This window comes from Bradyrhizobium australafricanum, assembly GCF_020329495.1.
GTDB classification, from domain to species: Bacteria; Pseudomonadota; Alphaproteobacteria; order Rhizobiales; family Xanthobacteraceae; genus Bradyrhizobium; species Bradyrhizobium australafricanum.
In genome coordinates this window covers 1-57,200 of the sequence record NZ_JAGKJL010000012.1, presented here as the reverse complement: position 1 = coordinate 57,200, position 57,200 = coordinate 1, and the positions used below count along the sequence as shown (strand labels likewise).

Annotated in this window: 55 protein-coding genes (1 of these 55 running past the window's edge); 20 read left to right on the top strand and 35 right to left on the bottom strand. The window is 64.7% G+C overall.

Annotation, left to right across the window (positions count from 1 at the left end):
* The 8 genes from J6525_RS13250 to J6525_RS13215 all read right to left on the bottom strand — a co-directional run.
* Positions 1-269, bottom strand: partial view of a DUF5658 family protein gene (locus tag J6525_RS13250; RefSeq protein WP_225644910.1) — the 5' portion only. It extends 169 nt beyond the left edge of the window; the window shows 269 of its 438 coding nt (coding positions 1-269); it begins with the start codon at positions 267-269; its stop codon lies beyond the left edge, outside the window.
* Between the two features lie 128 nt (positions 270-397).
* On the bottom strand, positions 398-562 hold the full coding sequence (locus J6525_RS13245; RefSeq protein ID WP_167350399.1) for a hypothetical protein: 165 nt from the start codon (positions 560-562) through the stop codon (positions 398-400).
* A 445-nt stretch (positions 563-1,007) separates the two neighbouring features.
* Positions 1,008-1,916 (bottom strand): heme o synthase, encoded by a 909-nt coding sequence (locus tag J6525_RS13240; RefSeq protein ID WP_225644909.1) that lies wholly within the window; start codon positions 1,914-1,916, stop codon positions 1,008-1,010.
* Positions 1,917-2,056: 140 nt separating this feature from the next.
* On the bottom strand, positions 2,057-2,464 hold the full coding sequence (locus J6525_RS13235; protein WP_050384760.1) for a cytochrome C oxidase subunit IV family protein: 408 nt from the start codon (positions 2,462-2,464) through the stop codon (positions 2,057-2,059).
* 8 nt (positions 2,465-2,472) lie between these two features.
* The gene (locus J6525_RS13230; protein WP_057019651.1) at positions 2,473-3,195 is read right to left on the bottom strand and encodes a heme-copper oxidase subunit III family protein; all 723 of its coding nucleotides are present in this window, start codon (positions 3,193-3,195) and stop codon (positions 2,473-2,475) included.
* 15 nt (positions 3,196-3,210) lie between these two features.
* The gene (locus J6525_RS13225) at positions 3,211-3,915 is read right to left on the bottom strand and encodes a cytochrome c oxidase subunit 3 (RefSeq protein WP_225644907.1); all 705 of its coding nucleotides are present in this window, start codon (positions 3,913-3,915) and stop codon (positions 3,211-3,213) included.
* The gene (gene ctaD / locus J6525_RS13220) at positions 3,912-5,687 is read right to left on the bottom strand and encodes a cytochrome c oxidase subunit I (protein ID WP_225644905.1); all 1,776 of its coding nucleotides are present in this window, start codon (positions 5,685-5,687) and stop codon (positions 3,912-3,914) included. Before ctaD ends, J6525_RS13225 begins: the two co-directional genes overlap by 4 nt.
* Before the next feature lie 83 nt (positions 5,688-5,770).
* The gene (locus J6525_RS13215; RefSeq protein ID WP_076831602.1) at positions 5,771-6,604 is read right to left on the bottom strand and encodes a cytochrome c oxidase subunit II; all 834 of its coding nucleotides are present in this window, start codon (positions 6,602-6,604) and stop codon (positions 5,771-5,773) included.
* A 546-nt stretch (positions 6,605-7,150) separates the two neighbouring features.
* Here J6525_RS13215 and J6525_RS13210 point away from each other — a divergent pair.
* The gene (locus tag J6525_RS13210; RefSeq protein WP_026192934.1) at positions 7,151-8,047 is read left to right on the top strand and encodes a DUF2189 domain-containing protein; all 897 of its coding nucleotides are present in this window, start codon (positions 7,151-7,153) and stop codon (positions 8,045-8,047) included.
* Between the two features lie 277 nt (positions 8,048-8,324).
* Here J6525_RS13210 and J6525_RS13205 read toward each other — a convergent pair whose 3' ends face one another.
* Complete coding sequence (locus J6525_RS13205) at positions 8,325-9,926, bottom strand: S10 family peptidase (RefSeq protein ID WP_225644903.1); 1,602 nt, start codon at positions 9,924-9,926, stop codon at positions 8,325-8,327.
* 163 nt (positions 9,927-10,089) lie between these two features.
* Between J6525_RS13205 and J6525_RS13200 the strand changes: the two genes are divergently transcribed.
* From J6525_RS13200 to J6525_RS13190, 3 genes are all read left to right on the top strand, one after another.
* Positions 10,090-10,869 (top strand): NAD kinase, encoded by a 780-nt coding sequence (locus tag J6525_RS13200; RefSeq protein ID WP_028336174.1) that lies wholly within the window; start codon positions 10,090-10,092, stop codon positions 10,867-10,869.
* A 104-nt stretch (positions 10,870-10,973) separates the two neighbouring features.
* Positions 10,974-11,519, top strand: coding sequence for a response regulator (locus tag J6525_RS13195; RefSeq protein WP_028336173.1), 546 nt, complete (start codon positions 10,974-10,976; stop codon positions 11,517-11,519).
* A gap of 9 nt (positions 11,520-11,528) precedes the next feature.
* A complete protein-coding gene (locus J6525_RS13190; RefSeq protein ID WP_225644901.1) occupies positions 11,529-12,107 on the top strand; it encodes an Hpt domain-containing protein in 579 nt (192 codons plus the stop codon).
* Between the two features lie 68 nt (positions 12,108-12,175).
* Here J6525_RS13190 and J6525_RS13185 read toward each other — a convergent pair whose 3' ends face one another.
* The 10 genes from J6525_RS13185 to folE form a co-directional block, all read right to left on the bottom strand.
* On the bottom strand, positions 12,176-13,357 hold the full coding sequence (locus tag J6525_RS13185) for a DUF2336 domain-containing protein (RefSeq protein WP_225644899.1): 1,182 nt from the start codon (positions 13,355-13,357) through the stop codon (positions 12,176-12,178).
* Positions 13,358-13,520: 163 nt separating this feature from the next.
* Entirely contained in the window at positions 13,521-14,525 is a 1,005-nt protein-coding gene (locus tag J6525_RS13180) for a transglycosylase SLT domain-containing protein (protein ID WP_225644897.1), read from the bottom strand.
* An 86-nt stretch (positions 14,526-14,611) separates the two neighbouring features.
* Complete coding sequence (locus tag J6525_RS13175; protein ID WP_225644895.1) at positions 14,612-15,403, bottom strand: c-type cytochrome; 792 nt, start codon at positions 15,401-15,403, stop codon at positions 14,612-14,614.
* Positions 15,400-17,025 (bottom strand): b(o/a)3-type cytochrome-c oxidase subunit 1, encoded by a 1,626-nt coding sequence (locus tag J6525_RS13170; RefSeq protein WP_225644893.1) that lies wholly within the window; start codon positions 17,023-17,025, stop codon positions 15,400-15,402. Before J6525_RS13170 ends, J6525_RS13175 begins: the two co-directional genes overlap by 4 nt.
* Positions 17,015-17,578: a cupredoxin domain-containing protein gene (locus J6525_RS13165; RefSeq protein ID WP_225644891.1), complete on the bottom strand. Its 564-nt coding sequence runs from the start codon at positions 17,576-17,578 to the stop codon at positions 17,015-17,017. The genes J6525_RS13170 and J6525_RS13165 overlap by 11 nt, the downstream gene beginning before the upstream one ends.
* Positions 17,578-17,757 carry a hypothetical protein gene (locus tag J6525_RS13160; protein ID WP_016843914.1) on the bottom strand — a complete coding sequence of 60 codons (180 nt, stop codon included), beginning with the start codon at positions 17,755-17,757 and terminating at the stop codon, positions 17,578-17,580. Before J6525_RS13160 ends, J6525_RS13165 begins: the two co-directional genes overlap by 1 nt.
* Before the next feature lie 115 nt (positions 17,758-17,872).
* On the bottom strand, positions 17,873-19,123 hold the full coding sequence (locus tag J6525_RS13155; RefSeq protein WP_376708497.1) for a c-type cytochrome: 1,251 nt from the start codon (positions 19,121-19,123) through the stop codon (positions 17,873-17,875).
* A 13-nt stretch (positions 19,124-19,136) separates the two neighbouring features.
* Positions 19,137-19,748, bottom strand: coding sequence for a c-type cytochrome (locus tag J6525_RS13150; RefSeq protein ID WP_376708503.1), 612 nt, complete (start codon positions 19,746-19,748; stop codon positions 19,137-19,139).
* A 203-nt stretch (positions 19,749-19,951) separates the two neighbouring features.
* On the bottom strand, positions 19,952-20,380 hold the full coding sequence (gene hisI, locus J6525_RS13145; protein WP_225644889.1) for a phosphoribosyl-AMP cyclohydrolase: 429 nt from the start codon (positions 20,378-20,380) through the stop codon (positions 19,952-19,954).
* A gap of 28 nt (positions 20,381-20,408) precedes the next feature.
* Positions 20,409-21,089: a GTP cyclohydrolase I FolE gene (gene folE / locus J6525_RS13140; RefSeq protein WP_016843918.1), complete on the bottom strand. Its 681-nt coding sequence runs from the start codon at positions 21,087-21,089 to the stop codon at positions 20,409-20,411.
* Between the two features lie 240 nt (positions 21,090-21,329).
* Here folE and J6525_RS13135 point away from each other — a divergent pair, with 240 nt between their 5' ends.
* The gene (locus J6525_RS13135) at positions 21,330-21,776 is read left to right on the top strand and encodes an iron-sulfur cluster assembly scaffold protein (RefSeq protein WP_057019663.1); all 447 of its coding nucleotides are present in this window, start codon (positions 21,330-21,332) and stop codon (positions 21,774-21,776) included.
* Positions 21,777-21,850: 74 nt separating this feature from the next.
* Here the strand turns inward: J6525_RS13135 and J6525_RS13130 are convergent, their stop codons facing one another.
* Positions 21,851-22,777, bottom strand: coding sequence for a COG3904 family protein (locus J6525_RS13130; RefSeq protein WP_225644888.1), 927 nt, complete (start codon positions 22,775-22,777; stop codon positions 21,851-21,853).
* Between the two features lie 282 nt (positions 22,778-23,059).
* Here J6525_RS13130 and yidD point away from each other — a divergent pair, with 282 nt between their 5' ends.
* Both yidD and J6525_RS13120 read left to right on the top strand, forming a co-directional pair.
* A complete protein-coding gene (gene yidD / locus J6525_RS13125) occupies positions 23,060-23,371 on the top strand; it encodes a membrane protein insertion efficiency factor YidD (protein ID WP_038383247.1) in 312 nt (103 codons plus the stop codon).
* A 124-nt stretch (positions 23,372-23,495) separates the two neighbouring features.
* Complete coding sequence (locus J6525_RS13120; protein WP_176936853.1) at positions 23,496-23,663, top strand: hypothetical protein; 168 nt, start codon at positions 23,496-23,498, stop codon at positions 23,661-23,663.
* Between the two features lie 82 nt (positions 23,664-23,745).
* Here J6525_RS13120 and J6525_RS13115 read toward each other — a convergent pair whose 3' ends face one another.
* Positions 23,746-24,882, bottom strand: a complete 1,137-nt coding sequence (locus tag J6525_RS13115; RefSeq protein ID WP_225645046.1) for an MFS transporter — start codon at positions 24,880-24,882, stop codon at positions 23,746-23,748.
* Positions 24,883-24,988: 106 nt separating this feature from the next.
* Entirely contained in the window at positions 24,989-26,302 is a 1,314-nt protein-coding gene (locus J6525_RS13110) for a COG3904 family protein (protein WP_225644885.1), read from the bottom strand.
* Between the two features lie 227 nt (positions 26,303-26,529).
* On the opposite strand from J6525_RS13110, the gene thrS reads away from it, so the two are divergent.
* Both thrS and J6525_RS13100 read left to right on the top strand, forming a co-directional pair.
* Complete coding sequence (gene thrS, locus J6525_RS13105) at positions 26,530-28,578, top strand: threonine--tRNA ligase (RefSeq protein ID WP_225644883.1); 2,049 nt, start codon at positions 26,530-26,532, stop codon at positions 28,576-28,578.
* An 84-nt stretch (positions 28,579-28,662) separates the two neighbouring features.
* Entirely contained in the window at positions 28,663-29,226 is a 564-nt protein-coding gene (locus tag J6525_RS13100) for a nitroreductase family protein (RefSeq protein ID WP_076831733.1), read from the top strand.
* Between the two features lie 109 nt (positions 29,227-29,335).
* On the opposite strand, the gene J6525_RS13095 is transcribed toward J6525_RS13100, so the two are convergent.
* A complete protein-coding gene (locus J6525_RS13095; RefSeq protein ID WP_225644881.1) occupies positions 29,336-31,819 on the bottom strand; it encodes a putative bifunctional diguanylate cyclase/phosphodiesterase in 2,484 nt (827 codons plus the stop codon).
* A 178-nt stretch (positions 31,820-31,997) separates the two neighbouring features.
* Entirely contained in the window at positions 31,998-33,074 is a 1,077-nt protein-coding gene (locus J6525_RS13090) for an RgsD C-terminal domain-containing protein (protein ID WP_225644879.1), read from the bottom strand.
* Between the two features lie 278 nt (positions 33,075-33,352).
* Between J6525_RS13090 and J6525_RS13085 the strand changes: the two genes are divergently transcribed.
* Positions 33,353-34,399 carry a patatin-like phospholipase family protein gene (locus J6525_RS13085; RefSeq protein ID WP_057019669.1) on the top strand — a complete coding sequence of 349 codons (1,047 nt, stop codon included), beginning with the start codon at positions 33,353-33,355 and terminating at the stop codon, positions 34,397-34,399.
* A gap of 3 nt (positions 34,400-34,402) precedes the next feature.
* On the opposite strand, the gene J6525_RS13080 is transcribed toward J6525_RS13085, so the two are convergent.
* Both J6525_RS13080 and J6525_RS13075 read right to left on the bottom strand, forming a co-directional pair.
* Positions 34,403-34,831: a CBS domain-containing protein gene (locus J6525_RS13080; RefSeq protein ID WP_028336151.1), complete on the bottom strand. Its 429-nt coding sequence runs from the start codon at positions 34,829-34,831 to the stop codon at positions 34,403-34,405.
* Positions 34,832-35,022: 191 nt separating this feature from the next.
* Entirely contained in the window at positions 35,023-35,820 is a 798-nt protein-coding gene (locus tag J6525_RS13075; RefSeq protein WP_225644877.1) for a rhomboid family intramembrane serine protease, read from the bottom strand.
* A gap of 486 nt (positions 35,821-36,306) precedes the next feature.
* Between J6525_RS13075 and J6525_RS13070 the strand changes: the two genes are divergently transcribed.
* On the top strand, positions 36,307-36,861 hold the full coding sequence (locus J6525_RS13070) for a PAS domain-containing protein (RefSeq protein WP_225644876.1): 555 nt from the start codon (positions 36,307-36,309) through the stop codon (positions 36,859-36,861).
* A gap of 129 nt (positions 36,862-36,990) precedes the next feature.
* Entirely contained in the window at positions 36,991-38,724 is a 1,734-nt protein-coding gene (locus J6525_RS13065; RefSeq protein ID WP_225644873.1) for an adenylate/guanylate cyclase domain-containing protein, read from the top strand.
* A gap of 28 nt (positions 38,725-38,752) precedes the next feature.
* On the opposite strand, the gene J6525_RS13060 is transcribed toward J6525_RS13065, so the two are convergent.
* Positions 38,753-39,139 carry an ester cyclase gene (locus J6525_RS13060; protein ID WP_225644871.1) on the bottom strand — a complete coding sequence of 129 codons (387 nt, stop codon included), beginning with the start codon at positions 39,137-39,139 and terminating at the stop codon, positions 38,753-38,755.
* 557 nt (positions 39,140-39,696) lie between these two features.
* Here J6525_RS13060 and J6525_RS47460 point away from each other — a divergent pair.
* The 4 genes from J6525_RS47460 (at position 39,697) to J6525_RS13040 (ending at position 44,389) form a co-directional block, all read left to right on the top strand.
* Positions 39,697-39,993, top strand: coding sequence for a tetratricopeptide repeat protein (locus J6525_RS47460; RefSeq protein WP_376708496.1), 297 nt, complete (start codon positions 39,697-39,699; stop codon positions 39,991-39,993).
* Positions 39,994-40,194: 201 nt separating this feature from the next.
* The gene (locus tag J6525_RS13050; RefSeq protein ID WP_225644869.1) at positions 40,195-41,346 is read left to right on the top strand and encodes a DJ-1/PfpI family protein; all 1,152 of its coding nucleotides are present in this window, start codon (positions 40,195-40,197) and stop codon (positions 41,344-41,346) included.
* 106 nt (positions 41,347-41,452) lie between these two features.
* Positions 41,453-43,810 (top strand): Orn/Lys/Arg family decarboxylase, encoded by a 2,358-nt coding sequence (locus J6525_RS13045; RefSeq protein WP_225644867.1) that lies wholly within the window; start codon positions 41,453-41,455, stop codon positions 43,808-43,810.
* Positions 43,811-43,828: 18 nt separating this feature from the next.
* Positions 43,829-44,389, top strand: coding sequence for a GNAT family N-acetyltransferase (locus J6525_RS13040; RefSeq protein WP_225644866.1), 561 nt, complete (start codon positions 43,829-43,831; stop codon positions 44,387-44,389).
* Positions 44,390-44,723: 334 nt separating this feature from the next.
* On the opposite strand, the gene J6525_RS13035 is transcribed toward J6525_RS13040, so the two are convergent.
* A complete protein-coding gene (locus tag J6525_RS13035) occupies positions 44,724-44,945 on the bottom strand; it encodes a dodecin (protein ID WP_026192947.1) in 222 nt (73 codons plus the stop codon).
* Positions 44,946-45,190: 245 nt separating this feature from the next.
* On the opposite strand from J6525_RS13035, the gene J6525_RS13030 reads away from it, so the two are divergent.
* Positions 45,191-45,772, top strand: a complete 582-nt coding sequence (locus J6525_RS13030; protein WP_057017581.1) for an HdeD family acid-resistance protein — start codon at positions 45,191-45,193, stop codon at positions 45,770-45,772.
* Positions 45,773-45,939: 167 nt separating this feature from the next.
* On the opposite strand, the gene J6525_RS13025 is transcribed toward J6525_RS13030, so the two are convergent.
* Positions 45,940-46,326: a COG4315 family predicted lipoprotein gene (locus J6525_RS13025; RefSeq protein ID WP_225644864.1), complete on the bottom strand. Its 387-nt coding sequence runs from the start codon at positions 46,324-46,326 to the stop codon at positions 45,940-45,942.
* Between the two features lie 259 nt (positions 46,327-46,585).
* Positions 46,586-47,326: a bestrophin-like domain gene (locus tag J6525_RS13020; RefSeq protein WP_092082196.1), complete on the bottom strand. Its 741-nt coding sequence runs from the start codon at positions 47,324-47,326 to the stop codon at positions 46,586-46,588.
* Positions 47,327-47,484: 158 nt separating this feature from the next.
* Between J6525_RS13020 and J6525_RS13015 the strand changes: the two genes are divergently transcribed.
* Positions 47,485-48,429, top strand: coding sequence for an ornithine cyclodeaminase family protein (locus tag J6525_RS13015; protein ID WP_225644862.1), 945 nt, complete (start codon positions 47,485-47,487; stop codon positions 48,427-48,429).
* A 739-nt stretch (positions 48,430-49,168) separates the two neighbouring features.
* Here the strand turns inward: J6525_RS13015 and coaA are convergent.
* The 5 genes from coaA to J6525_RS12990 all read right to left on the bottom strand — a co-directional run bounded on the left by coaA (position 49,169) and on the right by J6525_RS12990 (position 54,625).
* Positions 49,169-50,107, bottom strand: coding sequence for a type I pantothenate kinase (gene coaA, locus J6525_RS13010; RefSeq protein WP_376708495.1), 939 nt, complete (start codon positions 50,105-50,107; stop codon positions 49,169-49,171).
* Between the two features lie 190 nt (positions 50,108-50,297).
* On the bottom strand, positions 50,298-52,556 hold the full coding sequence (locus tag J6525_RS13005) for a xanthine dehydrogenase family protein molybdopterin-binding subunit (protein ID WP_225644859.1): 2,259 nt from the start codon (positions 52,554-52,556) through the stop codon (positions 50,298-50,300).
* A complete protein-coding gene (locus tag J6525_RS13000; RefSeq protein ID WP_225644857.1) occupies positions 52,553-53,047 on the bottom strand; it encodes a (2Fe-2S)-binding protein in 495 nt (164 codons plus the stop codon). The genes J6525_RS13005 and J6525_RS13000 overlap by 4 nt, the downstream gene beginning before the upstream one ends.
* A 4-nt stretch (positions 53,048-53,051) precedes the next feature.
* Positions 53,052-53,912: an FAD binding domain-containing protein gene (locus J6525_RS12995; protein WP_028336137.1), complete on the bottom strand. Its 861-nt coding sequence runs from the start codon at positions 53,910-53,912 to the stop codon at positions 53,052-53,054.
* Between the two features lie 254 nt (positions 53,913-54,166).
* Positions 54,167-54,625, bottom strand: a complete 459-nt coding sequence (locus J6525_RS12990) for a hypothetical protein (RefSeq protein ID WP_225644855.1) — start codon at positions 54,623-54,625, stop codon at positions 54,167-54,169.
* A 317-nt stretch (positions 54,626-54,942) separates the two neighbouring features.
* Between J6525_RS12990 and J6525_RS12985 the strand changes: the two genes are divergently transcribed.
* Positions 54,943-56,553, top strand: a complete 1,611-nt coding sequence (locus tag J6525_RS12985) for an ABC transporter substrate-binding protein (RefSeq protein ID WP_376708494.1) — start codon at positions 54,943-54,945, stop codon at positions 56,551-56,553.
* Between the two features lie 422 nt (positions 56,554-56,975).
* The coding region (locus tag J6525_RS12980) for a transposase (protein ID WP_512699758.1) at positions 56,976-57,200 on the top strand (225 nt) is incomplete at its 3' end.

Genomic DNA, 57,200 nt, shown 5'->3' with positions numbered 1-57,200 from the left:
ACATGCATGAACGGGTTCAATTCGCCGAGGCCGAGATTCAGGATCGTGTTGGTGGTGTAGAGATCGGCGATGCCAAGAAGCAGGACGGACAGCACGAGGAGCGTCTTGGCGAGGTAACGTGGCCCCAGAATAATCTCGTAAGCAAATGCGGCGCCCCCCGGGACGTTTCGCTTGAACCACGACTGCGCGGCGTCATTGGTCGCGAAAATCTTCAGATGCTCCGGCTCGCCAACGGGCTTGCTTGTGTCGGTATAGACCCAGACTTTCATTCGATTGCTCAAATAACTCTTTTCAAATCATAAAAAGTATCATCTGCCGAGATGGTCATCTCGGGAGACGGCTCTGCCGTCGCCGTAAGGATTGATTCAGGAGAGTGGAGGTGCCGCCTCAGGGCGGTTCAATCGTTGCGGCGCTTCAGGTCCAAGCGTCCGATGCGTTCATCAATCAGTCGATTTAGTTTCTCGTCCCGCAGTGAATTCTTCCTAAACAGCCCGCCATGCAGCCGATAGGCAAGAAGGAGCAGGACAATAGCAGTGCCCCCGAGATAGTAGGACCAGTCCATTCTTGAACCGCGCCTCGCTGCTGCGATGGACGGAGCTTAGGGCGAGCCTGTCCTACTTGTCCAACGCTATCCTGTGCGCCGCACCTGTCCGTGCCCGAATGGATTGGCCTGATTTATGCTTGGAAATGGCCACATACGGAGGACGCGCGATGAGGCGGGACCTTTTGGTTATTTGCGGCGGAATGCTGGCCACGGGCGCTATCGCCTGGATCCTGTTGGGCAACCCGGCGAGCGGGCCACATATGCACGGGCTCCAGACGATGTCGACAGATCAAGACTTGAGACTTGTCTCCCAGCGAAGTCCATATATGCGAGACGAGCGCTAGGGCCGTCCCTGGCGGGTGCCCTGTGAAATTCAATCACTGAGCTCGGCGCAAGCCCGCTCGGCAACAATATTCGCTTTTTCCGAATATCGCCCAGCGGCGGTCGCTTCGAATGCGTCCAGTCAGCGGGACTGAGCGTAGGGTGCAGCACTCATCAGCAGCCCCCCAAAAAGCAGGACCAGATAGAGCATCGAAAACACGAACAAGCGACGAGCAGGCCGCCTTTCCTTGTCGTCGCTCCGGCGCAACTGCCATGCGAGGAAAATCATGATCGCTCCCAGCGTCGCCGCCGCAGCGCCGTAGGCGGCTCCCGCGAACCCCAGTGCACAAGGCAGCAGTGAGATCGGAACCAAGAGCACGCAATAGAGAAGGATCTGGCGCTTTGTTTCGGTCTTGCCGGCCACGACCGGCAACATCGGCACACCGGCACGGGCATATTCTCCAGCAAGATTGAGCGACAGTGCCCAGAAGTGGGGTGGCGTCCAAAGGAAGATGATCAGAAACAGGATGAGCGGCTCGAGCCCGACATGTCCCGTGACCGCAACCCAGCCAATCACCGGAGGGAGCGCGCCGGCGGCACCGCCAATGACGATATTCTGCGGCGTTCGGCGTTTGAGCCACATCGTGTAGACGACGACGTAGAAGAAGATCGTGAAAGCAAGCAGCGCAGCAGCGGCCATGTTCAGCAAGGTGCCGAGGGCCAGGACGGCGCACGTGCCGAGCATCAATCCGAAGACCAGTGCTTCCGGGCGCGATACGCGGCCGCTGGGAATTGGACGGATGGCGGTACGCGCCATCACCGCATCGATGTCGGCGTCGTACCACATATTGAGCGCAGCTGCGGCGCCAGCTCCCGCGGCTATGCAAAGAAGAGCAGCGAACCCGATGAAGGGATCGATGCCGCCTGGTGCGATCATGAGACCGACCAGTGCGGTAAAGACGACCAGCGACATCACGCGCGGTTTCGTCAGTGCGACGTAGTCTTCGATGTTGGCATAGCTCCGGCGAAGAATTGAACGATTGATTTGCACGAGACTAATTCCTCGTCGGTTCGAAAAAGCCATCGGTCAAAGGCCTGCATCGCAGGGTTCCGGACGATGTGGCGAGCCCTCCGCCTTCAGGACGCTTTGCCTGGTCCAGCATGACCCACGCGGTCGTGGCCGTCCATTTCTTAGCTTGCTGACGCGAAGAACATCACCCGAAGCAGATGCGTATAGTCGGATTCGAACATCATGATCCCGACAAAAACCAGCACCAGCACCGGCGGCAACAGGATGGCGTAGGCCAACGCCAACCGCTCCCAGGCCATGTGCATGAATACAGCGACGATCAGGCCGGCCTTCAGGACCATGAACAGCAGGATCAGCGACCATCGCAGGTGGCCGTGGATACCAAAATAGTCGACGAGATAGGAGCAAGTGCTGAGCACGAACAACCATCCCCAGACCACGAGATAGAGCTTGATCGGGTGCTGCTGGCCCTCTGCATGTGCGGCGCCCGATGCCACCGCACCATGCACATAGCTGTGTAGCGCATGCTGTGCTGCCTGCCCTTCCACATGTACCGCTGCTTCTGTCATGCGCGACCTCACCAGAGATAAAAGAAGGCAAAGATGAACACCCAGACCAGATCGACGAAATGCCAGTACAGGCCCATGATTTCGACGATCTCGTAGTAGCCCTTGCGGCTCGTGAAAAAGCCGCGCCGCTCGACGTCGAAGTCTCCCCGCCAAACCTTTCGCGCGATGGCGATCAGGAAGATCACACCGATGGTCACGTGGGTGCCGTGGAAGCCGGTGATCATGAAGAAGGAAGCGCCAAATTGCGGTGCGCCCCACGGGTTGCCCCAGGGCCGCACGCCCTCCATGATCAGCTTGGTCCATTCGAAGGCCTGCATTCCGACGAACGTCGCGCCGAATGCCGCGGTGGCCAGCATCAAGGCGGCCGTTTTGACGCGATCCCGGCGGTAACCGAAGTTGACGGCCATCGCCATCGTCCCGCTGCTGCTGATCAGGATGAAGGTCATGATCGCGATCAGGATGAGCGGGATGTGCTGGCCGCCGATATTGAGCGCGAAGACTTCGCTGGGGTTGGGCCACGGCACGGTCGTCGACATTCGCGCCGTCATGTACGACAGCAGGAAGCAGCTGAAGATGAAGGTGTCGCTCAGAAGGAAGATCCACATCATCGCCTTCCCCCAGGACACGTTCTTGAACGCGCGCTGGTCAGAGGCCCAATCGGCAGCGATGCCGCGCAATCCGGGTATCGTTCCGGGCAGCGCCTTGGGGGTTGCGAGTGTGGTTTCGGTCATCGCTTCCTGCCCTCGCTAGGTGAGCAACTGACGACAGATGTCGACGAAATTGTCGGTCCAGCCCGTCAGCAGACCGAGCAGGACCAGCCAGACCAACAACAGGAAATGCCAGTAGATGGTACAAAGTTCGACGCTCAGGCGCATCTGCGCCGTCGGTGCGCCGCGCCACAGTTTTACGGTCGCCCTGCCGAGCGCCACCAGGCCGCCGGTCACGTGCAGCCCGTGGAGCGCGGTGATCAGATAGAAGAAGGAATTGGCCGGATTCGACGCCATGACATAGCCGGCGATGTTGAGCTGCTGCCACACCACGAGCTGCCCGATCAGGAACATGACGGCCGATGCACCGCCGGCCAACAGGCCCGCGATCAGGCCCTCACGGTCGTCGCGGCGCGCGGCGATCAGCGCCCATTGCAGCGCCACGCTGCTGATGACGAGGACGCCGGTGTTGAACCACACCAGCCTCGGCAGCGGCAACTCGCGCCAGTCCACCATGGTGGTGCGCATCGAGTAGGCGCTGATCAGGAGCGCGAACAGCGAGCCGACCACCGCGAGAAAAACACCGAGGCCGATTTTCGCCGCCGGCACCGAGGAGCCGCGATCGCCGCGAAGATCGACGGCAATGCCCTGCTCCAGCCACGGCTTGGCGGCCAGCCGTTGCTGCGAGAGCCACCATCCCGCGATCGCTGCAATCGTAGCAATGAACAGGACGATGGCACTCACGGATGGGCCCCCTGGGCCAGCACCTTGGCCGGCGGTTCATTCTGCGGGATGAAGTCTCTCGCGGAACCGGGCACGCTGTAATCATAGGCCCAGCGATAGACGACGGGGAGCTCCTTGCCCCAGTTGCCGTGCCCGGGCGGGGTCTCCGGCGTCTGCCATTCCAGCGAGGTGGCACCCCAGGGATTGCCGCCCGCCTCTCTCCCCTTGAACAGGCTCCAGACCAGATTGAACAGGAAGACGAGCTGAGCGAAGCCGACAATCAGCGCCGCCACGCTCATGAACGCATTGAGGTCATGGGCGGATGCCGGGACGAACGAGGTCTCGCCGATGTCGTGATAGCGGCGCGGCATCCCCAGCAGGCCGAGATAGTGCATCGGGAAGAACACCGCATAGGCCCCGATGAACGTCACCCAGAAGTGGAAGCGTCCGAGCGCGTCATTGAGCATCCGCCCGGTGACTTTCGGATACCAATGATAGATCCCGCCGAACACGGCCATGATCGGCGCAATCCCCATCACCATGTGGAAGTGCGCGACAACGAACATCGTATCCGACAGCGGCACGTCGACGACAACGTTGCCGAGGAACAGCCCGGTCAGGCCGCCATTGACGAAGGTGACGATGAAGCCGAGCGCAAACAGCATCGGCACCGTGAGATGGATGTCGCCGCGCCAAAGCGTCAGCACCCAGTTGTAGACCTTGATCGCGGTCGGGATCGCGATGATGAGCGTCGTGGTGGCGAAGAAGAACCCGAAATACGGGTGCATGCCGCTGACATACATGTGGTGCGCCCACACAACGAAGCTCAGCGCCCCGATCGCCACGATCGCCCAGACCATCATGCGATAGCCGAAGATGTTCTTGCGCGCGTGCGTACTGATCAGATCCGAGATGATGCCGAACGCCGGCAGCGCGACGATGTAGACCTCGGGATGGCCGAAGAACCAGAACAAATGCTGGAACAGGATCGGGCTGCCGCCGCCATACTTGGTCAGCTGGCCCATCTCGACCAGTGTCGGCATGAAGAAACTGGTTCCAAGGAGGCGATCAAGCAACAGCATCACCGAGGCCACGAACAGCGCCGGGAACGCCAGCAGCGCCATCACGGTGGCGGTGAAGATGCCCCACACCGTCAAAGGCATGCGCATCAAGGTCATGCCGCGCGTGCGCGCCTGCAGCACCGTCACCACGTAATTGAGCCCGCCCATCGTGAAGCCGATGATGAACAGGATCAGCGAGGCCAGCATGAGAACGATGCCCCAGTCCTGCCCGGGGGTACCGGAGAGAATCGCCTGGGGTGGATAAAGCGTCCAACCGGCGCCGGTCGGCCCGCCCGGCACGAAGAACGTCGCGGCCAGCACCAGCACCGCGAGCAGATAGACCCAATAGCTCAGCATGTTCACGTAGGGGAAGACCATGTCCCGCGCGCCGACCATCAGCGGGATGAGGTAGTTGCCGAAGCCGCCGAGGAACAACGCCGTGAGCAGGTAGATCACCATGATCATGCCGTGCATGGTGATGAACTGAAGGTACTGGTTGGCATCGATAAAGGAGAATGTGCCGGGAAATCCCAATTGCAGCCGCATCATCCATGACAGCACCAGCGCAACCATTCCGATCGACATCGCCGTGATCGAGTACTGGACGGCGATCACCTTGGCGTCTTGCGAAAAGACGTACCTCGTCCACCAGTTGTGCGGATGATAGAGCTCGACCTCACCTACTTCGGCGGGCGGGATGCCTGCGACCTCATCAAACGGGATATCGACCATCGGAATACCCTCCTTGGTCTTCCGCTCAGCGACGAGTTCACTTCATATCCGGCCGAACATCCGGCCGATCCTCGTCGGCATGTTCATTCGCTGCCAGTCTTGTACGCGGCCTTCGCGACGTTGCGCTGGCCGGACAAGGCGGCGAACGTGTGCTGCTTGTCCAGCCACGCGTGATATTCCTTCTCTTCTTCCACGACGACCTTGCTGCGCATCTGTGCGTGCGCGGCACCGCAAAGCTCCGCGCAGAGGACGTCGAAGGTTCCGGTCCGGGTCGGCGTGAGCCAGTAGTAGGTCACCGAGCCAGGGATCATATCCATCTTCGCCCGGAACTCGGGCACGTAGAAATCATGCAGGACGTCGATCGAGCGGAGCAGCACCTTCACCGGCTTCCCGACCGGCAGATGCAGATCCTCGTTTTGCACGACGATGTCGTCCTGCCCGTTCGGATCATTGGGATTCAACCCGAGTGGATTGTCGGAGCTGATCAGGCGCGCATCTGACGTGCCGAGCCGGCCGTCCTTTCCCGGAAGCCGATAACTCCACATCCACTGTTGTCCAACGACCTCAACGTCGGTCGCGTCGGCGGGAACGGTGACGAACTGGTGCCAGACGATGAGGCCCGGCGCCAGCATGGCGACGACGCCGATCGCGGTGCCGATGCTGAGCCACCATTCGAGCTTCTTGTTCTCGGGATTGTAGTGGGCGCGCCGTCCCTCGGTGTGGTGAAAGCGCAGGACGCAATAGGCCATGAACACGATCACCGCGCAGAACACCGCTCCGGTGATCCAGAATGTCAGGTTGATCGTGTGGTCGATATAGCTCCAGTTCGAGGCAATCGGGGTCCACCACCAGGGGCTGTAGAGGTGGAACAGCACCGAGGCGACGGCAACCAGGAGCAGTAAAATCGCTACAGCCATCCCTCATTCCTCCTTGCCATTGAAGGCTGCGGAGACGAACGAAAGGGCGGAGCTCACGTCAGAGGGATGGTCTCACGTTCACCATCACCGTGGCTTTTGCCTCGCCCATTCTGCCGGTCGCGATGCTGGGACATGACAAAAACTCAACGTCACGGCCGCAACCTCATCGGAGCTGGGGGCGTCAAGCATCAACATGGTACCCATCGAGCCAGACGTCAATAGAGGAGTCATGCCCGCCGCTGTCCGGCGCGTGTTGGCGGGAATGCATTGGATGCCGCGAACACCGATCGGCCCTCCCCAATCGCATGGTGCATCGCAAGACCTCGTTTGTGCATCTGCACAATTCTCCCGACCGCATTCGCCACCTTGCTTCTGCCGCGCATCGGACTAGTTTTACTTGACCGGTTGCGACAGACGTCGTCCGGCAAGCTCCTTCTGGTTGAATCTGATTTGCCGGACTCAGTCGCGATTTTCGCGCATGAGGCGGATGTGCGTGTGTTGATGGCGCTCCGTTCCCCTGCGGCCACAAGCAAGGAGACCGGAACCATGACCACGGTGTTCGCACGACCCAAGCTGCAATTGTTTGGCGTCTCTACCGCCTTCGTCGTTCGCAAGATCAGCCTTTCCGACCTGGGCGACGCGTTGCGCCTCGGCTGGGAAGACTTCAAGGCCATCCCGACCCACGCAATCGTCCTGTGCGTGATGTATCCCGTGCTCGGACTTGTCCTGTTCAGACTTGTGCTTGGCTATTCGGTGCTGCCGCTGCTGTTTCCGCTCGCCGCCGGCTTCGCCCTGATCGGTCCTTTCGCCGGGCTCGGCCTCTACGAACTGAGCCGACGGCGCGAACGCGGAGAGGAGCCAGGAGCCTGGGATGCAATGCAGGTGCTGCGCGCGCCGTCGTTCGGCGCCATGTTCGAACTTGGCGTTCTCCTGTTCGTTCTGTTCGGGGTCTGGATCGCCACCGCGGACGCGATCTACATCATGACGTTCGGCTATGCGCCGGCTGCGAGCATCCCTGATTTCGCAAAGCGCGTGTTGACGACGCCCGAAGGCTGGTCGCTCATCATCGTCGGATGCGGCGTCGGCTTCCTTTTCGCCTTGGTTGCCCTATGCGTCAGCGTCGTCTCCTTTCCACTGATGCTCGACCGTCATGCGACCGCGATCGATGCGATCCGCACCTCGATACGGGCCGTGATGATGAATCCAATTGAGATGGCCGCGTGGGGATTGATCGTTGCGGTATTGCTGGCGGTGGGCTCACTGCCATTCTTCGTCGGTCTCTGCGTCGTTCTGCCGGTGCTTGGTCATGCGACCTGGCATCTTTACAGGAAGGTGGTCGAGCCTGACCGGAATCCTCCGCAAGAAGAGCCCCGCCCGCCGATCGGTCACCGCTACGCGGCCGATTTCCCGGCCTCCCTCTTCCCGTGGAGCCGTGAGCGCTAAGCGTTTTCGCGCGAAGCATGTCGCGCAATTCAGTGTCGTCCCGGCCTAGTGCGCAATTGCGCACGGGGGCTGGGACGACGAAGGTGGATGTCGGCCGTGTCACACTATCGATGTCGTCCTGGCGAAAGCCAGGACCCATTACCCCAAATGGCATTTGTTGCGCGACGCCGGGGCCGCGATCCCGTTCACAATCGAATTTGGTGGTTATAGGTCCTGGCTTTCGCCAGGACGACGACCGTATTTGCAGCGACGGCGCAATCCACACCGCCACATCCCCTTACCTCATCAGCGCCTCGACCTCCTTGCGGAACGCCTGGCGCGAGCCGTCGCGGGAGTAGAACATGTGGCCGCCGGGATAGACCGCGAACCTGGTGCGGCTCGAGCCCGCGAAGGCCGGCAACTGGTCGAGGATGATCTTCGAGGCGAAGTACGGGGTGGCGAGATCGAACAGGCCGTGGCCGACCAGGAGTTTCAGGTTGGGGTCGAGCGCCAGCGCCTGGCGAAGCTGCGTCACCGACTCCGCCGGACTGATGCCGTGACCGAACTCCCAGGCCTTGTTCACGCTTTCGCTGAGCAGATGATAGGAGCCGTCCGGCCGCCAGTTCAGCTTGCGCGTGGTGAGGTCGACGGCGGCGCTGGTCAAAGGCGCCATCAGCGGATCGCCGGACGGATCGTTGAAGCGGAAATAGCTGGAATCCGGATAGGGATCGAAGCCTTCGATGGAGGCGTCGTAGCGGCCGGTCACCTTGCCGTTCTTGCGATCGAACTCGCGGCGGAATTCGCCGATGTCGAAACGGCCGGCGAGCCGGCGGCTCACCGCCTGATCGATCCCGGTCAGGCTTGCGACCTTGTCGGCGAGCCGCGTGGTGGCCTCAGTGTCGGCCTGACCCTTGACGAGGTCGAGCAGAAAATCGCCGCGCGCGTAACTCTCGACGTCGGCGAGATCCTCGCGCGTCACCGGACCCTTTGCCTGTCGCGCGACCGCCGCCATGGTCGGCAGGCTTGCGACATATTGCAGGAGGCTGGAGCCGGTATATTCGCGGAAATCGAGCACCGGCGAGATCAGCACCAGGCCGCGGACGCCGACGCCCTGCTGCATTTGCAGATTGCGCACCACCTTGGGCCCGCGAATGCCGCCATAGCTTTCGCCGACGAGATATTTCGGCGAGGTCAGCCGGTCGTATTTCTCCAGCCAGCGGCGGATCACCAGCGCGACCGAATTGGCGTCGCCGTCGACGGTGAAGAAGCGCTTGCGCGCCTCCTCCGACGTCGTGACAAAGCGACTGTAGCCGGTGCCGACCGGGTCGATGAAGACGAGATCGGTGAAATCGAGCCAGGTATCGGCATTGGCCTGCAACTCGGGCGCGGCCGAGGACACCGCGCCGTCGAACGGTAGCCGCCATGGCCCGACATTGCCCAATTGCAGCCAGGCCGATGCAGAGCCCGGACCGCCGTTGAACAGGAAGGTCACCGGCCGGTTCGCCTTCTCGGCGCCGTCGAGTTGGTAGGATGTATAGGCGATGTCGGCCAGCGGCTCGCCCTTGTCGTCGAACACGCGGATCGAGCCCGCGGTCGCGCTGAAGTTCAGCGTGCGGGAAGGCAGCGCGACCGATTGCTTGGTCGTGGAGTCCGGCGGCAGGCGGTGCTGCTCGGCGGTCGAGCCGCTGGCCGCAGCGTTGGCGCCGGAGCCGGCCTCGCTGCCGCGCCCTGCCCGCCCCTTCTGGCCGCTCGGGTTCTGACCACCTGGGTTCTGGCCGCTTGGGGCCTGCGCGCTCGGCGACGGCGATGGCTGCGGGACGTCATCGTCGGCTCGCGCCGCGGTCGCAAGGCAGGCCACCAGCAACGCCGCGGCGAACCGTGTCGCAAGACTGTTAGCCATATCGTTCACTCCCTGCGCCCCGATTTGCTCAATCCAGCAGCAAACTGCGCTAGTTTGGCGGCGCCGGCGTGGCATGCGGTCCGTTCCCGGACCATCTCGACAAGGCCGCCCGGGATGTATAGACGAGCGCGGCGTGTTCCGTGCCAAACGAGTTCGTGAGCGAATGGCCAGCTCCAAGCGGTATGACAAGATCGCCTTCGTCGCCAGCGCGAGCGTGGAAGCGCAGTCGGCGCTCGAGCAGCTGACGGAAATGTACGGCAACCATCTACCCGCGGATGCCGACGTCGTGGTCGCGCTCGGCGGCGACGGTTTGATGCTGCAGACGCTGCACGCCAACATGCGCAGCGGCAAGCCGATCTACGGCATGCACCGCGGCACCGTCGGCTTCCTGATGAACGAATATTCGACGCATGATCTGCGGACCCGGCTTGCCGCCGCGCGGGAGTCGCTGATCAATCCGCTGTTGATGCGCGCCACCGACATCCACGGCGCCGTGCATCTGCATCACGCCATCAACGAGGTCGCGCTGTTCCGGCAGACCTACCAGGTCGCCAAGCTGCGCATCCTGATCGACGAGCACGAGCGGATGCCCGAGCTGATGGCCGACGGCATCCTGGTGGCAACGCCGGCCGGATCGACCGCCTACAACCTCTCCGCCCAGGGGCCGATCCTGCCGATCAACGCGGCGTTGTTGGCGCTGACCCCGATCAGCGCGTTCCGGCCGCGGCGCTGGCGCGGCGCGCTGCTGCCGAATTCCGCCTTCGTGGTGATCGAGGTGATCGAGGGCGAGAAGCGCCCGGTCGCCGCGGTCGCCGACCATGACGAGGTCCGCGACGTCCGCCGGGTCGAGGTGCTGTCCGACAAGACGATCGCGATGCGGATGCTGTTCGACCCCGGCCACTCGCTAGAAGAACGCATCCTGCGCGAGCAGTTCGGCTACTGACGGCGCCTGCCCCTTGCCCGGCAACCAATCATTAACCCCGGGCGGGATATGGTTAACGTCGGGTAATACCGCGTTGGCCCGGTATGCCCTATCGGGGCCGGACCATGTATCGCATCGATTTCAACAAGCTGCGATTTTTGATTTGCGACGACAATCCGCACATGCGCCGCATCCTGCGGACGCTGCTGCATTCGTTCGGCGCGCGCGAGGTGTATGAGGCCGAGGACGGCGCCACCGCGCTGGAGATGTATACGCATTATGTGCCCGACATCGTCATCACCGACTGGTCGATGCCGATCTTCGACGGGCTCGAGCTTGCGCAGATGATCCGGCAGCCGGAATCCAAGGGCAATCCCTACGCGCCGATCATCATGCTGACCGGGCATTCCGAGAAGCGCCGCGTCACGGTGGCGCGCGATGCCGGCGTCACCGAATTCTTGGCCAAGCCGATCTCGGCCAAGGGCCTCTACCAGCGCATCATGAACGTGGTCGCCAACCCGCGCCCCTTCATCAAGACCAAGACCTATTTCGGCCCCGACCGCCGCCGGAACACCACCAACACCTATATCGGCCCCGAACGCCGCGGCAGCGGCGAGGTCGAGGTGCTGCAACAGCCGTCGCTACTCGAAAAGGCGCGCTCGGCCATCTAGGACATCGCCATGGCGAAAGACAAACCCGGGACGATCGAGGTCAAGAGTTTCGGCACGCACCACGTCATCACGCAGCCCAACCCGCTGCGCAAGATGCTGCTGCGCGTCCCCGAGAGCGATCTCGACGATCCGGTCGGCCGCGCCGAAAAGGCGCTCGCCGGGCTGTCGGGCGAGTTCAAGGAGTGGATGACGATCGAGGCCGACCGCCTCTCCGCCGCACACGCCACCGTGCTGCGCGAGGGCTTCAGCGACAAGACGCGCGAGGAGCTGTTCCGCGCCGCGCATGACATCAAGGGTGATGCCGCGACATTCGGCTATCCGTCGGCCGCCGCAGCCGCGGAGAGCCTGTGCCGCATCATCGAGCACGCGCCGGATCTCGGCGCCGTGCCGCCACAGCTGATTGCGCACCACATCAACGCCGTGCAGGCGATCGTGCGCAACCGCACCAAGCTCGACACCGCGGTCGTCGCCGGCGTGCTGAGCAAGCAGCTCCGCGGCATCGCCGATGAATTCCTGACCCACGCCAACCGCGACCGCCCCGAGCATCTCGAGGCGATCCTCGCGCCGAGCATCGTGCCCAGCGAATAGCCGCGCGGCCGGCTGCTCGCGTTGCGCAGCCCACTCAAGCATACAACGATGGGAAGGAAGCGCGGCCCTCAGGCCGCGATGAGATCGTCGTCGTAGGGCAGCACCGCGATCGCGTCTTCCGCGGCGAGCTCCTCGCAGAACATCCGCGCGTCCTCGCGGGCCGATTCCGTCGCGAAGCGGCGCAGCAGGATCAGGAGCGGCTCGGCCGCCGAATGATCGGTCTCGCAATGCGTCAGCACCCGCTCCACCATGCGGCGATGCAGCCGCGCCGCGCCGTCACCGCTGTCGACATAGCCGACCTCGTGGCTGGCCTCGAGCGCGACGCGGAACGCGGCATAGGTGGATTCCGGCAGGCCGGCGCGGCGCAACAGCGCCTGCAGGCCGTTGCCGCCGCGGTCATTCAACAGCGCGGAGACGCGGCCATAGGGCAGCCCGGACAGTTCAGCGAGCGCAGCCCCAAACAAATCGAGATTGCCCGACAGCAGCGCGCGCAGGATCAGCCCGGCGGTCAATTGCCCGGTGGCGCGCAGATGCGTGATCAGGTTCTGCATGTCGTCGCCGAAGGCGCGCGCGGCGATATTCACCGTCGAGCGTTCCCTGGCCTCGCCGGCGATCCGGTCGGCCCGATCGCTGCCGAGCCAGTTTCGCGCGACGACGAACTGCGCCAGCGTGTCGGAGAGCTTTGCGACCAGCGCCAGCCGCGTTGCCGACGGCAGGTCTTCCAGCTGCAGCATCGATTCCCTGATGGCGGCGAGATGGCCGTGGCGTTCGACGATGCGATCCCAGGAGAACGGCGCGAGGCCGGCGTAAGGATTCTCGATCAGCTCGAGCGCGGCCGCCGCCGAGCCGACCTCGGCAATCGCGGCGGCGACGGAAGCCGGCAGATTGATGCGGCGCGCAATCGCGCACTGCATTTCGTCGGAGCCGGTGGCGACGATGTCGACGAGGTCGGCATCGATCAGGAGCGGTGAATGCTCCAGCACCGGCAGCGCGATCGCCGGCTGGTCGGCCGACAGCGCCTGCACGATTGCGGCAGGCGCGTCCGCGCTGCGCGCGAACACGTCGGCCATCGCCTGCCGTACCAGCGGCGACGGGTCGTCGAGCAGCATCAGCAGCGCGCCTTCGGCTGCGATGCGGTCGTCCTCGGTGAGATCCGAGATGAGCCAGGCCCGGGCCAACGCCCGCGTTGCCTCTGCTCGCTCACCTGCTGGAGCGGTCCTAATCCAACTAATAAACTGCCGAACGATCATGGTCCTTCCGGCTTACGCAACGAAACGGCATCGACATACGACGCCACTGCAAGGAAAAATAAACCATGACGCTTAACAAAGGGTTCACCATAAACGTTTGGGATTATTGACGTTTCGTTAAAGCCGCAACGGCGCGCGGCTTCGCGCGCGCAGCAAGACAGCGCTAGCCGTTGCTGTAGGTGCCGCTCGGATCGCTGAACAGGTCGAGCCGTCCGGGCGCGCGGACCTTCGGCGTCGCCGATGACGTCAGCGAGGCGGAATTGCCCCACAGCTCCTGCACCGCCGGCGAGATCGGCTCCGAGCGGTCGCCGGCCTGGTAGAGCGAGCGGAAGGTCGGCGCCGGCTGTGCCGATGCCACAGCCGAGGTCGCAGCGACGGGCGCGGCCGACCGGGAGTCGGGGAAGGTCGAGAGATAGGATGCGGTATCCATGGTCAGCGCTGTCGTCGGCGCGGCGCTTGCGATCGCGTAAGGCGACATGGTGTCGCCACCCGCCGCCGCAAAGGCGGTGCGCGTGTCCTTGGAGTTCGCGGCCGCGGCGTAGCGCGTGGTCAACACCGAATAGACCTGGCTGACGCTGCGTGCGCTGCCCGACTTGTCGTAGAAGATCGACTGGTTGGCGGCCGCCGCCTTCGGGAACATCGTGGCCGCATTGGCGCCCGGGCTATCCTCGGCGCTCGAGATCAGCTTGCCGGCGCCGCCGACGCCCATGAAGTGGGCCATGTAGAGTTCGGCATCGGTCGGACGGCGGCCGAGCTTGCCGGTAAGCTTGAAGCTGTTGGACTGCGTCAGCACCGCCGCCATCGAGGACGCCGCGTCCGGATCGTCGCGCAGCTTCATGACTGCGGCGCGCGCCGAGGGATCGCTGACCGAATAGCTGCCGTCGGAATTCCTGCTGATGGCGTCGGCATACTGGCTGTAGCCGAGCTGGCTTCCGGCCTCCTTGACGGTGCCGAGCCAGGTCTGGTCGATGAATTGATAGAGTCCATGCGCCGACGAGGTCGTGGCGCCGGCCCGCGGATTGAAATTGGATTCCATCTTCGCGGTCGTGAGCAGATATTCGAAGCTCGTGCCGGTGGTCGCGGCCGCCTGCTTGATCGAGCTCGCGACCTTCAGGCGCGAGGGATCGACACCTGCCGAAGCCGTCGCATTGAAGAGGTCGACCGCCATCTGTCCGGGTGCCTTGCCGGGTGCCGGCAATCGGCACCCATGTCCCGTCAACCTGCCGTAATTATGGTTAATGGCGCGTTAATGGCTCAGGGCAGGACCTCGTAGTAGTGCGCGACCTGGTCGATCTCCTCGGCCGTCATCTGGCGCGCGATGTTGCGCATCTGCTGGCTGATGTCGTTGCGGCGGGCCCCGGATGCAAAGGCCTCGAGCTGCGCCTTGATGTAGACCGCCGACTGGCCACCGAGCCAGGGGCTTCCCGCCTTGTTGTCGACATCGCCGTGGCAGGAGCCGCAAGGCGCGATGTTGCGCATCGGGGCGCCCGTCACCACGATCGCCGGCGCGGGACGCCCGGCATCCAGATTGTTCGAAGGCACCCGCGGCAGATAGGCGTAATAGGCCGCAACGTCCTTCATGTCCTGATCGCTCATCGCCGCCGCGAACGGGCTCATCACCACGCTGACCCGCGCGCCGGTCTTGAAGTCGTTCAGCTCCTTGTACGTCACCGCGGCAAATTGCCCGGCGAGGTTCGGTGAATGGGCGTCGCTGACGCCCTGCGGTCCGTGGCAGATCGCGCAGCGCTGCGCCAGCGTTGCGCCCCGCCCGATCGAGACCTGATTCACTTTGGTCAGCATCTCCGACGTCATGATGACGTTGGACGTCTTGAAATCCGGCTTGATGCCGGGCTCCTGCACGGCGGCACGCGGAACGCCGGCCGCGCTGCAAATCGCATCCCAGACGCCGGCAAGCTTCAAATTGGGTTGCGCCAGCGGCAACCAGATCAGACCTGCGACGGCCGACAACACGGCGATGGCGACCGTGATGCCGACGCTGGCGCCGAACCACGGATTGCGCAGCGAGAACAGCGGCTGGTCGCTCATCGGCCTGCTCCGACATAGACCGCGGGCACGCTGGTCTCGTTCAGCGCCATCAGCTGCGCAATCGGGAAACCATAGTTCACCACGGTGAGGCCGACCATCAATGCGAGCCACAGGCCGAACGAGTTGAGCGCGACCGGAATCCGCGCCGGCATATGCAGCGGCACCGCGAAGCGGTACGCTCCCGCCTCGCCCCGCGCGCCGAATTGCCCGCGGATCAGCACCAGCAGGAACAGCAGGCCCGACAGCAACAGGATGAATCCGCCGATTGCCGACATCGTGACCGACAAGGCCTGCGGCGAGATCGCCGGGTTGGCATAGTCATAATAGGCCATGCGGCGCGGCATGCCGAGAATACCGACATAGTGCCACGGGAAGGTGGTCACGATCATGCCGATGAACCACAGCCAGAGCTGCGTGCGCATCAGGCCAAAACTGTCCAGCGCCCGATCGGTCAGATGCGGCCACAGATCATAGGCGATGGCAAAATACATGATGACGATGGCGCCACCGAAGATCAGGTGGAAATGGCCGGTGATCCACTGCGTGTTGTGCACGGTGGCGTCGAGCTGATAGCTCATGTTAATCAGACCGCCGGCGCCTCCGAAGCCGAGCATGACCAGCGACAGCGCCGTCGCCAGCATGATCGGATTGGACCACGGCAGCGCGCCGACCCAGCCGAAGGCGCCGCGGCCGCCGCGCAGGCGGCTGGCGATCTCCGCCGACGCGCAGATCGTGAACACCGTGAGCAGCGTCGGCAGCGCGACGAGGCCGGTGAACACAGAGTGCATGAACTTGAATCCGGCGCCGACCTGCGGGTCGGCAAACAGGTGATGCACGCCGATCGGCATCGCCACCACGACGAACAGGATGAACGAAATCCGCGCCATCGCGTCGCTGAACAGCCGGCCGCCGATCGCGCGCGGGAAGATCGTGTAGTAGGCGATGTAGGTCGGGATCAGCCAGAAATAGACGATGGCGTGCAGCGTCCAGGAGAAGAAGACGCGGGCCAGCCCCGCATCGATCGTCGACTTCAGCCCAAGCGCCACGGGCAGGATCTGGAACAGGATCTCAAGCGCCGCGCCGACCGCGGTCCAGCCCCAGAGCAACGAGCCCGCGACATTGGCATACATCGCAAGCGGCACCGGCTTGCCCGGGTTCTCGCGCTTCCAGATCGCGAAATTGGTCACCATCAGCGCGACCCAGATCCATGAGCCGACCACGACCATGACGACGCCGATGTAGTAGAAGGGATTGCCGACCATCGGCGGATAGAAGGTGTAGAGCACCGAGGCGAGCCCGAGCGACACCGGAATCATCGCGACAACGGCGCCGACGGCGACCAGGAAGAAGCCCACCCAGGCCCAGCGCCGTCCAACCAGCTCTTTCTCGAGCGAGGCTTCGGTGATCGCGTAACCGAATCCCATCGCGATCAGTGTCGGGAATACGTATCCCATGGCCGAGCCATGGGCGGTGACCGAGCGATAGTAGAATTCCGGATTGAAATGCCAGGCGTTCAACGGGCTGCGCACGAACATCTGCCAGGCACCGAGCACCAGCGCGACGCCGAACACGATGAAGGCAAGCCAGAAATGCGCCGCGATCAGCCGCTTGTTAATCAACACAGGTCAGCCTCCGCTTCGCTGCCGCCATGTCCCGGAACGCAGCCTTGTCGACCACCTTGACCTTGCCCCACATGCCCTGGTGGCCGATGCCGCAGAATTCCTGGCACGGCATCACGTGATCGCCCGGCGCCTTGAAGCGCACCGGCAGGTCCGTGACGTAACCCGGCACCAGCATCGTGTTGATGTTGGTGCCTTCGATCAGGAAACCGTGGACGACATCGGCGCTGGTGGCGCGGAAGGTGATCGGCGTCTCCGCGGGCACCACGATGCATTGCGGCGTGAAGGAATATTGCTGTCCGATCGCGCGCACGGTGACCGATCCGTCGGCCTGCATTTCGCTGCCGAGATTGCTCTCGACGAATTCGCCCGACAGATGCAGCGTCTTGGGATCGGCGGTTTCGACCCGGCCCTGCGGCATCGTCGCCTGATGGATGCCGATATAGGTTGCCATGCCGACCAGGACGCCGACAATGACGATCGACAGCGTCGCCCAGCGCCGCTCGATCCGTGCGGCAACGGCCTCGCCGAGGCTGTGATCGGTCTCGCTCGCCATCAGGGAACGCTCCGCGGCAGGAAGACCAGCAGATAGAATGCAAACCACAACCCGACCACGACGGCCGTCGCAATGCCCGCGACCGCAACCGCGCCACCTGGACCGGCGCGTACGATGGTCTCGACATCATCGTCTTCCGAGCCCGATGCCGGCGGTTGCGGCGAAGACGAGTTGATCATGATCGCGCTCCCCTTAACGCGCGACGAGACGAGGTTGACTAGTCATCGCGATTTAGCTCCTTTGTTTGAGCATGATCGTTTCGGAAAACCGCTTCGCACTTTTCCGGATCATGCTTTAGTTCAGCGTTGCTGCCCGCAGTTCGTTGGCCTGCCGCGCCGACACCGGCTCGCCGCGATTGCCCCAAGCCGTTCGAATGTAGGTCACGACAGCCGCGACCTCGTCATCCGACAGCTTCTGCGCGAACGGCGGCATGCCGTGGGGCATCGGATTGCCCGACGTGCCCGGCGGATACCCGCCATTGAGCACCATCCGGATCGGGTTCACCGCGGAGACCATCTGGATCGACTGATTGCCGGCAAGCGGCGGATAATCCGGCGGCATGCCCTGCCCGGTCGCGCCATGACAGCTTGCGCAGTCGCGGTCATAGATCGACTTGCCGAAGGACAGCAGCAGACTGCTCTCGGCCGACGGCAGCGAAGTCGACGCCTTCTCCGGAGGACCGCCCTGCGCAAGGCCCTTCAGGTAGACCGCCATCGCGCGCGCATCATCATCATTGAGATATTGCAGGCTGTTGTAGACGACCTCGGCCATCGGTCCGTACACGGCGCCCTTGGCGGACACGCCCTTGCGCAGATAGTCGACGATCTCCTCGATCGTCCAGTCGCCGAGCCCAGTCTCCTTGTTGGAGGTCAGCGACGGCGCGTACCAGTTCTGCATCGGGATCAGACCGCCCTCGAAGGCCTGCGACTGCTTGCTGCCGCCGAGCGCATTGATCGGGGTGTGGCACATCCCGCAATGACCCAGCCCCTCGACCAGATAGTTACCCCTGTTCCACTCTGCCGACTTCGTCGGATCAGGCTTGAACTCGCCATCCCTGAAGAACAGCGTGCGCCATCCGAGGATCAGCGAGCGGTTGTTGAACGGGAATGTCAGGTCATGCGGCTTGTTGAGCTGCCTGACCGGTGGCACCGTGCGCAAATAGGCGTAGATCGCGTCGCTGTCCTCGCGCGTCACCTTGGTATAGGAGGCGAACGGCATCGCCGGATAGACCAGGCCGCCATCGGGAAAGCGGCCATTGTGCATCATCTGGTAGAACTGATCGGAAGTCCACGTGCCGATCCCGGTTTGCGGGTCGGGCGTGATGTTCGACGTGTAGAGCGTGCCGAATGGTGTCTTCATCGGCAGGCCGCCGGCGAAGGTCTTGCCTTCGCGCGCGGTGTGGCAGGCGATGCAATCGCCGGCGCGTGCGAGATACTCACCCTTGGCGACGACGGCCGGATCGGCCGCCTTCTGCTGCGCCGCTGCTCCAATCGGCGACAATGCCAGCATCAGTCCGACAAGCAGTCCTGTTAAGGTTCGCGACATCGGCACGATCCCTTCAATGCGGTTCGCTGCCGCATTCGAGCGGCATCGGAAGGCTGCCTCGCGGCGCGAAGGATGGATCCGCCGGCGCCGGACGCGACGACAGGTAGGCGGCCACCGCCTTCACGTCGTCCTCCGTCAGCAGGCCCGCGACGACCTGCATGCAATCGGGAGCGAACGCGGTCCGCGTACCGTAGCGCCAGCCCCCGAGTTGGCCGCTGATATAGGCCGCGCGCAGGCCAAGCAGGCCGGGAATGCCGGGCTCCATGCCGCCCAATGTGGGACCATGGCAGGCTGAACAGGGCGGAATGCCGTGCTGCGGATCGCCGTTCTTCACGATCGTCTCGCCGCGCGCCAGAATCTCCTTGCTGTCGACCGGCGGGACCGGCGGCGGAAATGCCGGCCTGAGCGAGGCGAAATATTCGGCGATCTTCTTCAGGTAATCGTCGGTCTGAAACTCCAGCAGGTAGTTCATCGGCGGATATTTCCGCCGTCCATCCCGGAATGCGATGAGCTGGTTGTAGAGATAGCCCGCCGGCTTGCCGGCCAGCCGCGGGAAATAGGCGTCGCTGGTGCCCTCGCCTTCGGCGCCGTGACACGGCGCACAGGCAAGGACGCGCGCGGCCATGGTATCGGGCGCACGCTCGGTCGTTTGCGATTGCGCCGCGCCGATCGGCCACACAGCCCAGGCAAGAAACCCAACAAGCAGTATCAGGCGATGCGCCACAGTTCACCCCCGGAGACGACCGTGCGCAACGGCTTGCGCATGGCGTAACAGGGGGCAACGAAGTACACGACTTCGCCGCGCTGTACTTGATTCAGATCAATGATCTATTTGCGATAGACCTGCGCCGGATCGAACATGCGATCGGCATCGACAAAGGACAGGCTGACATTGCCACCCTCGTCCTTCACCGCGCGATAGAAGCAGGATCGCCGTCCGGTGTGGCAGGGAGCGCCGATCTGCTCGACCTTGATCCACACCGCGTCCTGATCGCAATCCATCCGGATCTCGACCACGCGCTGGGTCTGGCCCGAGCTCTCGCCCTTGCGCCACAGCGCATTGCGCGAACGGCTGAAGTACCAGCCTTCGCCGGTCGCGATCGTCTTGCGCAGGGCCTCGTCGTTCATGTGCGCGACCATCAGCACATCGCCAGTCGCGGCATCGGTCGCGACACAGGTCACAAGACCTGCCGCGTCGAATTTAGGCTGGAAGGCCAGCCCCTCCTCGCGGTCGTGATCGTGGGTCGCTGCGGACACGGAAAACCTCGCTCAGGAAAATGCGAGGTTACCGGTTCGGTCCTCGCACCAGGGACAAGAAACGCTGCTGCTCAGCCGGATTGTCGCGGAACATGCCAGTGAAGCGGCTGGTGAAGGTCGATGCACCATGCTTGGCAACGCCGCGCACCGACATGCAGGTATGCTCCGCCTCGATCAGCACGGCAACGCCGCGCGGCTTCAGCACCTCGTCGATCGCAGCCGCGACCTGCGCGGTGAGATGCTCCTGGGTCTGCAGACGGCGGGCGAAGATGTCGGTCAGCCGCGCCAGCTTGGAGAGGCCGACGACGCGCTCCACCGGCGTATAGGCAATATGCGCCTTGCCGTAGAACGGCATCATGTGATGCTCGCACTGCGAGGTGAACTCGATGTCGCGGACGAGGACGAAATCGTCGTAGCCGGCGGTCTCGCCGAAGGTGCGGTTCAGCACCTCGGCCGGGCACTGGTGGTAGCCCTGATAGAGCTCGTCATAGGCCTCGACGACCCGGCGCGGCGTGTCGAGCAGGCCCTCGCGGCCGGTGTTCTCGCCGATATAGGCGAGCAGCGTCTTCACGGCGTCCTCCGCCTCCGCCCGCGACGGGCGCGGCTGGTCGGCGCGGACGGCCGCCGTCATGAATTCTGAGGGGTCGAGCTCGCCGGGCTTCGCGTCGGCCGGCTTGTTGGGGCGAATCGATTTGATCAAGGCGTCCATGTCTTCTCCGTTCGACCGGCCCTCGGATTTGACCTTGGTCCGGATGTGTCACCGGGCAGACGGGGCGGATGGTTCGACCGCCGGGCGCCTGAGTCCCACAATTGTAGCACCGCCGCGGCGGAGGTGGGCCGCGGTGGCTGCATGGCCGGGCTATGTTTCCGGCGTTGCCGTCCATATATAGGACGGTGCAACCCAGCCGCCAAGAGCGCCCGGCACCGCCGGAACCAGGCATCTGTCCCCATGCTGAACGACATTTACAACAAGCGGATCATCGAGTTGGCCGGCAATATTCCGCGCCTCGGACGGCTGGCCGACCCGGACGCCAGCGCCACCGCCCACTCCAAATTGTGCGGTTCGACCGTCAAGGTCGACCTCAAGATGGACGGTCCCGTGGTGACGGACTTCGCCCATGACGTGAAGGCCTGTGCGCTCGGCCAGGCCTCCTCCTCGATCATGGCGAGCCGGGTGGTGGGCTCGACCGCGGACGAGCTGCGCGAATTGCGCGAGACGGTCCGCAAGATGCTGAAGGAAAATGGCCAGCCCCCGCAGGGCGGCAAATGGGCCGATATCGCGCTGCTCGAGCCGGTGCGCGACTACAAGGCCCGCCATGCCTCGACCCTGCTGACCTTCGATGCAGTGGTCGATGCGATCGGCCAGATCGAGGCCAAGGCAAAGCAGCCGGCGTAAGATTCCACGTCGAGGTCCCCGACGCGCAATTGCGCATCAGGGGTCCGCTTACGCGTCCACGAACGAGACGAAGCTTACTGCGCGGGCTGGACCGGCGCCGGCGCTGCGCTGCCGCCGGTCGGCACCACGACCTCGGCAGTCTTGGTCGCCCGCGCCGCCTGCGACGCCTCGCCCTCCATCGCGCTGCTCAAGAAGCGATCGTTGTTCTTCGGCTTCGCCTCGGCGACGGGAATTGCGTTGTCCTTGGTGTTGTCCTGCCGCGGCAGCACGTCGGCAACCGCATCGGTGGTGATGAGATTGGTCAGCCGCAATTCGGCCGCCGACAATTCGTGCAGGTCTTCCCACGGCGGCACGCTGAGCGAGAGCGCCAGCAGATCACCCGCGCCGCCCATGTCGAAGGTGTACTTGGCAAGACGGCCGATATCGCGCTCGACGATCATCAGGTCCTGCGCGGTGTAGCTCGCGGCCTTGGCGTCGTCGGCGCGATCGCCCATCCAGATCTGATGCACGCGGACATGGGCGGCCGGCGGAACGTAGCGCGTCTTGCCCGACAACAGCAGGAACACGCACATCGACTCGCAATAGGCATCCGGCAGAACGCTCGCGCGGCCGCCCTGCGCGGCCTGATTGACGACGCTGGTGCCGACCGTGGTCAGCACGCCGAGACCGCGGAAGCGGCGGCCGAGCGCGATCGCGTCGTTGACCGAGCCGCCGCTGGAATCGAGCACGACGGTGGCGCCGTTGAGCTGGCGGCCGCGCGCGAACTCGTCGAATTCCCTCGGACTATCGGCCGTGATGATGCCGACCGCGGACACCCAGCCCCGGCAATTCGGCTGGCAGGCGATCCAGCTGAACTTCATCGGCAGCTTGCGCTCTTCGAGAGTCGAATTGGCCTGCGCGGAACCGCCCGCCATGGCGGCGGTGCCGGAAACCGCGAAGCAAAGAGCAACGGCGCCGGTAAGCGCCCAACTGCGCAACGAGAGCGACTTGACGAGCCTCAATTTGGTTCCTTCCCCCAAGCCCTTGGTGATGCGAGCGGTGGCAATGGCCCCATGGCAATGCGCCACGATTCTGTCAGCGGCGCGTTATGGGAACGGTAGCGTTGCTGACCCGGACCGTCCATAGAGCCCTTGCTGCAGCGCCATCGGTGCTGTGCAATAATAACGAACTGTGGCGTAAATATCTGCAACAAAACAGTTCCTTGGCTTGGAACCCCCGCAAGACTACGTACATACTTGCGTATGCCGCCGACAGACCATTCAACGACACACCATCCACGATGCATGGACTGTGCCAGCACCATGCGCCGCTTGCCGCGCAACCTCGGCCGCGCCCTGATCTGGATCTACCGGCACACGCTGTCGCCGCTGGTCGGCTACAACTGCCGGCATCTGCCGACCTGCTCGGTCTATGGCGACGAGGCGATCGAACGCTTCGGCCTGTGGGGCGGCGGCTGGATGACGCTGGCGCGGCTGCTGCGCTGCCAGCCCTGGGGAACATCCGGGATCGATAATGTCCCGCTGACGAAGCCGCCCGGGGCACGCTGGTACCTGCCCTGGCGCTATGGCCGCTGGCGCGGCGTCAACGACGGCTGACGCGGCGTCAACGACAATTGATCGATTGCTGGGGCACGTCCAAGCGCGGCGCGCATTGCTGCCCGGCGGAACTGTGGCGATAGTTGGCGCATTGTTTCGTTGCCCCTTTGGGGAGGAAACAACAATGCGCTGGAAAATCAGCCACAACGGTCATGATCCCCGGCAGATCGACTTGCTGGCCGTGCTTGCCTTGCTCGTCGTGATCGTCGCCGCCTACGGCTACTTCACCCACAATCCGACCAAGCCGAGCACGACGGCGTTCATCGTGCCCAGCCAAAGCGTGAGGTGGTGACGCGCAGTCGAGCTCCAGGATGTTCCTCACGCGGATCGTTGCTTGGGATGCTCTCGCGAACACAAGCGTGAAAGCCAACCGTTCACTCGGCCGCGGCGGTGGCGGCCGTCCGTCGCGGCCGCGTGACGACCACGACCGCGAGCGCCGCCGCGACGAAGGCCGTGGCCACGAAGCCCGCGCTGTGCAGCCATTCGCGGGCGAACAGCAAGCCACCGATCGCGGAGCCGATGGCCTGGCCGATATACAGCACCGAGGTATTGAGCGAGACCGACGCCGAAGCGAGCGCCGGCGCCGCACCGACCAGGCGTACCTGCTGCATCGAATTGGTCGACGCAAAGCCGAGGCCCCACACCGCGACGGAGGCGGCCATCAGGGCGTAGGCGCCGGCGCTCAGCGCCCAGCCGGCGACGCCGGCGAGCAGCAGCACGGTGAACAGGACCGAAGTCTTCCAGGCGCCCCAGGAATCCACCACGCGCGTTGCGATCACGATGCCGACGAACCCGAAGATGCCGTAGAGCGCGAACACGATCCCGACGGCGTCCGCATTGGCGCCGGTCAGTTTGGCGAGCAGCGGCCCCATGAAGGTGAACACCACGAACTGGCCGGACATCTGCAGCGTCGTGATCGACAGCAGCAGAATGACCATCGGATTGCGGCCGAGATCGACCCAGGTTCGGAGGTCAACCGGCGCGCCGTGCAGTCCGCCTGGCAGCCGCCACCATAGCAGCAGGGAGCTCACAAGCCCGGTCAGCGCGATCGCGCCGTAGGTCGCGCGAAAGCCGTAGCGGCTCGCGATGAAGGTGATCAGCGGCAGCCCGATCGCGGCGGCGAGCGACCAGCCGAGGAAGATGTAGGCAATCGTGCTGCCGCGCTTCTCCACCGGCACGATCAGTGCCGCGGTGCCCGCCGCCTGCGGCGTGTAGAGCACGCCGACCGCAAGCATCACCAGCCGAATGATCAGGAGGTTGTCGTAGTTCGGCACGAAGGCGGAAGCCGCATTGGTCAGCGTCAGCACCAGCAGCGTCGCCGTCAGCAGCGCCCGCCGCTCGATCCGGCTGGTCAGCCACGCCGTCACCGGCGAGCCCACGCACAGCACGATCGCGCCGAAGGTGATCAGGAGACCCGCAGTGTGGATCGTGACGCCGAGTCCGTCGGACAACTCCGCCAGCATGCCGGCCGGCGCCAGCACCGAGCAGCCGGTGACGATGTTGCCGAGCATCAATGCGGTGGGAGCGAAGCGTTTCACGCCGCGGTGTTAGCAGACGCCGAGATCGATGCAACTGCATCTAAATGCATGACACCTGATCGAACGGCGCCTCTTGCGCTCATGGCGACGGCGATGCCGCCGGCACCGCACTGACGCTCGGCGACACCGCGGCCGGCAATGGGCTCGCAGGCTTCGGACCCGCGGTCGCCGCCGGGCATGATGCCAGAAGCTGCGTCCACCCCTGCTCCAGTCCGATGGTGCCGATATCGAATGTCGCAAGGCCGGACTTGGTGTCGGATTTGACGTCCGACTTGGCGTCAGACTTGACGTCGAGCTTGGCGTCGGCTGCCAGCAGGCCTTCGCCGATCTGCAGATGCGGGGCCGCGAGCATCGCCTTGACGATGTCCGAGGTCACCGCCTCGCTCCAGACCTCGTATTTGCCGAACCGCGCCGACCTGCCGAATGCAACGGTCTTGGTCGCGCCGGCCATCATCAGCACCGTGCCCTTGCCGGCTGCCCCCTCCTCGAACTCGCGCACGAACATCAGCCGCCCGCGATCCTTGCTCTCGCAGAACAGCCGCCACTCCATCATGCGGAACGCGCTGCCGTCGGCCCTTTTCTGCTGCACGATCTTGCGAACATAGGGCCGTGTCTCCTTCTCCACCGCCCACAGGGTTTCCGGCAGCGGCCGCATATCGATGCCGAATCGATAGAGCTCCGGCCGCGTCAGCACGTGCAGGTCCTCGAACTTCACGGACTTGATGAGGTCGCTGAGCTCATGGCTGATGCCCATCGCCGCGAGGAATACATTGCGGTCGCGATCGGCGCTCACCATCTCGCGCCGCCTGAAGTCCGCGACGACCTGCGCAGGCGGATGCCCGTGGACGACGAACATCAGCTTGGAGTTATGCACCGCGAGCACCGAATCGGGCGCCACTTCGCGGCTGGTCGCGCCCAGGAACAGATAGGCGCAGGCCGAGACGCACATCGCGTTGCGCGTGGTGAGCTCGGCCTCGACCTCACCCTTGGCAGCCTTGATCTTCAGGCAGGCGGCGTCGATCTGCGTGCCTGTGGAACAGGCCGGCACGATGGTACGGCCGACCCGGGCGATTGCCTTGTGCGCGCGCAGGAACCGCGCGATCCCATAGGACTGCTCGACGTTTCCGCCCGGCGAATGAAGGTAGATCGGAAGCTGCCTGTCCTTGTTGTTGGCAAACAGGAAGGTGCGAATCCGCTGCGCGGCTTCCCGATCGATCTCGCCTTCGATCGCGATCCAGCGATCGCAGCCGGCGCCGCAGGCGTTCGCCGGCCCATGGGCGAGATAGATGGTCAGCTTTTTCGCAAATCCGGCCTTCTGGACCGGTGTGTCTTCCGCCCGCAACACGCCCGGGATCAGAAGCAACGCCACGAAAAACAGGAGACGGGAAAACATGAACCTTGCGGATCGCGCGATGGCGGAAAACGGAGGCCGGACGTTAGACGATGATCGGCAGCGTCGCAACGATCCGTGGCGTCGCCTGCAGCCGAGCCTTGTTCAAATCCGCGCGGCCGGAGGCCCATTTTCTTGATATTGCCGGATTGCAGGCGTCAAATCCCCTGCTATACCGCTGCTTTCCGCTTACCTGCGCTCGTTCGCAGGAGTGAGCTACAGGAGTTACCATGGCAGAAGCGCCACCCAAATCCGAATCCGGATTCCAGTACAGCCTCTCCAACCTCAAACCCGCAGAACCCGTGAACAAGATCGCCCTCACCTTCCCTGACGGAGCGAGGCGCGATTTCCCGAGAGGGACCACCGGTCTCGACATCGCCAAAGGCATTTCGCCCTCGCTCGCCAAGCGCACCGTCGCGATGGCGCTCGACGGCACGCTTGCCGATCTCAATGATCCGATCGAGGCCGACGCCAAGATCGAGCTGATCGGCCGCGAAGACCCGCGCGCGCTGGAACTGATCCGGCACGATGCCGCGCATGTGCTGGCGGAAGCCGTGCAGTCGCTGTGGCCGGGCACCCAGGTCACGATCGGCCCGGTGATCGAAAACGGCTTCTACTACGACTTCTTCCGCAACGAGCCGTTCACCCCGGAAGATTTTGCCGCGATCGAGAAGCGGATGCGCGAGATCGTCGCGCGCGACAAGCCGTTCACCAAGGAAGTCTGGGATCGCGAGAAGACCAAGCAGGTGTTCCGCGACAAGGGCGAGGCCTTCAAGGTCGAGCTGGTCGACGCGATTCCCGGCAATGAGCCGATCAAGATCTACTTCCAGGGTGACTGGTTCGATCTCTGCCGCGGCCCGCACATGACCTCGACCGGCAAGATCGGCAACGCGTTCAAGCTGATGAAGGTGGCGGGCGCGTATTGGCGCGGCGACTCCAACAATCCGATGCTGACCCGCATCTACGGCACGGCATTCGCCAAGCAGGAAGACCTCGACGCCTATCTCAAGCAGATCGAGGAAGCCGAGAAGCGCGACCACCGCAAACTCGGCCGCGAGCTCGACCTGTTCCACTTCCAGGAGGAAGGCCCGGGCGTGGTGTTCTGGCACCCCAAGGGCTGGACCATCTTCCAGCAGCTGATCGCCTATATGCGGCGCCGGCTGCTCGGCGACTACAACGAGGTCAACGCCCCGCAGATCCTCGACAAGGCGCTGTGGGAGACCTCGGGCCATTGGGACTGGTACCGCGAGAACATGTTCGCGGCGCAGTCCGCCGGCGACGAGGCCGAGGACAAGCGCTGGTTCGCGCTGAAGCCGATGAACTGCCCGGGCCATGTGCAGATCTTCAAGCACGGGCTGAAGAGTTACCGCGACCTGCCGTTGCGGCTCGCCGAGTTCGGCGTCGTGCATCGCTACGAGCCGTCGGGCGCGATGCACGGCCTGATGCGGGTGCGCGGCTTCACCCAGGACGACGCCCACGTGTTCTGCACCGAGCAGCAGCTCGCCGACGAGTGCCTCAAGATCAACGACCTGATCCTGTCGACCTACGCCGATTTCGGTTTCGACGGCGAGCTCACGGTCAAGCTCTCGACGCGGCCGGAGAAGCGCGTCGGCACCGACGAGATGTGGGATCACGCCGAGCGCGTGATGGCGACGGTGCTGTCGGAGATCAAGGCCAAGGGCAGCAACCGCATCCGGACCGAGATCAATCCGGGCGAAGGCGCGTTCTACGGACCGAAGTTCGAGTATGTGCTGCGCGACGCCATCGGCCGCGATTGGCAGTGCGGCACGACCCAGGTCGACTTCAACCTGCCGGAGCGGTTCGGCGCGTTCTACATCGATCATGACGGCTCGAAGAAGGCGCCTGTCATGGTGCACCGTGCGATCTGCGGTTCGATGGAGCGCTTCATCGGCATCCTGATCGAGCACTATGCCGGCAACTTCCCGCTCTGGCTGGCGCCGACCCAGCTCGTCGTCACGACCATCACCTCCGAAGGCGATGAGTACGCCAAGGTCGTGGCGGCGGCAGCGCGCCGCGCCGGGCTGCGGGTCGAGATCGACCTGCGCAACGAGAAGATCAACTACAAGGTCCGCGAGCACTCGCTGGCCAAGATCCCGGCCCTGCTCGTCGTCGGCAAGAAGGAAGCCGAGACCCACTCGGTCTCTGTCCGCCGCCTCGGCAGCGAGCGGCAGACCGTGATGCCGACCGATGAGGCGATCGGCGCGCTGGTGGATGAGGCGACGCCGCCCGACGTGAAGCGGGCGCGATCCGTCGCCTGATCTTCACAATCGGTCTAAACTGGCTTTCATTGGCTTGGTCGTGTCCCCATCTTGGGGGCACGACTCCCCTTGAAGGACATTTCCGTGCCCGATGCCATTGAACTCCTGAAGACGCGCCGCTCGATGAAACCGCGCGAGATGACCGGCCCGGGCCCGTCCGCGGCCGAGCTCGAGACCATTTTGACGATCGGCGCACGCGTGCCTGACCACGGCAAGCTCGCGCCCTGGCGCTTCATCGTGTTCGAGGGCGATGCCCGCGCGCGGGCCGGCGACGTGATCGCAAAGGTCTTCGCCCGGAAGAATCCCGGGGCGCCGGCCTCCGACATCGAGGTCGAGAAGAAACGCCTGACCGACGCGCCGCTGGTGATCGGCGTGGTCTCCTTCACCAAGCCGCACCCGAAAGTGCCGCCGTGGGAGCAGGAATTGTCGGCGGGCGCCAGCGCGATGAACATCGTTACCGCGGCGACCGCGCTCGGCTACGGCGCCTGCTGGCTGACCGGCTGGTTTGTCTTCGACCGCGACGTGCTCGACGGCCTCGGCCTGAAGCCGGACGAGAAGCTCGCCGGGCTCATTCACATCGGCACCCCGACCAGGCCGAGCGAGGACCGCCCGCGCCCGGCCCTGTCCGATATCGTGACGCGGTTCTAGGGTATAGCCTTGTAGCCCGCATGAGCGGAGCGATATGCGGGACACTCGTCCCGGGTGTCGCTTCGGTCACCCGGGCTACAAAAGCCCTCGCCATTGTCGGGCATGACGACTACGCCGCCTTCGACGCACGCTCCGCAAAGCCGCTCAGCAAGGCCGCGATCTCGCCGGCCGGTCTCGCCGCGCTGAACAGAAATCCCTGCACCTCGTTGCAACCTTCGGCGCGCAGCCAGTCGAGCTGGTCTGTCGTCTCGACCCCTTCCGCGGTCGTGGTGATCCTGAGGCTGCGGCCAAGGCCCGAGATCGCGCGCACGATCGCGAGGCAATCGGAGCGCCGCGCCAGATCCTTCACGAAGGAGCGGTCGATCTTGATCTTGTCGAACGGGAAGCTGCGCAGATAGCTCAGGCTGGAATAGCCGGTGCCGAAATCGTCCATCGAGATGCTGACGCCCAGTTCGCGCAGCTGATGCAGGATCGCGAGGTTGGCCTCGGTTTCCGCCAGGAACACCGACTCGGTGATCTCGAGCTCGAGCCGCCGCGCCGACAGGCCGGAATGCGCCAGCGCCGAGATCACGGCCTGGACCAGATTGCGGCTGCGGAACTGCACCGGCGACAGATTGACGGCGACCTTGACGTCGGCCGGCCACTTGATCGCCTCCGAGCAGGCTACGCGCAGCACCCATTCGCCGAGCGCGACGATCAGGCCGATGTCTTCGGCGACCGGGATGAACTCCGCAGGCGAGACCATGCCCTTCTGCGGGTGCCGCCAGCGCAGCAGCGACTCGAAGCCAGAGATGCGGTCGGCCGCGATATCGACCAGCGGCTGGTAGTGTAGCTCGAACTCGCCGTTGCTGAACGCCGCGCGCAGATCCCGTTCCATGTCGCGGCGCTTCTGCGCCTGCTGATCCATCTCCGGTTCGAAGAAGTGGTGCACGCCGCCGCCCTCGGACTTGGCGCGGTATAGCGCCATGTCGGCATTGCGCATCAGCTCTTCCGACGTCGTGCCGTCACCCGGTGACAGCGCGATGCCGACGCTGGCGCCGACCACGACCTCGAGCCCGTCGATGTTGTAGGGCGCGCTCAGCGCTTCGATCAGCCGTTCGGCGAAAGCGCTCGCCTCGTTCGGCGAAACGTCGGCCGCAAGCACGATCGCGAATTCGTCGCCGCCGAGGCGGGCCGCCACATTGTCGTCGCGGACCACCTCGCGCAGCCGCTCCGCCACCAGCTTGAGCAGCCGGTCGCCCATCGGATGCCCGAAGGAGTCGTTGACGTTCTTGAACAGGTCGAGGTCGATGCACATCACCGCGACGCGCTTGTTGCCGCTCCGGCCGCGCTCCAGCGCCTCGCGCAGGCGCTCCTGGTAGAAATCGCGGTTCGGCAGATTGGTGAGCCCGTCATGGTGCGCCATATGCGCGATCCGCGCTTCGGCGGCGCGGCGCTCGGTGATGTCGACCACCGCGACCAGATAGCCGTCGCGGCCCTCGAACGCCACCTTGCGTCCGAAGGTCAGCACATGGATCTCGCTGCCATCGGCCCTGATGTGCCGCCAGTCGCGGTTCGATTGATAAACGTCGCCGATCTCGCGCAAGGCGGCGCTGTGCACGCTCCACTCATCCACCGGCCAGATCTGGCGCAGCGTCATGCCGAGAAACTTTTCCCGGCTGTATCCATAGTGCTGAACGGCGGCGTCGTTGACGCTGAGGAATTCCATCGTGCCGGCGTCGAACACCCACATCGGCATCGGGTTGTTCTCGAACAGCAGGCGGAACGACAGCTCGCGCTGCTTCAGCGCGGTGACGTCGGAGACGGTCAGCGACAGCATGTCGCCGAACGCCGTGACGCCGAGCCGCAGGCAGCGATCACCGCTGTCGATCTCGAACTGCCCGCCCGGGCCGCCGCCGACAAATCCACGCAGACGGTTCATCACCGATGACGCCGCAAGCGGGTTGCCGCCGGCGCTGAGCCGGCGCCACAGCAATTCGGTCGCAGGCTGCATCAGCAGCCTTGCGGCGCCCTGGTTGAGATGCACGATCTGGAAGTCGGCCGGCTCGCCGCGCGCATCGCGGATCGCGGCGAGCGACAGCACGCCCTCGTCGGTGGCCGAGAAAATCGTATCGAGCAGATTGTACTGCGCATTGCGCTCGTTGACGTAGACGCCGACCAGGATACCGCCCCAGCGCGACCGCGTCGGTAGCGCCAGCACGTCGAAGGTCCGCACCAGCCCGTCGCGGACGCAATGCGCCGACGCCAGATAGGGCCGGCAGTTCTCGCGCGCGTTTGCGGCCGCTTCAGTCAACGCGGTGGCGCAATCAGGCGGCAGAGCGCTGAGCGGAATGTCCCAGCGCTCGTCGTTCAGCCATGTCTGGACATAGCGACCGGCGTGCGAGACGCTGAGCATGCCATCGACGCTCCGCAGCAGCACGATATGATCGGCGAGCCGGCCGAGACTGCCGAGCATCACGTCTTCATAGTGCGGCAGCTTTTCGCCGGGACGGACCGCGGCCTGCCACTTGCGTTGCAGAACCGGTACGTCGGCGAACATCTCGGAATTGAATTTGGCCGATGCTTTAGCTGATTTCTTATTGGCCATAACCATGGCGCGCCCCACGCAAACACTAGTCCCCACGGCATCCAAGTCATGCCGCGACTTAACGTCATGTAAAAATAGGCAGGCCCGGTATCGCCGCGAGCGATTATGAAGGCTCAAATTCGCGCGATGGTTAGTTCACATTAGAGACTATGACAGCTGCATGAAATGCAGGACCGGCCGGACGTCAGCGCGCCACGACCTCGACTTCGCCATCGACACCGTTGACGACATTGAAGGGGCGCTCGAACACCTTGCCTTCGTTCTTGGCGATCGCGCGATACTCGCCCTCGGAGAGCACGACGCGCGGGAACGCGCCGATCGATTCCTTGATCACGTCGCCGCCCGGCGTGATCACCGACCAGGCGGTGTTGGCGAGCGCCTCGCCGCCCCGCTCGCTGACCAGCTTGAGCGTGATGACGGCGGCGCGATGGGTGACGGTGACGTCGGTCAGCTTGCCCGCCCCGACGCGAATGTCGGAGCGCACCACCGAGTTGGCGTCGCCATAGTTGGAGACGATATAGTAAGTGCCCTCGGGCAGCAGCGCGACGTCGCCGGCGGCAACGTTCGGCACCATTGGTCCACGGTCCGAGCCGTCGAACTGGCTGCCCTTGTAGATCGCGAACGAGATCTGGTTGGCGGGGATCTTGCTGCTGCCGACCCGGCCCTCGATCCGCAGGCCCCCGGCCGGCAACACGAAGGACTCGCGATCGGTCTCCGACTTCAGGCTGACGGCGCGCACCGCGCTGACGAGGCCGAGCGCGACATGGACGACATAGTTGCCGGGCGGCAGCACCACGTTGGGTGTCGCCCCGCGCTCTTCGCGGACCAGCTTGTAGGTACCGTTGTCGTCAGGCTTGTCGGCGAACACCCGCCACACCAGCCCGGCATTAATGACCGGCAGGTCCTTGCCGTACCGCGCCGTCAGCGACAGCACCGCCTGCCCCGCGGCCGGCGACCCGGCCGGCGGCGCTGCTACCACCGGCGGCACGGTCGCAATCGAGGGCTGGACGATGGTCGGCTGGTTCAGCGGACCGGGCAGAACGGGTCCTGAACCGCCGCCCGATGGCGGCGCCAGGTTGAGCGCCGGACCGGACGGCACCTCCGGGACCGAGGCGGGCGGAATCGGCGGCGGCCGGTCGCTGAAGAACTGTGCAGATACGGAACCGGGGATCAGGGCCAGCAAAAATGCCGCAAGCGTCAGCAGCGGAAGGAGCCGCATGCCCCGCCCGCATCCGTCGATGCCGTTGCCCCTCGAAGTCATCACCATGCTTTTCAACGAAAACGCGGCAAATTCAAGCCTTCGTCCAAGGGGATCCAAGGGGCGTCCAAGGCTTTGTCACAGTCCGGGCGGGCGGCGTCCGCCATTTGGAACCGCGCGATCAAGCCGATGTTAGCTCTACCGTCGCGGTCCAGTCACATTCCCTGCCTACCGCGGACTACCCGGGGCATGAATCATGCCTGTGGGAATAACCATGAAGACGGACGACGCTGGCGCAGCCATGCTGCGCAGCCTAGTCTCGCGCTGGCAGGAGATTTGTCGTGTTGGATAGCTGGATGGGCCGAGGCCACAAGAGCTCCGACGGCCCCGACAAGGTAGGCCTGGGAACGGTTCGCCGGCCGGTCATCGGGCTTGCGCTCGGCGGCGGCGCCGCGCGTGGCTTTGCCCATATCGGCATCATCAAGACCCTGCTGGCCCACGGCATCGTCCCCAATGTGGTGGTCGGCACCTCGATCGGCTCCGTGGTCGGCGGCGCCTATGCGGCCGGCCATATCGAGACGCTGGAGCAGTGGGCGCGCGGCCTGCAGCCGCGCAGCGTGCTCGGCTACCTCGATATCCGCCTCAACGGCTCCGGCCTGATCCGCGGCGCCAAGCTGGCCGCCGAGATCGAGGCGGCGCTTGGCCAGGTCATGATCGAGGACCTCACGGTCAAGTTCGCCAGCGTCGCCACCGAAGTGCGCACCGGGCACGAGATCTGGCTGACCCAGGGCCGCGTGGTCGACGCCATGCGCGCTTCCTACGCCCTGCCCGGCATCTTCGCGCCGGTCCTAATCGGCGACCGCTGGCTGGTCGACGGCGCGCTGGTCAATCCGGTGCCGGTCTCGGCCGCGCGCGCGCTCGGCGCCGAGATCGTCATTGCGGCCAACCTCTCAAGCGACGTGTTCGCGCACTCGACCACGATCTACAATCACGGCCCGTCCGCCGCGCCCGAGGTGACGGTTGCGGTGACCGCCGAGGCCGAGCTCGAGCCGGAGCCGCCGAAGCGCCGGTTTGGCCGCTTCTTCTCCGCCGAACGTACCGTGAAGCGGGAGTTTTTCGGCAGCGCCAGCCGGCCCGGCATTTCGAGCGTCATGGTCGACGCCTTCAACATCATGCAGGACCGCATCACCCGCGCGCGCCTTGCCGGCGATCCGCCTGATATGCTGATCTCGCCGCGGGTCGGTCAGATCGGCTGGTTCGACTTCCACCGCGCCGACGACCTGATCGCGCACGGCATCCGTGCGGCCGAACGCTCCATCAGCGCAATCGAGGAAGCGATCGACATCCTGGCGCCGCCGTCGAGCGGCGCGGGTAGCACCGGGAAGTAGCGCTCAGGCGGTCTTGATGTAGTCGCGCAGCGCTTCCTGCTCGCGCTCATATTCCTCGACGCGCCGCTTGACGATGTCGCCGATCGAGATCAGCCCGACCACCTTGCCGTCCTCGACGACAGGAAGATGGCGGAATTTCCCCGTGGTCATCATCTCCATGATGCCGCTGACCGTATCGGACTCGCGGCAGCTCACGACCTTCTTGGTCATGACCGCGCTGACCGGTTCGTCCAGCGCGCCCGCGCCGCGCTCAGAGAGCACGCGCACGATGTCGCGCTCCGACAGGATGCCCTCCATGCGGCTCTGCTCCATCACAAGCACCGCGCCGATCTTGCGCTCGCCGAGCAGCTTGACCGCGGCCGAGAGCTTCGCGCCGGGCGCGACGCTCATGACCTGATGGCCTTTTGCATCGAGAATGGAACGTACCGTCATTGTCGGCCTCCCTGAATCCGCTCGCGCCCCGCTTGAGCGGAGCCGAGCCTGTTCGCCAGAGTCTTCAATCAACAGTTCCGCGCCGATTTCGGTTCCGGGGCGCGGCGAGTAGCAGGGCTCGATTTGTCGGCCCGCTTTGTCTCTGCGTCGCAAAGATGATGGAGGAATTCGATCCAGGCCGCAAGCGGCGATCAGACGCGCCCCGACTGATCCACCGACGACGCATCTGCAGCATCGTCCCGCGCGCGCGGCACCGGATCGAACAACGAGAACAGCAGCAGTCCGGCGAGGAAACCGCCGATATGCGCCTGCCAGGCGACGCTCGCGCCCTCACCGCCGAGCGACAGCGAGGTCGCGCCGAACAGGATGTTGACGCCGAACCAGATCGCCAGGAAGGCGAGCACCCGTCCGTTGCGCAGCGCCCGCCACAGCGACAGCGCAGGCACCTTGGCCGCCGCCTCGGCATCGCCACGGCTGAACGACAGGAAGCTGCCCTTCACGAAGGCAAAGCGGATCGCCGCCGCCATCGTCCCTGACACCGAAGCCGACGCTCCGATCATCGGCGCGATCGCGTGCTCATGGGTCAACAGATGCGCAAGCGCCCCCGCGGCCGCCGTCACCGCCATGAAGACAAAGAAACGCAGCGCGCCGAACCGCCGCGCCAGCGCGCTGCCGAACGGGAGCAGCCACAGCACGTTGAAGCCGATATGGGTGAGGTTGGCGTGCAGCAGCGAATAGGTGACGAAGGTCCAGACCTTGGCGCCTTCGCCGCCCGGAAAGGTGATGTCGAGCAGCGTTGAATCGTAGCGCTTCGGGATGAAGCCGAAGACGTCGATCGTCCAGTTCTCCAGCTCCGGCGGCAGCAGCACCCGCAGATGGATCGCCGCAATCAGGAGGATGTAGGCGGTGAGCGCCGGCGGCAAGGTCAGGATCGGCTCGCGCGGCGCCTCCGGCGGCGGCGCGAGCGGGGATTCGGGATGGGAGTCCAAGGGGTCGGCGACCTCGATGCGGCGGTGGATCAGAGATAGGCGGCTTTCGCACCCCTGTGCAAGTGCACAGTCCCAAAATCGGACACCGAGTGTCGCGCAGTGCGGAATCGGGACAAAAGAAAAGGGAGGGCGCTGAGAACGCCCTCCCTGATCGGCTGGTCTTCTCGTGCCCCGGAGGGATCGGGAGAGAATCCCCACCCCTCCCCGCACGGTGACCAAACTGTTTGACGCCACCTGTGTACCAACGGCGCCGGCGCTTGGGGCAGCCGGCACGAACGGGAACGCGCGGACCCTACCCACAGGTTCCGCGGGGGCCAAGGACATAGTTAAATTTACGTTAACAACACAAAGCTGCCGATAAGCCGCCCAAAGCGCGGCCACGGCATGGACGCTGCACAGCCTTCCCTGCACAACAGAGAAGGGAAGGCGCCTGAGCAAAACCGGGACAGATGTGTCCCGCCGAGACAGGTGCCGGGCAAGGTTTAGATGAAACACAGCTCGAGCCGCGAGTTCTTCGCATATTGGAATGCGAAGCGCGGCACCGCACGTGCACCTGACCGGAGTGAGTTCGAGCCGTCCGCGGTACGCGAACTGCTGTCCGACATCTTCGTGCTGTCCTATGACGGCGAGACCCGCTTTCCGTTCCGCGTGGCCGGCACCCGCACCTCCGCCCTGCTCGGCTGCGACCTCAAGAGCCGGAGCTTTTCCGCCCTGTTCGCCGGTGCGAGCCGCGGCGAGATCGAAGACATCATCACCTGCGTCGTCGAAGAGACCCTGCCGGCCATCGCCGGCATCACCGCCACGACCGAGAGCGGCGCCAAGGCGCATCTCGAGCTGCTGCTGCTGCCCTTCACGAGCCGCGTCCACATGCCGGCGAGCCTCACCGGCCTGCTCGCCCCGTTCGAGGACGACGTCGGCCGGCTGCACGACCTGGTGCTGACCTCGTGGCGTTACCTGCATCCCCAGGAGCGGTTCGTGCCGCGGACCCTGCGCAAGCTCGCCATCGCGCGCGGCCTGATGGTCTACGAAGGCCTGCGCTAGCCGCCGGCGCCCGTCTCGGGACGGGATGGCAGGCGCCGGTCGCTTGCACCCCGGCCCGCGGAACTCTATTAGCTGTCTGGCCGTCACGGCGGGGTGGACCCGCTCATTGCAGCTGCGGCCGGGCTGGGCATGTTTCGGAATTCGATCAGGCAGAAGATCGTCGGCATTGCCGCGGGACTGATCATCCTCGCGGTGATCACCTCGCTGCTGTCGATGGTGATGGCGGGCCAGGTCGGCCATCTCCTCGACGAGCTCACCAACCGCTACATCCCCGCCTATGGCCACCTCGCCCGCGTCAACATCCGCGCGCTGGAGCGCTCGCTCGCCATGCGCCGGATGATGATGGCGAAGATGCAGGCGCCGGCCGAAGACTCCGGCTACGAAAGCGCGCGCAAGGCCTTCGAGGAGATCGAGCCCCTGATCAAGCGCGAGGCCGACGCCGCACGCGCGCTGATCGATGCGATCATCGCCGATCCCTCGACGCCATCCGACAACGCCGCGCTCGGACGCCTCGATGACCGCATCGACAATGCCGTCAACGACCTCCTGATGCGCCTGAACGCGGAGAACAAGACGCTGCTCGAGCAGATCGACGCCAAGGACTTTGCGGCGGCGAAAGCGACCACGCTCCGCGCCGACGGCCTGCGCGACGACTTCAACACCAGGATCGAGGGCATCCGTGCCGACATGCTGGCGCAGGTCGCTTCGGCCGCCGCGAAGGTGATGAGTGCGCAGCAGCGGGCGATCATCATCTCCGGCGTCGTGACCGCCATTGCCGCGATCCTCGGCTTCGTGTTCGCGATGCTGGTCGGCAGCGGCATCACGCGTCCGGTGATGCGCCTGCTCGAAAGCACCCGCGAGGTCGAGGCGGGCCGCCTCGACGGCGCCATCACCATCACGACCCAGGACGAGATCGGCCAGCTGTCGGCCGCCTTCAACCGCATGATCGAGACGCTGCGCCACAACCAGCGCATCCGCGAGACGTTCGGCCGCTACATCAATCCGCGGATCGCCGAGGGCCTGCTCGAGCAGCCCGCGATCGCCGCGACCGAAGGACAGCGCCGCGTCATGACGGTGATGTTCTGCGACATGAAGGGCTTCACCAGCCTGAGCGAGGGCGTGACGCCGAGCGGCCTCGTCAAGATCATGAACCTCTACCTGTCGACGATGTCGGCGCCGGTCCATGCGCATCGCGGCATCATCGACAAATATATCGGCGACGCCATCATGGCCTATTGGGGCGCGCCCTTCGTCGAGGAGGCCGAGCAGACCCATCTGGCCGCGCTTGCCGCCATCGACATGATCGGCCAGGTCAACCAGCTGCGCAAGGATCTGCCGGAACTGCTCGGCGTGCGCGTGATCCCGGCCGATTGCGACATTAGGATCGGGATCGCCACCGGCGAGGCCCTGGTCGGCAGCATCGGCTCCGAGTTCATGATGAGCTACACCGTGCTCGGCGACACCGTGAACCTCGCCTCGCGGCTGGAAGGCGCCAACAAGTTCTACGGCAGCCGCAGCCTGATCTCGGAGGCCACCGCCGCGGCCTGCGCCGCAACCATCGAGCTCCGCGAGATCGATCGTCTCGTCGTGATGGGGCAGACCCAGCCGGTCGCCGTGTTCGAGATCCTCGGCAAGAAGGACGAACTGACGCCGGCGCAGACCGAGTTGCGGCAGCGTTACGCGGACGGCCTCGCCGCCTATCGCGAGCGCCGCTGGGATGACGCCGAGCAGGCCTTCGCCGCCGCGCTGGCGGCGGCGCCCGGCGACGGCCCCTCGATCGCCATGAACGCGCGCGTCGCAGCCTTCATGCAAGATCCGCCGGCGGCCGATTGGGACGGCGCCTGGCATCTGGAGCGGAAGTAACCGCGTCACCCGCATCCAGGCTCCGCCGCTACAGCTGGGCCTCGATCGCAACCTTGTCGATCACCGACCAGACCTGCACGATCTTCCCGTCGCGGAATTCGTAGAACACGTTCTCGGCGAAGGAGACGCGCTTGCCGTTGACGCCGAGACCGAGGAACGCGCCCTTCGGCGAACAGTCGAACGCCAGCCGGCTCGCGACATGGGACGCATCCGACACCAGCAGAACGATGTTGAAGCGAAGGTCCGGGATGTCGCGAAAGTCCCCTTCCAGCATCGCGCGATAGCCGGATAACCCGAGCCGCCGGCCGTTGTGGCACACATCCTCGTCAACGAACTGACCGAGTTGCAGCCAGTCATGGCGATTCAAACAGGCAATGTAGTTCCGGTAGATCTCGGCGAGGTCCGTTTTCATCATCGATCGTCCTCCTTGCCACGGGTCCAGATGGCCATTGAGCATTTGCGTGTGATTCTAACACCGATGTTAGTTTCGACTCCGATATCCGATGGCGCGAACAAAACACTCAGCCAGCGTGCACGTGAAAGCGCGACGTCCCGAAGAGACAGTGCGATTGCCGCTTCGGCAAACAATTTCTCAAACCGCGCGGAATGTCTCCCGCGATCGGGAGTTAGTGCTTCAGGTCAATAACTGTCCTTGTCAAATCGGGAGGCGTACATGATCAAGTCACCGATGATGCTTGCGGCATTTCTGACAGCGCCGATCATTCTGTTCCCACCGCAGACCGCCATCGCGGCTGGCGGAGGTGGCGGCGGTGGTGGTGGTGGCGACCCATACGGGTCGAGCTACGGCACTCCCGCGCCGTCCTATCCCCAGCAGAAGGACAGAAAGACCACGCACAAGGTAAGAAGCCCGTCAAGCAGTCCGGCTTCGAAGACCCGGCATTCCGCGACGGCTATCGCGCGGCCTATGCGACAATCTACGAACGCAACGACTACGCCGCCGCGATCGATCAGTTGCACGCACTCGGCCGCGATGATCAGCCGAACGTCGCGAACCTGATCGGCTACTCCTATCGCAAGCTCGGCGACTACAAGCAATCGCAGGTCTGGTACGAACGTGCGCTCAAGGCCGATCCGAACCACGTCCTGACGTGGAACTACTACGGCCTGTGGCAGATCGAACAGGGAAACCGCGACCAGGCGCAGTATCATCTGCAGCGGATCGCCGAGATCTGTGGCACCGAATGCGAGGAGTATCGGACGCTGGCGGCGGCACTGGAAAAGCCGCCGGGTACGAACCTCGTCTACTGAGCGCGTCGCGTAGCCCGCATGAGCGGAGCGACATGCGGGGAAGGACCGGCCCCGGATGTCGCTGTCGCTCGTCCGGGCTATGCCTGTGAGCCGCATTGTTCGCGTGTCCGTTTTTGCGGGAATTTCGCCGTTTTGGTCGACGTGGCCGGCGAGTAGCTTGCGTGCCGGGCGACGCACGCGGATACGTTGAGATCGATCATCATGACCTGGCGGCTTCTCGCGTGGAGCGGCATCGCCGTTGCCGCGCTGGTTCCAATCATTGGCGGCATCTGGCTCTTCACCCTGCCCGCCGCATCGGCGTTCCGGGTTCCGCCTCCGATCGCCAAGGCCGAGCAGGATGCAACGCTCGCGGCGCTGAAGCCGCCGAAGCGGTCGCGCCCCCTGATCGCGATGCTCGGCATCAACGACATGACCGAGACCACCGACTATCTGATGCCCTACGGCATCCTCAAGCGCGCCGATGTTGCCGATGTCGTCACGCTGGCGACGGGACCCGGTCCGGTCGCGCTATTCCCGGTGCTGAAGGTCGAGCCTGATGCGACCATCGCCGCATTCGACGCCGCACATCCGGACGGCGCCGACTACGTCATCGTGCCGGCGATGAGCCGCGACGACGATCCGGCGGTCATGCAATGGATCCGGCAGCAGGCGGAGAAAGGCGCTGTGATCGTCGCCGTCTGCGCCGGCGCCAAGGTGCTCGCCTCGACCGGCCTGCTCGACGGCAGGCGCGCCACCACGCACTGGTTCTACCTGAAGAACTGGCGCAGCAAACATCCCGCCATCCAATACGTCGCCGACCGCCGCATCGTGGTCGATCGCGGCGTCGCGACGACGACCGGGATTTCGGCCTCGATGCCGATGTCGCTGACCCTGATCGAGGCGATCGCCGGCCGTACCAGGGCTGAGGCCGTCGCGCGCGAGATCGGCCTGCCCGGCTGGGACGCGCGGCATGACAGCAACGCCTTCAAGTTCACGCGTCCCTTCGCGCTGACCGCCATCCGGAACGCGCTGGCGTTCTGGAACCGGGAACAGCTCGGCCTCGCGCTGGCTCCCGGCGTCGACGAGGTCTCGCTGGCGCTGGTCGCCGACAGCTGGTCGCGCACCTACCGCTCGCATGCCGTGACCTTCGCCGCGACCGGCGACGCGGTGACGACCCGCAACGGCCTGCGTATTTATCCGCAAGTCGTGGCGCCGGATTGGTCCGCAGATCGTCTGCTGCCCGCGGTCGGCACCGCGTCGCCCGCGCAGGCGCTCGACCGGGCGCTCGCCGGGATCGAGACACGCTATGGCCGTGATACGGCGGACTTCGTCGCCATGCAGCTCGAATATCCACGGGCTGACGCCGTGCAGTGAGGGATTGCGTCCCCAACAGCCTATTCGATCCTCCATCGACCCCATTGTCATCTGCCTGTCATGAATTGTGCCGACACGTCAGCGCCGGACCAGTTCGGGGACACGCATGGACTATTTCAAACGCTTCAACTTCCTGTTCGCTGCGCCGGTGTTCGAGGCCGACGACCTCGAGGGCATCCGCTTCAACCAGATCATCGCCGAGATCGAGCGCTCCGGCTTCGAGGTGGTTCGTGCCCGCAAGCTGGAAGATGCCGAGATCGCGGTGCAGACCGACGCCGCGATCGGCTGCATGGTGGTCGATTGGGGCAAGAAGGGCCTTGAGGGCAAGACCGCGGCGCTGATCAACCTGATGCGCCGGCGCGGCCTCGACTTCCCGATCATCCTGTTGATCCGGCGCAAGCGGTTCGAGGACCTGCCGGTCGAGGTGCTCGATTTCATCGACGGCTACGTGTTCCTGTCCGAGGAAACCCCGCCCTTCATCGCCAAGAACCTGATCTCCAGGCTGAAGCAATATGCCGAGAATTTGAAGACGCCGTTCTTCGGCGCGCTGGTCGACTATGCCGAGGAAGGCAACCAGCTCTGGACCTGCCCGGGCCACAATGGCGGCGTGTTCTACAGCCGCAGCCCAATCGGACGGGTGTTCGTCGAACACCTTGGCGAAGCGGTGTTCCGCGACGACCTCGACAATTCCGTGCTCGACCTCGGCGACCTCCTCACCCACGAAGGGCCGGCGCTGCGGGCGCAGAAGGAGGCGGCCCGGATCTTCGGCGCCGAGAAGACCTACTTCGTGCTCAACGGCACCTCGACCTCCAACAAGGTCGCGCTCGGCTCGCTGGTCACCGACGGCGACCTCGTGCTGTTCGACCGCAACAACCACAAGGCCGCGCATCACGGCGCGCTGCTGATCGGCGGCGGCATCCCGGTCTACGTGCCGACGGTGCGCAACGCCTGGGGCCTGATCGGGCCGATGCGCTGGGACCTGCTCGACGAGGGCGCGCTGCGCGACCACATCCGCAAGCACCCGCTGGTCAAGGACGAGAACGCCTGGAAGAAGGAGCGTCCGTTCCGCGTCGCCGTGGTCGAGCAGTGCACCTATGACGGCAGCATCCACTCGGCCGAGATGATCCTCAAGCGGATCGGCCATCTCTGCGACTACATCCTGTTCGACGAGGCCTGGGCCGGCTTCATGAAATTCCACCCGATCTATGCCGGCCGCTTCGCCATGGGACTGTCCGATCTCGGCCCCGAGGCCCCCGGCATCATTGCGACCCAATCGACCCACAAGCAGCTCGCGAGCTTCTCGCAGGCCTCGCAGATCCACATCCGCGACCGCCACATCAAGGGCCAGAAGCGCCGGGTCGAGCACCGCCGCTTCAACGAAAGCTTCATGCAGCACGCCTCGACCTCGCCATTCTATCCGATCTTCGCCTCGCTCGATGTCGGCGCGCAGATGATGAAGGGCCGCTCCGGCGAAGTCTTGTGGGACGACACGATCCGGCTCGGCATCGAGCTGCGCAAGAAGATCCGCGCCGTGAATCGCGAGTTCGAGGAGAAGGAGACGCGCCCCGAGCGGCGCTGGTTCTTCGAGCCGTTCGTGCCGGACCGCGTCATGATCCCCGACGTTGCGCGCGAGAACGGCGTGCACAATGTCGCCTGGGAGACGATCTCGACCGATCAGCTCGCGACCAATCCGTCCTACTGGCAGCTCAGTCCGGGCGAAACCTGGCACGGCTTCCCCGAGCTGACCGCGGGCTTCGCCATGACCGACCCGAACAAGCTCACATTGCTGACGCCGGGCTTCGATCACGCCACCGGGGCCTACGCCGATCACGGCATCCCCGCGCCGGTGGTGGCGCAATATCTCCGCGAGAACCAGATCGTCGCCGAGAAGAACGACCTCAACTCCCTGCTTTTCCTGCTGACGCCCGGCGTCGAGGCCAGCAAGGCCGGCACACTGGTGTCGGGGCTCGTCGCCTTCAAGAAGCTGCACGACGACAACGCGCTGATCGAGGACGTCATCCCCGAATTCTTCCGCCGCCGCCCGCAACGCTATAGCGGGGTGCGGCTGCGCGACCTCTGCGGCGACATGCACCGCTTCTTCCGCGACGGCGGCGTCAGCACGCTGCAGGCCAGGCAATTCCTGCCCGAGCACCTGCCCGAGATCGCGATGTCGCCGCGCCAGGCCGCACAATATCTCATCCGCAACGATGTCGACTATCTGCCGATCGACCAGATCTTCGGCCGCGTCGCCGCGACGCCGTTCGTGGTCTACCCGCCCGGCATCGCCACCATCGTGCCCGGCGAGCGGCTGTCGGAACGCAGCAAGCCGATGATCGATTATCTGAAGATGTTCGAAGCGAGCTTCAATGCGTTCCCCGGCTTCGAGGTCGAGGTCCAGGGCATCTACAAGGAGATCGACGACTCCGGCCGCGTCCGCTTCTACACCTATGTCGTGTCCGAATAGGCGAACGGGCGCAACACAATGGAGAATGATCACAAGATCACCGTCCGCCCGTCCCGCGACAGCGACGTCGACGCCATGCTGTCGATCTACCGCCACCATATCCGCCGCGGCGTCGAGGAAAGCGTCGACGACAGCGGCACGCCGGAGCCCGACGATCTGCGCGACCGCCGCAAGAATCTGCGCAACACCCGCCTGCCCCACCTCGTCGCGATCTGTGACGGCGAAGTGGTCGGCTATGCCTATGTCGTGCTGTTTCGCAAGCGTCCGGCCTACCGCTACACGGTGAAGCATTCGATCTATGTGCATCACCGCTTTACCGGCCAGCGCGTCGGCGGCCGGCTGCTGCAGGAGCTGATTGATACCTGCGCCGCCGCCGGCTTCCGCCAGATGATCGGCTACATCGACAGCGACAACGCCGCCTCGCTCGCGCTGCACGACCGCTTCGGCTTCGCCCGCGTCGGGCATTTGCCCGGTGTCGCCTATCGCTATGGCCGCTGGTCCGACACCATGATGGTGCAGCGCTCCCTCGCCGCCGGCGCCACCGCCCCACCGCCCCCCGCGCCGCTGTCGCGACGGTGAAGGGGGCCGGCCGCACCGCTTTTTCCACATTCGTCGTCCCGGCGAAGGCCGGGACCCATAACCACAGGATTGGATTGGCAAGGAAGGCTGTGGCCCCAGCGTCGCGCAATAATCACCTTCGGTGGTTATGGGTCCCGGCCTTCGCCGGGACGACAGCGAATGTGTTGCGCGGCCGGTGAGTCATACACCGGCATTCTCGCGGCCTCTGCAGCGCGAGTTTTTCATTTCGTTTCGCCGCTCTGATGACAGAGGGCGCAGGGAAAGCCGGATGCCGATCGCACCCATGGGTCCCGAGCAATCCTGCAGGCTGCAAGGCGCAAGCGACCTGAACGCCCTACTCCAGCGTAAAGCCGACGCGCAGCGCCACCTGGTAGTGCCGGATCTTGCCGTCCTCGATATGGCCCCGCGTCTGCACCACCTCGAACCACTTCATTTCCCGGATCGTCTTTGACGCGCGGCTCACGGCGTTCTCGATCGCCGCCTCGATGCTCTTGTCCGATGATCCAACCAGTTCCAGGATTTTGTAGACGTGATCCTTGTCGTGCGTGGCGGGCATGTCGACCTCCTCTGTGGATGCGCGATCCGGACCGCTTGCGCTGCGGTTCGGACAGTCCATCGTCCGATGCGGGCCGGCCATCGTCAAAACCGACGAATGCTGCGCGGCAACACGCCGGACGAATTGAATCAACGTGTCGCGGCGCCTTTGGTGCCAGCATGCATTTCGTGCCAGCTGCGCACCCGCCCTTGTCCGGGCCTTGACCTATGGTAGCATGGTTTCATCAAGTATTCGGGAGCGATACGATGTCCACTGCGTCCAGCTCACCCGCCACACCTCCTCACAGCCTCGGATCCGGGCTTTCCAACCTCCGCGCCAAGTGGGGCTGGATCGTCGCCCTCGGGGTGATCTACCTGATCGCCGGCGTGCTCGCCTTCGGCAGCGTCTTCTTCGCCACCGTCGTCAGCGTGCTGTTCGTCGGCGCCATGATGATCGTTGCCGGCGTCGCCGAGATCATCAACGCGTTCCAGTTCAAGACCTGGGGCAAATTCCTGTTCTGGCTGCTGCTCGGCGCGCTCTATGTCGTGGCGGGCTTCATCACCTTCGAGAACCCGCTGCTCGCCGCGGCGACGCTGACGCTGTTCCTCGGCATCGCGCTGGTGGTGTCGGGCATCGTCCGCATCTTCCTCGCCTTCGGCATGAACTCGGAAGCGCCGTGGGGAATGGTCGCGATCTCCGGCCTGATCACGCTGGTGCTCGGCGCCATGATCCTGGCGCGCTGGCCGGTCTCGAGCCTCTACGTGCTCGGCATCTTCCTCAGCGTCGATCTGATCTGCGCCGGCGTGAGCTGGATCAGCATGGGCATGGCGCTGAAGCGCAGGGCGTGAGGCGCGATCGTCGCCTCAGGCAGGATCGCAGGGCGGGTTAGCCAACGGGTCCGCCCGCGGGTCCGCCCGCAGGCAGGCTCCGCGCAACCCGCCGCATGTTTCGCGCGCGGAGAGATGGCGGGTTACGCTTGCGCTAACCCGCCCTACCCTCAATCCACCTGCAAGCCTCAGGGCTGCGCGAGGTGCCAGGCGCCGTTGAGAAAACCGTCGCCGGTGATGTCGCCGGCCTTCTGGTCCTTGGCGAAGGTATAGAGCGGCTTGCCCTTGTAGGCCCACTGCTTGGAGCCGTCGTCACGCGAGATGATGGTGTAGCCGCCTTCGGCCTTGTCGCTGGCTTCCGCCTTCAAGACCGGCCAGTTCGTCGCGCACGGGCCGTTGCAGGCCGACTTGCCCTCCGAATCCTTGTCGAAAGTGTAGAGCGTCATGCCCTTGGCGTCGGTGAGGACGGAGCCCTTCGCGGTGGTTCCGGTCTTGGTCGGCGGCGCGGCAAAGGCGGTCGAGGCGAACGCAAGCGACACGGCGGTGGCGAGCGCGAGCGAGATCGATGTCTTCATGATGTCTCCTGTTCGAATGCAAATGGCTTGCATGCGTAAGGACGCCGGAGGGCACGCACTATTCCGCTGATGGCGCGCGAAGAATTTTCGGGACGGCGATCAATGCGAGGGGAATAAAGCCGGAGGCGCGTGCCGATACCGTCCCGTAGCCCGCATGAGCGGAGCGACATGCGGGAGCCGCCCCGGATATCGCGGAGCCTGTCATCGGGCGCGCGTTCGCGCGACCCGTTGGCTCATCCGGGCTACAACACCGAATGTGCTATCGTTTGATTTCCTCGACCGCGCGCACCAGCGGGCGGTCGGAGAGCTGGATCGGGCCGGAGAACGGCGTACTCATTTCGAGGATCAGGTAGATCGCGGCCGAGATCAGCGCCGCGGCGGCGACCGTGGTCGAGATCACCACTGCGTTGCGCGGCGCGCGAAAGCCGAGGGTGGCGAACATCAGCGTCAGCCACCCGACCAGGATGCAGATCAGCGGCGACGGAAACGAGCCGTCGGACTGCTCGACAAAGGTCCAGCGCTGCTGCACCGCCTGCCGATAGACCGAGCGCGCGTCGTTCCACAGCGCGACCTTCTGCTCGTCGTCGAACCGCAGCTCGCGCAGGCTGGTGCCGACCTCGTCGAGCAGGCGCTCGGACACCGCGCTTGCCCTGGAGATCGGAACATCCTTGAGCACCTGCTCGACATAGGCGAGCAGCCGCTTGCGCGGCTCCTCGGCGCTCGGCCCGAGCGGCCGCAGGCTGCGATCGAGCAGGATGAGGTCGGTGGCGAAGACGTGCAAATTGCGATCGACCGCCACATAGGTGTTGGCGGCACTGTTCATCATCAGGCCGAGCAGCAGCGACGGCATGGTGACGAACAGCGTCGCGACCAGGCGTACCGAGGTATTGGTCTCGTCGCTGCGGTGATGATCGGCGAGCCGGGCATGGATCGCCATGGTCGCAAGCGCGGCGCCGCCGAGCAGGATGAAGATCAGGACGGCGACGATGAATGCAACCACGGCTTGCGAGAACCTGCGAGAGAATCAGGTCCGCAGGATAGCAAGGGACGCCCGGCGGTGCATGTCCGGTTGACTAGCCGTCCCCACGCGCTATCCAGTCCGGACAGTTTGGGGGACGCCCGGCGAGAGCGCGAGGGGCGCTCCAGAGGAGATACCACGTGCATATCGTCGACGACAGCGAGGTCAACCGCGTCCTGAGCTTTCCGATCCTGATCGAGGCGATCGAGGCCGCGCACCGGCGGCCGAAGATCGCGGTGCACGACGGCTATCTCGGCGACGACAAGGGCCAGCAGCTGGTGACGCGCAGCGCGGTCGATGCCGGCCGCTTCATGATGACCAAGCTCTACACCAGCTTTCCCGGCAATCTCGCCCACGGCAAGCTGCCGGCGGTGCAGGCGGTCTGCGTGCTGTTCGACGGCAATGACGGGCGGCCCCTCGCGGTGATGGACGCCGCCGAAATCACCCATTGGAAGACCGCCTCGGATTCCGCGCTCGGCGCCAAACAGCTGGCGCGGCCGGATGCCGAGACGCTGCTGGTGGTCGGCGCCGGCGAGATGGCGCGCTGGCTGGTGCGCGGCCACCGCACCGTGCGGCCGCGGCTGAAGCGGGTGCGGGTCTGGAACCGGACAGTTGAACGCGCCGAGGAACTCGCCGCGCTGCTGGAAGGCGATGGCATCGCGGCCGAGGCCGTCAGCGATCTCGACGCCGCGACACGGGAGGCCGACATCATCACTACCTGCACCCGCTCGCGCGAGCCGCTGGTCAAGGGCGCCAATTTAAGGCCCGGCACCCATCTCGATCTGGTCGGCGGCTTCACCCCGGAGACCCGCGAGTCCGACGACGAGGCGGCGCGGCGTTCGCGCATCTTCGTCGACCGCCGCGAATCCGCCTTCGACGGCGTCGGCGACATTTTGCAGCCGATCGCCAGCGGCGCGATCAAGGAGACCGATGTGCTCGGCGATCACTACGATCTCGCCGGCGGCAAGGTCGCCGGCCGGCTGTCGGATAGCGACATCACCTTCTTCAAGAACGCGGGCGGCGGGCATCTGGACTTGATGACCTGCGAGACGGTGTTGGCGCAGCTGGGGAAGGAGTTGCGGTAACGGATAGCCCGCGCTAGCGCAGCCATTGCTGCTTGCTTACCGAGAATTGTCAGCGCTAATTTGTGGTGCAGGGTGTTGAATTTCATCGAGCCAATTTCATGTCTCATCCCGTAGATGACGATCCAGTCATGGCATCAGCAATAGGGCGATGCTCTAATAATTGGACCCATGTGGAGTCGATTCTTGCCTGGACGTTCAGTCACCTCACGGATACGAACTTGACTATCGCGGTGACCGTTTTCAGCTTCTTTAAGGCAACTCGTACCCAATGTGACGTACTAAATAAGCTCGCGAAGATAGCGCCGTTCATGACCGAGGACCTGCAAGCGAGTCTTCGCAGTGCGCTGAAGAATTATCGTCGGTTGGCAGAAGGTCGAAATGAGCTGCTGCATAATCCGATTGGGCGAAGCTTGGAAAACCAAGTTTATATTATGCTTAGGACGGCGACGCCTGAGGCGGGGAAGCTACCCTATCAAACGAAGCTCATAAGTCCGGCAGAGATCGATGATCTATCAAATAAGATTAGGGTTCTTAGTTCTGAGCTCCGAGAAGTTGAGAGCGCCATAGGAAGCGCGAGGATCGCGGCCCGTTCCACGAACTAATGCAACGACCGGGCGGTCGATAAGTAGCCCGCATGAGCGCAGCGACATGCGGGAAAACCTTCTCCCGGATATCGCAGCGCCTGTCATCGGGCGCGTTCGCGCGACCCGTTGGCTCATCCGGGCTACATCTATGCTTGCTATGTCTCGCGCAACCAGACCTCGCCGATCGAATGGTCGAAGCGCTTGCGCAGCACGACGTCGGCCCGCGTCCGCGTCGGCAAGATGTTCTCCCTGAGATTGGCGCGATGATGCTCGCGCCACAGCCGTTCCGCGACCTCGCGCGCGTCACCCGGCGGCAGGTCCCTGTAGTGGTGGAAATAGGAGGCAGGATTCCGGAACGCCGTCGGCTGCAATCTGAGGAAGCGTTCGACATACCATGACTGGATGTCGGCCTCGTCGGCATCGAGGTAGATCGAGAAGTCGAAGAAATCCGACACCACCACCGGCGCCGTGCCGCGCGCCAGCAGCACGTTGAGGCCCTCGAAGACCAGGATATCAGGCTGCTGGATGACCTGGCGTTCCGACGGCACGATATCGCCGATCAGATGCGAGTAGACCGGCAGCTCGAGCTCGCGTTCGCCCGCCTTCGCCGCCGCCAGAAATCGCAACATGCGCGGCAGATCGTAGCTCTCGGGACAACCCTTGCGCCGCATCAGCCCGCGCTCTTCGAGAACGCCGTTGGCGTGCAGGAAGCCGTCGGTCGTCACCAGCTCGACCCGCGGATGATCGGCCCAGCGGGCCAGCAGCGCGCACAGCACGCGGGCAAAGGTGCTCTTGCCGGCGCCGACACTGCCGGCCAATGCAACGATGTAGGGCGAACGGCGTGCCGGCCGGCCGAGAAACTCCGCCTTGACGTGCGCGAGGTTGCCCGCCGCCGCGAAATGCAGGTTCAACAAGCGCGTCAACGGCAGATAGACGTCGCTGACTTCGGCGGAATTGATCGGTTCGTTCAATCCGCGCAATGCCGCGAGATCGGCGTCCGAGAGCGTCAGCGACGTGCTGGCGCGCAAAGCCGCCCAATCGCTGCGGCCGAAGATCATGTAGGCGGACAGCTCGTCGGGGTGGGTCATCCTCATCCGTTCACGGTGAGCCTGATGCGGCGAGTAGCCCGCATGAGCCAACGGGTCGCACGAACGTGCGCCCGATGACGGGCTCCGCAACATGCGGGAAGCTCTCCCCCCGGATATCGCTTCGCTCATCCGGGCTACACGGTAACCGCTGTAGAACCGCAGGGCGGCTTGCGAACCGCAACCCGCCCTACGTTCCCTACTCCGCGGCCTGCTGCGCCGGTGCGTCCAGCACCTCCGACACTTTCGGCGGAGACATCGGCAGACTGTAGAAGCGTTTGCCGAGCGCGTTGTGGACGGCGTTGGCGACCGCGGCCATCACAGGCACCAGCGGTACCTCGCCGACGCCCTTGACGCCCTGCGGATGCTTCGGGTTCGGCACCTCGACCAGCGCGCAATCAAGCATCGGCAGGTCCGAACAGACCGGCACGCGATAATCGAGGAAGCCGGGATTATCGACCTTGCCGTCCTTGTTGTAGATGTACTCCTCGTTCAGCGCCCAGCCGATGCCCTGCGCGACGCCGCCCTGCAGCTGGCCCTCGACATAGCTCGGATGCACGGCGCGGCCGACATCCTGCACGGCGGTGTAGCGAACGACGCGGACGATGCCGAGATCGACATCGACCTCGACGTCGCAGATATGGGTGCCGAAGCCGCCCTCGGCGCCTTGGGTGTTGAGCTGCACGCTGGCGCCGATCGGACCGCCCTGCGACGGCGCCTTCTCGGCGAGATCGGCGAGCGTCAGCGGCTCGAACTGGCCGGCATTCGGGCTCACCGGATGCGCGGCGCCGTTCTCCCACTTCACGGCTTCAGGGTCGATCTCCCAGACCTTCGCCGCGCGCTCGCGCAAGGTCGCGATCACCTTGTCGGCCGCCTGCGTCACCACCATCGAGGAGGCGAACAGCACGCGGCTGCCGCCGGTCAGGTTGGAGAAGCCGACGGTCTGGGTGTCGCCGATGATGACGGAGACGCGCTTGTAGTCGATGCCGAGCAGCTCGGCGCAGATATTGGCAATGCCGGCGCGCGAACCGCCGATGTCGGGATGCCCTGTCGTGACGACCACGTTGCCGTCCTCGGTGATGTTGACCTGCGCGGAGGATTCACCGCCGGCGTTGAACCAGAAGCCGGAGGCGACGCCCCTGCCCTGCAGCTTGCCGAGCGGCGCGGCATAATGCGGATGGTTCTTCGCGGCTTCCAGCGTCTCGATATAGCCGATCCGCGGGAACACCGGGCCGTGGGCGGCCTTGGTGCCTTCTTTCGCCGCGTTCTTCAGCCGCAGCGCCAGCGGATCCATCTTGAGTGCCTCGGCAAGTTCGTCGAGCACGCATTCCACCGCATAGGCGCCGATCGGCGCGCCGGGCGCGCGATAGGCCGCGACCTTGGAGCGGTTGGAGCAGACGTCGAACCCCTCCGACAGCACATGCGGGATGTCATAGGGCGCGAAGCTGCACCCGACCGCACCGCGGATCGGCGAACCCGGGAAGGCGCCGGCCTGCAGATAGAAGCTGCCATGGGCGGCGACGATGGTGCCGTCCTTCCTGGCGCCGATCTTCACCGTGCTCTTCGAGCCCGAGGTCGGCCCGGTCGCGCGCATCACCTCCTCGCGGGTCATCACCATCTTCACCGGGCGACCGGATTTCCTGGCGAGCAAGGTCGCGAGCGGCTCGAGATAGACGATGGTCTTGCCGCCAAAACCGCCGCCGATCTCGGCGGGGATGGCGCGGATGTCACTCTGCGGGATGCCGGTCAGCATCGAGGTCATCGCGCGCACCATGAACTGGCCCTGGCTCGACGACCAGATCGTGGTCTTGCCGTCGGCCGCGACCGAGATCAGACAGGCATGCGGCTCGATATAGCCCTGGTGCACCGGGCGCGTGGTGAAGGAGCGCTCGATGACGACTTCAGCATCCTTGAAGCCCTGCGCGATGTCGCCCTTCTTGGATTCGAGGCGGCCCATGATGTTCGAGGGCTTGCCGTCGAATCTGTTGAACTCGTGCAGGATCGGCGCATCCGCCTTCAGCGCGTCGTCGATCTCGATCGCCCAGGACAGCACCTCATAGTCGACCTCGATCAGCTTGCAGGCTTCTGCCGCGATCGCCTCCGTGGTCGCGGCCACGGCGGCGACGGGATGACCGGGGAACAGCGCCTTGTCGCGCGCCATCACGTTGCGGCACATCCAGCGCATGTCCTGGATGCCGAGCATGACGGCGCCCTTCTCGATCGTGAAGTCGACGATGTCGCGCGATGTGACCACCGCCTTGACGCCGGGCAGCGCCTCGGCCTTGGCGGTGTCGATCGACCTGATGCGGGCGTGCGGATGCGGGCTGCGCAGCACCTTGCCCCAGATCATGCCGGGCATGGTGGTGTCGGCGGCAAACGCCGCGCGGCCGGTCACCTTGTCGACGCCATCGGGCCGGATGGTGCGCTGGCCGATCCATTTGTTGTTGACGACGTTCATGGGCGAGCCTCCGGGATTCCTTGCCGCATTTCAGCCGCGGTCTCCATCACCGCGCGGACGATCTTGTCGTAACCGGTGCACCGGCAGAGATTGCCGGCGAGCCAGAAGCGGACTTCCTCTTCGGTCGGGTTGGAATTTTTGGCGAGCAGCGCCTCGGAGGCGACCAGCATGCCCGAGGTGCAGATGCCGCACTGAAGCGCGGCGTGCTCGAGGAACTTCTGCTGCAACGGATGCAGCTTCTCGCCTCTGGCCATGCCCTCGATGGTCCCGATCTCGTGGCCCTCGGCCTCAGCCGCGAGCATCAGGCAGGAGCAGACCAGGCGGCCGTCGAGCGTGATCGAGCAGGCGCCGCAATCGCCGGACGCGCAGCCCTCCTTGGAGCCGGTGAGCCCCAATTGCCCGCGCAGCGCGTCGAGCATGGTCTCGTACGGCTCGCACAGGAATTCGACCGGCTCGCCATTGACTGAGGTGGTGACGTGCAGTTTCGCCATGGTGCTAGTGTCCTCCCGCGCGCTGGGCGGCGATCGCGGCGGTGCGCTTGAGCAGCACGCCGGCGGTTTTTGTCCGGTAGGCGATGGTGCCGCGCTTGTCGTCGATCGGACGACAGGCGGCGCGGCACGCGGCAGCCGCGGCTTCGAGCGCGGCATCGTCGAGCTTCGAGCCGATCAGCGCCTTTGCCGCCGGCTCAACCAGCAGCGCGGTCGGCGCCACCGCGCCGAGGCCGACGCGGGCCGCGGTGCAGACGCCGTCCTTCAAGGTCAGGCTGACGCCGATGCCGACCACCGCGATGTCCATCTCGGTGCGCGGGATCATCCGCAGATACGCATCGCCCGAGCCTTTCGGCCGCGGCGGCAAGGTGAAGCTGACGAGGATCTCGCCCGGCTTGAGGTTGGTGCGGCCAGGTCCGGCCGGCACATCCTCAACCTTCATGTCCCGCCGGCCGTTCGGACCCTGCACGGTGACGACCGCACCCGCCGCGATCATCGCCGGCACGCTGTCGCCGGCCGGCGAGCCGTTGCAGAGATTGCCGCCGGCGGAGGCGCGCCCCTGCACCTGCTTCGAGCCGATCAGGTTCACGGCCTCGAGCACGCCGGGCCACACCTTGCCAAAGCGCGCGTGCTCGGCGAGCTCCATGCCGGAGACGGCGGCACCCACGCGGAAACCGCCATCGGCGGTTTCGCTGATTTCGGTCATCTCGCCGATCTTCTTGATGTCGACGATCAGTCCCGGCCGCACCAGGCCGGAGCGCATTTGCACCAATAAGTCGGTGCCCCCTGCCATAATGCGGGCGGCACTCCCGGCGGCAGCAAATGCGCCAATCGCTTCGTCAAGCGTGCGCGGTGCTACGTATCGGATATCGGTCATGACGGTTCTTTCGGTCTCCCTCGACTGCTTGTTCCCTTAAGATTTGCGGGATGTGGCCTTATTGATTGCTGGCCGGCAGATCGCGAGCCTACACGGCGGATCGGGGTCCGAACAGCCTGCGAGGTGCGGCAGGAAGCGCAGGCTCCTATGCAGGATGCGGACTTGTGCGGTGCCGGCGGCGGCGCGCGGCATTTGCTTTGGGGCGCGCTCGCGACCCGCCGCGACGAGGCCGCCAACCAGATCGGTCAGGCCTGACCGCGTTTGCCGGAGCCGATCCCAAGCATCGAGAACATCCCGATGATGAGCAGCGCCGCCGGAATGCACCACCACAACACATAGCCGAACATGTATTCGAAGATCGTGCGCCGGTAAGGGGGAAGCGGATTGGGCAGCGCGCCGGCACGCTGCATCTGCTCGATCTTCTCCTGCGACAGCTCGTGGTAAACGTTGAGCGGGCGGCCGTTGAGGTCTTTGCCGGAGCCCTTGACCATGAGGGCATAGTAGCCCGTCATCTTGTAGGGCAGGATAAAGGAGTGCGTGAGGCTCACATAGCCTAGCGCGAGGGCTTCGCCCTTGGGCCCCTTCTCGGTCAGGTCCTGCAGCTGCTGATAGCTGTATCGCGTGCCGAACTCCGCGGCGCGTACGTCCTGACCGGACACTGCCATGCCGACGAACATGAGAAGAACGAGCAGACCGCGGCGCATGGCGTCTTGCCTCTCAAAGGGGCGCGGCGGTTCGACCGCCGAACACTCATCAGGCAAGCTACCGGAAAGGTGTCCAACCCCGGCTAACCCAGGCGATACAAGTGTCAGCAGCCGGTTAAGTCCTCCTCAACCTCGTCGGCACGTGTTGAGCGCGGCGAAGCCCGGAACCAACGCCTGCTCGGCGACCTGCTCAAGCAGTGAGCGCACACGGCTGCGCAACCTCGCAACCGGACCGAACGCGATGGCGCGGCTCTTGCTTGCTTTCAACAACGGATTGGTGAAGCATGCCGGCGCAATGACAGATCGGGAGACGGCGAATGGTCGAAGTTTCGCGCAGAACGCTCCTCAAGCTTGCGGCCGGCGTACCGCCGGCCATCGCGGCGCCGGCCATCCTGTCATCGCGCGCCCTTGCCGCGGGCAAGGGCAAGACCATCACCGCCGTGATGCATTCGGACCTGCGCATCATCGATCCCGGTTTCACCACCGCCTACATCACCCGCGACCATGGCTACATGGTCTACGATACGCTGCTCGGCATCGATTCGAGCTTCAAGGTCCGCCCGCAAATGGCGGACTGGACGATCTCGGACGACAAGCTCACCTACACCTTCACGCTGCGCGACGGCCTGAAATGGCATGACGGCGCGCCCGTCACCGCGGAGGACTGCATCGCCTCGCTGAAGCGCTGGACCGCCGTCGACGGCATGGCGCAGAAGCTGGCCGAATTCACCGCTTCCCTCGAGGCGAGCGGGCCGAAGACGATCGTACTCAAGCTCAAGGAGCCGTACGGCCTCGTGCTGGAGTCGCTGGCAAAGCCCTCCTCCTACGTCGCCTTCATGATGCCGAAGCGGCTCGCGGAGACGGCGCCGGGCAAGCAGATCGCCGAGCAGATCGGTTGCGGGCCGTTCAAATTCGTGACCGCGGAATTCCAGCCGGGCGTGAAAGCGGTCTATGAGCGCAATGCCGACTACGTGCCGCGCAAGGACAAGCCGGATTGGCTGTCGGGCGGCAAGGTCGCGAAGGTCGATCGCGTCGATTGGGTCACGATGCCCGACGCGCAGACCGCGATCAACGCGCTGCAATCCGGCGAGATCGACTTCCTGGAACAGCCGTCGGTCGACCTGCTGCCGGTGCTCGAGGCGAACTCCGATCTCACCGTGGCCGTGCTGAACAAGTTCGGCTTCCAGATCGAGGGCCGGATGAATTTCCTGCACCCGCCATTCGACAACGCCAAGGTCCGCCGCGCCGCATTCCTGGCGATGAACCAGAAGGACGTGCTCGACGCCACCGTCGGCAACGCGAAATACTACGAGATTTGCGGCTCCTATTTCGCCTGCGACACGCCGCTCGCCAGCGACGCCGGCGCCGAGACGCTGATCAAGGGCAACGGCATGGCCGAGGCGAAGAAGGCGCTCGCCGCCTCGGGCTATGACGGCACGCCCGTCGTGATCATGATCCCCGGCGACGTGCAGACGCTGAAAGGACCGCCGACGGTCGCGGCGCAGCTGTTGCGCGCGGCCGGCTTCAACGTCGACGCGCAGGTGACGGACTGGCAGACCGTGGTGAGCCGCCGCGCCAGCCAGAAGCCGCCCAAGGAAGGCGGCTGGAACCTGTTCTTCACCTTCACCGGCGCGACCGAGGTGATGAACCCGATCGTCAACAACCAGATCGCCGCGAACGGCAAGCGGGCCTGGTTCGGCTGGCCCGAAGACGCCAAGCTCGAGCAGATGCGCGACGCCTATGCGCGCGCCACCTCGCCCGAGGAGCAGAAGAAGGTCGCGGTCGAGATTCAAAAGCAAGCCTACGAGCAGGTGATCTATATCCCGCTCGGCCAGTTCCGCTTGCCGAGCGCCTGGCGCAAATCGCTCACCGGCGTGCTGGAAGGCCCGGCGCCGCCGGTGTTCTGGAACGTCGACAAGACCGAATAGGACCGGCGGCGCGAGCGACGCGCGCCGCTGATCAACGTTGGGCCAGCCGAGGCACGTCCAGCCGCCGAGGCGCTTCACCGCTCTCGCTTGCGGGCGCTACAAAAATATCGAAAACAACCCCATGCAAAGGAGCCGACGGCCGCCGGCGTTCGACCGAGCAACTTGACACGTCGGGCAAATCAACAATATATTTCCAATATTCCGAAATCAACCTCCCCTCCGGCGCGAACCATTGGCTGCGATTGCGCATCATTCGCAGCACCGCAGCCTTGCCGATAACGAGGGCGTGGACTCACAAGAGTCCGCTTCTGACGGCGACGCAGTAATTGCCGTGCTGGATCGTCGTCGACTGCTTATGACCCTGGCTGTGTGAAAACGCTGGGCTGCTGCTATGATTCTCCTCTGATTCTTTGGGGGAATCGATGAGGCGCTTCGTTGAAGAGGCGGACCGTGGGCAGCGGACGCTGTTGCCCGAATGCCTCGATGATTTCATTGACGAGAGCAACCCTGTGCGGGTGATCGACGCATTTGTCGAGGTGCTCGATTTGGCCGGGATGAGCTTTAAGGGGGTGGAGCCTGCGGCGACTGGTCGGCCGTCGTATCACCCTTCGGTGCTCCTCAAGCTTTACATTTACGGCTATTTGAAC

Excerpts from the sequence above, each read along its gene's own strand:
- J6525_RS13245 (WP_167350399.1), bottom strand. The coding sequence starts at position 562 with ATGGACTGGTCCTACTATCTCGGGGGCACTGCTATTGTCCTGCTCCTT.
- J6525_RS13235 (WP_050384760.1), bottom strand. The coding sequence starts at position 2,464 with ATGACAGAAGCAGCGGTACATGTGGAAGGGCAGGCAGCACAGCATGCG.
- J6525_RS13230 (WP_057019651.1), bottom strand. The coding sequence starts at position 3,195 with ATGACCGAAACCACACTCGCAACCCCCAAGGCGCTGCCCGGAACGATA.
- ctaD (WP_225644905.1), bottom strand. The coding sequence starts at position 5,687 with ATGGTCGATATCCCGTTTGATGAGGTCGCAGGCATCCCGCCCGCCGAA.
- J6525_RS13215 (WP_076831602.1), bottom strand. The coding sequence starts at position 6,604 with ATGGCTGTAGCGATTTTACTGCTCCTGGTTGCCGTCGCCTCGGTGCTG.
- J6525_RS13210 (WP_026192934.1), top strand. The coding sequence starts at position 7,151 with ATGACCACGGTGTTCGCACGACCCAAGCTGCAATTGTTTGGCGTCTCT.
- J6525_RS13205 (WP_225644903.1), bottom strand. The coding sequence starts at position 9,926 with ATGGCTAACAGTCTTGCGACACGGTTCGCCGCGGCGTTGCTGGTGGCC.
- J6525_RS13200 (WP_028336174.1), top strand. The coding sequence starts at position 10,090 with ATGGCCAGCTCCAAGCGGTATGACAAGATCGCCTTCGTCGCCAGCGCG.
- J6525_RS13195 (WP_028336173.1), top strand. The coding sequence starts at position 10,974 with ATGTATCGCATCGATTTCAACAAGCTGCGATTTTTGATTTGCGACGAC.
- J6525_RS13190 (WP_225644901.1), top strand. The coding sequence starts at position 11,529 with ATGGCGAAAGACAAACCCGGGACGATCGAGGTCAAGAGTTTCGGCACG.
- J6525_RS13185 (WP_225644899.1), bottom strand. The coding sequence starts at position 13,357 with ATGATCGTTCGGCAGTTTATTAGTTGGATTAGGACCGCTCCAGCAGGT.
- J6525_RS13180 (WP_225644897.1), bottom strand. The coding sequence starts at position 14,525 with ATGGCGGTCGACCTCTTCAATGCGACGGCTTCGGCAGGTGTCGATCCC.
- J6525_RS13175 (WP_225644895.1), bottom strand. The coding sequence starts at position 15,403 with ATGAGCGACCAGCCGCTGTTCTCGCTGCGCAATCCGTGGTTCGGCGCC.
- J6525_RS13165 (WP_225644891.1), bottom strand. The coding sequence starts at position 17,578 with ATGGCGAGCGAGACCGATCACAGCCTCGGCGAGGCCGTTGCCGCACGG.
- J6525_RS13160 (WP_016843914.1), bottom strand. The coding sequence starts at position 17,757 with ATGATCAACTCGTCTTCGCCGCAACCGCCGGCATCGGGCTCGGAAGAC.
- J6525_RS13155 (WP_376708497.1), bottom strand. The coding sequence starts at position 19,123 with ATGTCGCGAACCTTAACAGGACTGCTTGTCGGACTGATGCTGGCATTG.
- J6525_RS13150 (WP_376708503.1), bottom strand. The coding sequence starts at position 19,748 with ATGGCCGCGCGCGTCCTTGCCTGTGCGCCGTGTCACGGCGCCGAAGGC.
- folE (WP_016843918.1), bottom strand. The coding sequence starts at position 21,089 with ATGGACGCCTTGATCAAATCGATTCGCCCCAACAAGCCGGCCGACGCG.
- J6525_RS13135 (WP_057019663.1), top strand. The coding sequence starts at position 21,330 with ATGCTGAACGACATTTACAACAAGCGGATCATCGAGTTGGCCGGCAAT.
- yidD (WP_038383247.1), top strand. The coding sequence starts at position 23,060 with ATGGACTGTGCCAGCACCATGCGCCGCTTGCCGCGCAACCTCGGCCGC.
- J6525_RS13120 (WP_176936853.1), top strand. The coding sequence starts at position 23,496 with ATGCGCTGGAAAATCAGCCACAACGGTCATGATCCCCGGCAGATCGAC.
- J6525_RS13115 (WP_225645046.1), bottom strand. The coding sequence starts at position 24,882 with ATGCTCGGCAACATCGTCACCGGCTGCTCGGTGCTGGCGCCGGCCGGC.
- J6525_RS13110 (WP_225644885.1), bottom strand. The coding sequence starts at position 26,302 with ATGTTTTCCCGTCTCCTGTTTTTCGTGGCGTTGCTTCTGATCCCGGGC.
- thrS (WP_225644883.1), top strand. The coding sequence starts at position 26,530 with ATGGCAGAAGCGCCACCCAAATCCGAATCCGGATTCCAGTACAGCCTC.
- J6525_RS13095 (WP_225644881.1), bottom strand. The coding sequence starts at position 31,819 with ATGGTTATGGCCAATAAGAAATCAGCTAAAGCATCGGCCAAATTCAAT.
- J6525_RS13090 (WP_225644879.1), bottom strand. The coding sequence starts at position 33,074 with ATGACTTCGAGGGGCAACGGCATCGACGGATGCGGGCGGGGCATGCGG.
- J6525_RS13080 (WP_028336151.1), bottom strand. The coding sequence starts at position 34,831 with ATGACGGTACGTTCCATTCTCGATGCAAAAGGCCATCAGGTCATGAGC.
- J6525_RS13070 (WP_225644876.1), top strand. The coding sequence starts at position 36,307 with ATGAAACACAGCTCGAGCCGCGAGTTCTTCGCATATTGGAATGCGAAG.
- J6525_RS13065 (WP_225644873.1), top strand. The coding sequence starts at position 36,991 with ATGTTTCGGAATTCGATCAGGCAGAAGATCGTCGGCATTGCCGCGGGA.
- J6525_RS13060 (WP_225644871.1), bottom strand. The coding sequence starts at position 39,139 with ATGATGAAAACGGACCTCGCCGAGATCTACCGGAACTACATTGCCTGT.
- J6525_RS13050 (WP_225644869.1), top strand. The coding sequence starts at position 40,195 with ATGACCTGGCGGCTTCTCGCGTGGAGCGGCATCGCCGTTGCCGCGCTG.
- J6525_RS13045 (WP_225644867.1), top strand. The coding sequence starts at position 41,453 with ATGGACTATTTCAAACGCTTCAACTTCCTGTTCGCTGCGCCGGTGTTC.
- J6525_RS13040 (WP_225644866.1), top strand. The coding sequence starts at position 43,829 with ATGGAGAATGATCACAAGATCACCGTCCGCCCGTCCCGCGACAGCGAC.
- J6525_RS13035 (WP_026192947.1), bottom strand. The coding sequence starts at position 44,945 with ATGCCCGCCACGCACGACAAGGATCACGTCTACAAAATCCTGGAACTG.
- J6525_RS13030 (WP_057017581.1), top strand. The coding sequence starts at position 45,191 with ATGTCCACTGCGTCCAGCTCACCCGCCACACCTCCTCACAGCCTCGGA.
- J6525_RS13025 (WP_225644864.1), bottom strand. The coding sequence starts at position 46,326 with ATGAAGACATCGATCTCGCTCGCGCTCGCCACCGCCGTGTCGCTTGCG.
- coaA (WP_376708495.1), bottom strand. The coding sequence starts at position 50,107 with ATGAGGATGACCCACCCCGACGAGCTGTCCGCCTACATGATCTTCGGC.
- J6525_RS13005 (WP_225644859.1), bottom strand. The coding sequence starts at position 52,556 with ATGAACGTCGTCAACAACAAATGGATCGGCCAGCGCACCATCCGGCCC.
- J6525_RS13000 (WP_225644857.1), bottom strand. The coding sequence starts at position 53,047 with ATGGCGAAACTGCACGTCACCACCTCAGTCAATGGCGAGCCGGTCGAA.
- J6525_RS12990 (WP_225644855.1), bottom strand. The coding sequence starts at position 54,625 with ATGCGCCGCGGTCTGCTCGTTCTTCTCATGTTCGTCGGCATGGCAGTG.
- J6525_RS12985 (WP_376708494.1), top strand. The coding sequence starts at position 54,943 with ATGGTCGAAGTTTCGCGCAGAACGCTCCTCAAGCTTGCGGCCGGCGTA.